The sequence below is a fragment of the Flavobacterium sp. 2755 genome (assembly GCF_031455715.1).
GTDB lineage: Bacteria > Bacteroidota > Bacteroidia > Flavobacteriales > Flavobacteriaceae > Flavobacterium.
Genome location: NZ_JAVDTG010000017.1, coordinates 1 through 46,197 on the forward strand (window position 1 = coordinate 1; position 46,197 = coordinate 46,197).

Annotated in this window: 35 protein-coding genes; 16 read left to right on the forward strand and 19 right to left on the reverse strand. The window is 32.9% G+C overall.

The window, feature by feature from the left end; genetic code table 11:
• Positions 1-176: 176 nt before the first annotated feature.
• A complete protein-coding gene (locus J2Y38_RS24325; RefSeq protein WP_309847904.1) occupies positions 177-860 on the reverse strand; it encodes a DUF4294 domain-containing protein in 684 nt (227 codons plus the stop codon).
• 81 nt (positions 861-941) lie between these two features.
• Between J2Y38_RS24325 and J2Y38_RS24330 the strand changes: the two genes are divergently transcribed.
• The 6 genes from J2Y38_RS24330 (at position 942) to J2Y38_RS24355 (ending at position 9,666) form a co-directional block, all read left to right on the forward strand.
• Positions 942-2,030: a M42 family metallopeptidase gene (locus J2Y38_RS24330; RefSeq protein WP_309847906.1), complete on the forward strand. Its 1,089-nt coding sequence runs from the start codon at positions 942-944 to the stop codon at positions 2,028-2,030.
• 62 nt (positions 2,031-2,092) lie between these two features.
• Positions 2,093-2,773, forward strand: a complete 681-nt coding sequence (locus tag J2Y38_RS24335; protein ID WP_309847908.1) for a response regulator transcription factor — start codon at positions 2,093-2,095, stop codon at positions 2,771-2,773.
• Positions 2,770-4,131 carry a HAMP domain-containing sensor histidine kinase gene (locus tag J2Y38_RS24340; protein WP_309847911.1) on the forward strand — a complete coding sequence of 454 codons (1,362 nt, stop codon included), beginning with the start codon at positions 2,770-2,772 and terminating at the stop codon, positions 4,129-4,131. Before J2Y38_RS24335 ends, J2Y38_RS24340 begins: the two co-directional genes overlap by 4 nt.
• 87 nt (positions 4,132-4,218) lie before the next feature.
• Positions 4,219-5,466 (forward strand): TolC family protein, encoded by a 1,248-nt coding sequence (locus tag J2Y38_RS24345; RefSeq protein ID WP_309847913.1) that lies wholly within the window; start codon positions 4,219-4,221, stop codon positions 5,464-5,466.
• A gap of 12 nt (positions 5,467-5,478) precedes the next feature.
• Positions 5,479-6,564, forward strand: a complete 1,086-nt coding sequence (locus J2Y38_RS24350) for an efflux RND transporter periplasmic adaptor subunit (protein WP_073487946.1) — start codon at positions 5,479-5,481, stop codon at positions 6,562-6,564.
• Positions 6,565-6,567: 3 nt separating this feature from the next.
• The gene (locus J2Y38_RS24355) at positions 6,568-9,666 is read left to right on the forward strand and encodes a CusA/CzcA family heavy metal efflux RND transporter (protein WP_309847917.1); all 3,099 of its coding nucleotides are present in this window, start codon (positions 6,568-6,570) and stop codon (positions 9,664-9,666) included.
• Positions 9,667-9,845: 179 nt separating this feature from the next.
• On the opposite strand, the gene J2Y38_RS24360 is transcribed toward J2Y38_RS24355, so the two are convergent.
• The 7 genes from J2Y38_RS24360 to J2Y38_RS24390 all read right to left on the reverse strand — a co-directional run bounded on the left by J2Y38_RS24360 (position 9,846) and on the right by J2Y38_RS24390 (position 16,121).
• Complete coding sequence (locus J2Y38_RS24360; protein ID WP_309847919.1) at positions 9,846-10,229, reverse strand: ankyrin repeat domain-containing protein; 384 nt, start codon at positions 10,227-10,229, stop codon at positions 9,846-9,848.
• Positions 10,230-10,696: 467 nt separating this feature from the next.
• Positions 10,697-11,827 (reverse strand): glycosyl hydrolase, encoded by a 1,131-nt coding sequence (locus J2Y38_RS24365; RefSeq protein ID WP_309847921.1) that lies wholly within the window; start codon positions 11,825-11,827, stop codon positions 10,697-10,699.
• A 32-nt stretch (positions 11,828-11,859) separates the two neighbouring features.
• Positions 11,860-12,813: a phosphoribosylaminoimidazolesuccinocarboxamide synthase gene (locus J2Y38_RS24370; protein ID WP_309847922.1), complete on the reverse strand. Its 954-nt coding sequence runs from the start codon at positions 12,811-12,813 to the stop codon at positions 11,860-11,862.
• Between the two features lie 198 nt (positions 12,814-13,011).
• Positions 13,012-13,836, reverse strand: coding sequence for a Cof-type HAD-IIB family hydrolase (locus J2Y38_RS24375; protein WP_180860604.1), 825 nt, complete (start codon positions 13,834-13,836; stop codon positions 13,012-13,014).
• Positions 13,837-13,973: 137 nt separating this feature from the next.
• Entirely contained in the window at positions 13,974-14,336 is a 363-nt protein-coding gene (locus J2Y38_RS24380; protein WP_309847982.1) for a DUF1801 domain-containing protein, read from the reverse strand.
• A 14-nt stretch (positions 14,337-14,350) separates the two neighbouring features.
• The gene (locus tag J2Y38_RS24385) at positions 14,351-15,016 is read right to left on the reverse strand and encodes a hypothetical protein (RefSeq protein ID WP_309847926.1); all 666 of its coding nucleotides are present in this window, start codon (positions 15,014-15,016) and stop codon (positions 14,351-14,353) included.
• Positions 15,017-15,170: 154 nt separating this feature from the next.
• Positions 15,171-16,121 (reverse strand): PhoH family protein, encoded by a 951-nt coding sequence (locus J2Y38_RS24390; RefSeq protein WP_073487920.1) that lies wholly within the window; start codon positions 16,119-16,121, stop codon positions 15,171-15,173.
• A 182-nt stretch (positions 16,122-16,303) separates the two neighbouring features.
• Here J2Y38_RS24390 and J2Y38_RS24395 point away from each other — a divergent pair, with 182 nt between their 5' ends.
• The 6 genes from J2Y38_RS24395 (at position 16,304) to dnaN (ending at position 21,918) form a co-directional block, all read left to right on the forward strand.
• Entirely contained in the window at positions 16,304-17,131 is an 828-nt protein-coding gene (locus tag J2Y38_RS24395) for an SAM-dependent chlorinase/fluorinase (RefSeq protein WP_309847985.1), read from the forward strand.
• A gap of 42 nt (positions 17,132-17,173) precedes the next feature.
• Complete coding sequence (locus J2Y38_RS24400; protein WP_309847929.1) at positions 17,174-17,692, forward strand: hypothetical protein; 519 nt, start codon at positions 17,174-17,176, stop codon at positions 17,690-17,692.
• A 145-nt stretch (positions 17,693-17,837) separates the two neighbouring features.
• Positions 17,838-18,134 (forward strand): antibiotic biosynthesis monooxygenase family protein, encoded by a 297-nt coding sequence (locus J2Y38_RS24405; RefSeq protein WP_309847932.1) that lies wholly within the window; start codon positions 17,838-17,840, stop codon positions 18,132-18,134.
• A gap of 148 nt (positions 18,135-18,282) precedes the next feature.
• Positions 18,283-19,008, forward strand: a complete 726-nt coding sequence (gene gldF, locus J2Y38_RS24410; RefSeq protein ID WP_309847935.1) for a gliding motility-associated ABC transporter permease subunit GldF — start codon at positions 18,283-18,285, stop codon at positions 19,006-19,008.
• Positions 19,008-20,693 (forward strand): gliding motility-associated ABC transporter substrate-binding protein GldG, encoded by a 1,686-nt coding sequence (gene gldG / locus J2Y38_RS24415; protein WP_309847938.1) that lies wholly within the window; start codon positions 19,008-19,010, stop codon positions 20,691-20,693. Before gldF ends, gldG begins: the two co-directional genes overlap by 1 nt.
• Positions 20,694-20,799: 106 nt before the next feature.
• Positions 20,800-21,918 carry a DNA polymerase III subunit beta gene (gene dnaN, locus J2Y38_RS24420; protein ID WP_053472764.1) on the forward strand — a complete coding sequence of 373 codons (1,119 nt, stop codon included), beginning with the start codon at positions 20,800-20,802 and terminating at the stop codon, positions 21,916-21,918.
• 415 nt (positions 21,919-22,333) lie between these two features.
• On the opposite strand, the gene J2Y38_RS24425 is transcribed toward dnaN, so the two are convergent.
• Positions 22,334-22,990: a hypothetical protein gene (locus tag J2Y38_RS24425; protein WP_309847941.1), complete on the reverse strand. Its 657-nt coding sequence runs from the start codon at positions 22,988-22,990 to the stop codon at positions 22,334-22,336.
• Between the two features lie 391 nt (positions 22,991-23,381).
• Between J2Y38_RS24425 and J2Y38_RS24430 the strand changes: the two genes are divergently transcribed.
• Positions 23,382-24,011: a DsbA family oxidoreductase gene (locus tag J2Y38_RS24430; RefSeq protein WP_309847943.1), complete on the forward strand. Its 630-nt coding sequence runs from the start codon at positions 23,382-23,384 to the stop codon at positions 24,009-24,011.
• Between the two features lie 59 nt (positions 24,012-24,070).
• Here J2Y38_RS24430 and J2Y38_RS24435 read toward each other — a convergent pair whose 3' ends face one another.
• The 10 genes from J2Y38_RS24435 to J2Y38_RS24480 form a co-directional block, all read right to left on the reverse strand.
• Positions 24,071-24,970 (reverse strand): ROK family protein, encoded by a 900-nt coding sequence (locus tag J2Y38_RS24435; RefSeq protein ID WP_309847945.1) that lies wholly within the window; start codon positions 24,968-24,970, stop codon positions 24,071-24,073.
• Positions 24,971-24,994: 24 nt separating this feature from the next.
• Positions 24,995-26,458 carry a glycoside hydrolase family 125 protein gene (locus J2Y38_RS24440; protein WP_309847948.1) on the reverse strand — a complete coding sequence of 488 codons (1,464 nt, stop codon included), beginning with the start codon at positions 26,456-26,458 and terminating at the stop codon, positions 24,995-24,997.
• Positions 26,459-26,463: 5 nt separating this feature from the next.
• Entirely contained in the window at positions 26,464-28,743 is a 2,280-nt protein-coding gene (locus J2Y38_RS24445) for a GH92 family glycosyl hydrolase (RefSeq protein WP_309847951.1), read from the reverse strand.
• Between the two features lie 88 nt (positions 28,744-28,831).
• Positions 28,832-31,111 carry a GH92 family glycosyl hydrolase gene (locus J2Y38_RS24450; RefSeq protein WP_309847954.1) on the reverse strand — a complete coding sequence of 760 codons (2,280 nt, stop codon included), beginning with the start codon at positions 31,109-31,111 and terminating at the stop codon, positions 28,832-28,834.
• A 299-nt stretch (positions 31,112-31,410) separates the two neighbouring features.
• Complete coding sequence (locus J2Y38_RS24455) at positions 31,411-33,399, reverse strand: glycosyl hydrolase 2 galactose-binding domain-containing protein (RefSeq protein ID WP_309847956.1); 1,989 nt, start codon at positions 33,397-33,399, stop codon at positions 31,411-31,413.
• A gap of 445 nt (positions 33,400-33,844) precedes the next feature.
• A complete protein-coding gene (locus J2Y38_RS24460) occupies positions 33,845-35,359 on the reverse strand; it encodes a SusD/RagB family nutrient-binding outer membrane lipoprotein (RefSeq protein ID WP_309847959.1) in 1,515 nt (504 codons plus the stop codon).
• An 11-nt stretch (positions 35,360-35,370) separates the two neighbouring features.
• Positions 35,371-38,463 carry a SusC/RagA family TonB-linked outer membrane protein gene (locus tag J2Y38_RS24465; RefSeq protein WP_309847961.1) on the reverse strand — a complete coding sequence of 1,031 codons (3,093 nt, stop codon included), beginning with the start codon at positions 38,461-38,463 and terminating at the stop codon, positions 35,371-35,373.
• Positions 38,464-38,749: 286 nt separating this feature from the next.
• Positions 38,750-39,760: a LacI family DNA-binding transcriptional regulator gene (locus J2Y38_RS24470; protein ID WP_309847965.1), complete on the reverse strand. Its 1,011-nt coding sequence runs from the start codon at positions 39,758-39,760 to the stop codon at positions 38,750-38,752.
• A 499-nt stretch (positions 39,761-40,259) separates the two neighbouring features.
• Positions 40,260-42,032 carry a MutS-related protein gene (locus J2Y38_RS24475; RefSeq protein WP_309847968.1) on the reverse strand — a complete coding sequence of 591 codons (1,773 nt, stop codon included), beginning with the start codon at positions 42,030-42,032 and terminating at the stop codon, positions 40,260-40,262.
• A gap of 70 nt (positions 42,033-42,102) precedes the next feature.
• Positions 42,103-42,936 (reverse strand): universal stress protein, encoded by an 834-nt coding sequence (locus J2Y38_RS24480; RefSeq protein ID WP_309847971.1) that lies wholly within the window; start codon positions 42,934-42,936, stop codon positions 42,103-42,105.
• A 183-nt stretch (positions 42,937-43,119) separates the two neighbouring features.
• On the opposite strand from J2Y38_RS24480, the gene mnmE reads away from it, so the two are divergent.
• From mnmE to J2Y38_RS24495, 3 genes are all read left to right on the forward strand, one after another.
• Positions 43,120-44,520 carry a tRNA uridine-5-carboxymethylaminomethyl(34) synthesis GTPase MnmE gene (gene mnmE / locus J2Y38_RS24485; protein ID WP_309847974.1) on the forward strand — a complete coding sequence of 467 codons (1,401 nt, stop codon included), beginning with the start codon at positions 43,120-43,122 and terminating at the stop codon, positions 44,518-44,520.
• A gap of 337 nt (positions 44,521-44,857) precedes the next feature.
• Positions 44,858-45,325 (forward strand): helix-turn-helix domain-containing protein, encoded by a 468-nt coding sequence (locus tag J2Y38_RS24490; RefSeq protein ID WP_309847976.1) that lies wholly within the window; start codon positions 44,858-44,860, stop codon positions 45,323-45,325.
• Entirely contained in the window at positions 45,312-46,145 is an 834-nt protein-coding gene (locus tag J2Y38_RS24495) for a site-specific integrase (RefSeq protein WP_309847979.1), read from the forward strand. The genes J2Y38_RS24490 and J2Y38_RS24495 overlap by 14 nt, the downstream gene beginning before the upstream one ends.
• Positions 46,146-46,197: the final 52 nt, after the last annotated feature.

Genomic DNA, 46,197 nt, shown 5'->3' on the forward strand with positions numbered 1-46,197 from the left:
AGTATCATGAATTAAATTTTCTTTATACGTGACGTAGACACACTGCTGTGCGTTTCTACGGAGAATTGGATCTTTAATTTATTCTATACATATATATGTATAAAAAATAAACCCGACAGGTTTCTAAAATCTGTCGGGTTATGAGAATGAAATCTACACTCTTATATATATGTATGTTATTTTTTGTTGAGCTCCTTGGCTTTGGTTTCCCAATGTTCCATAAGGTTATTATAATTTACGGGATTGGCTGGGGTTTGATTTAATAGACGCCCAGATTCGAAACCGCGTACAAGAATTGTTTCTATTAAATAGTCTTCGTTTACATCGTAAGGTTTGTATTCGGTTTTTAAACTTATGTCGAATAAATTGGCTGTTGTATTTGAAACGAAGGCTTTGAAACCACTTTTTAGGTTTTTGATTAACTCATAAGTTGTTTTACCGGTTTGGCGATACACCAATTTTACAAGAATCTGCCCTTGTTTTCTGGAAAGCTTTTTAAGTCTGTCTTCGAATTCATTATTAAGGTAGTCTTCTACGATCTTAAAATACTTCTTTTTTTCACGATTGGTTTTCAATCGCGCCATTCCGTTATTTAGTGCTGTTAATCTATCTGCAGCCAATCTTGCATAAGGATACACTTTATAGACTCTGTTTTGCAGAATCTGAAACTGCTTCATTTCTTCGGCACTCATTCTCTCTCCTTTTGAGATAATGATCTCGGGCAGCTGAATGGTATCATTCAAAATCGAATCTTGTTCGGTTAATATATAGCCCATTTCCTGATTTTCTTTTGGAGTAACTTGGGCTTGACTTGTAAATGCAATCAATAATAAAAACAAAATACTGTAGGTAAATCTCATGGAGTCTTAATTTAAATGTAAAATTATATATTTATACACAACTCTAATACCAAATTTATAAATTAGCGCAAAAATATTTTTATGAGTACAAAATCTATCTTAAATGATACTTCTGTTGCTTTCCTGGAAAGCTATCTAAATAACGCTTCGCCGACTGGTTACGAAAGTGAAGGGCAAAAATTGTGGATGAATTATTTGAAACCTTATGTTGATACTTTTATTACTGATACATATGGTACAGCTGTGGGAGTTATTAATCCGGATGCTCCTTTTAAGGTTGTAATTGAAGGGCATGCTGATGAAATTTCGTGGTATGTAAATTATATTACGGATGATGGTTTATTATATGTAATAAGAAATGGGGGCTCAGATCATCAAATTGCTCCTTCGAAAAGGGTTAATATTCATACTAAAAAAGGAATTGTAAAGGGTGTTTTTGGATGGCCGGCGATTCATACTCGTTTGCGAGATAAAGAGGAGATTCCGAAACTAAGCAATATTTTTATTGATTTGGGCTGTGAAACTAAAGAGCAGGTTGAAGCAATGGGTGTTCATGTAGGATGTGTGATTACTTATCCTGATGAATTTATGATTTTGAATGAAAACAAATTTGTATGCCGCGCAATTGATAACAGAATGGGTGGTTTTATGATTGCTGAAGTTGCTCGTTTATTACATGAAAATAAAAAGAAACTTCCTTTTGGATTATATATTGTAAACTCGGTTCAGGAAGAAATTGGTCTTCGTGGTGCCGAAATGATTGCGCATACGATTAAACCAAACGTTGCGATTGTGACTGATGTTTGTCACGATACCACTACTCCAATGATTGATAAAAAAGTTGAAGGTGATTTGAAAATGGGTAAAGGTCCTGTTATTGCTTATTCTCCAGCTATTCAAAATAAACTTCGTGATTTAATTGTAGATACTGCCGAAGAAAATAAGATTCCGTTTCAGCGTCATGCAACATCGAGAGCAACGGGAACTGATACTGATGCTTTTGCTTACAGCAATGGCGGTGTGGCATCGGCTTTGATTTCTCTTCCGTTGCGTTATATGCATACAACGGTTGAAATGGTTCACAAAGAAGATGTAGAAAATGTGATTCAGCTGATTTATGAATCGCTTTTGAAAATAGAAAACAATCAGAGTTTTTCTTATTTCCAATAATATTTTTAGAAACATAAATTCGGCTGTTTATTTTAACAGCCGAATTTATAAACAAACACAGCATGAAAATTTTACTACTCGAAGACGATTTTACTTTATCTAAAGAAATCTCCGCATTCTTTACTACTAAAGAATTCGAGTGTATACCTTATTATGATGGTTCTTTATTATTAAAAAAATATTTTCCTTACGAGTATGATTTAATCATTCTCGATATTAATGTTCCCGGAACAAACGGCATTGATGTTTGCAAAGGAATTAGAGAGGTTGATAAAAAGACTCCTATTATAATGTTGACGGCTTTTAGCGAAATTGAAGATAAACTCGCTTCTTTTGATAATGGCGCCGATGATTATTTGGTTAAGCCTTTTCATTTTGATGAATTGTACGCCCGAATTTTATCTTTATTAAGGAGAAAAGAAATCCCGCAGCAAACAGAAAAGAAAATTATTATTGAAGATTTAGAAATTCTGGAAGAAGAAATGAAGGTTTTTCGCTCTGGCGAAGAAATTAAGCTTACTCCAAAAGAGTTTAAATTGATTTTAATTTTGGCTCATGCCAAAGGAAAAGTTTTGTCTAAACAATTTATTGCCGATAAACTTTGGGATTATCATATCGAAACAAATCAAAATACAATTGAAGTTTATATTAATTTCCTTCGAAAAAAAATTGATAAAGATCACGAGATAAAACTTATCCGCACCAAAATTGGATACGGGTATTATTTAAGTAACGAAGAATGACTTTAAAAAACAGAATATCACTTTTAGTAAGCTTACTATTTACAATCCTTTTTGGGTTGGCTTCTACGGTGATTTTTGTTTTGTATTCTAATTTTAGAAAAGAAGAATTTCGGGATCGTTTAGAAATTAAAGCACTTTCGAACATTAAGCTTTTGGTTAATGTAAAAGAAGTTGATGATCAGCTTTTGAAGATTATTGATCAAAACTCAATCAATAAGTTATATGACGAAAAGACTTTGGTTTTTGATTCTCATTTTAAACTTATTTACAGCAGTATTGATGATGCTAAAATAAACTGGTCTGTTGAGGATTTAAAATACCTTAAAAAACATAAAACTTTCTTTAAACAGCAAGGTGATTATGAGGTTTATGGTGTTTTTTACGATACGAAGGATAAAGATTTTTATGCTTTAATTTCGGCTACGGATGATTATGGAAAGAGAAAACTACTTTTTTTAAGATATACTCTCATTATATCTTATATTTTATTTACTTGTATCTGCTGGGTTTTAACTTCATTTATGGTTAAAAAAGCCATGAATCCGCTGAGTTTATTTCATCAGAAAATAAAAAATATCAACGAAAATAATCTTGATACTCGTATTGCTTCAAAAAATAATAAAGATGAAATTGATTTGATTGCCAATGAATTTAATTTCATGATGGACCGCATTGAGGTTTCTTATCAAAAACAAAAAGAGTTTACGGCGCACGCTTCGCATGAACTTAGAACGCCTCTTTCGAGAATTACGGCACAAATAGAAAATACAGTTGCTGATCCTGCTACTTCTGCAAAGGGAAAAACTTTCTTAACTACTATTTTATCTGATGTTAATCATTTAACGGAATTGATTAGTTCTTTATTGATATTGTCTAAAATTGATAACAATAAAAATAATGAGAACAATGAAGTTCATAGAATGGATGAAATTCTATTCTCGGCAATTGAAAATTTAAAAAAAAGTTTTCCTGAGTTTGTCATTTTATTTGAAATTGAAGAAAGCGACAATTTAGATACGGCATTAGAAGTTAAAGGTAATAAAAACCTTTTGGAGATTGCTTTAATTAATGTTTTAAAAAATGCCTGCGTTTACTCAGATAATAAACAGGCTTTAGTAAAAATAAGCACTCAGGAAAATCATTTGGTCATTTCAGTTTTAAATACTGGAAATACTTTAAGTGAAACAGAACAAAAAAATCTTTTTCAGCCTTTTATGCGCGGAAAAAATTCTAAAGGAACATCTGGTTTTGGTCTTGGTTTACGTATTGTAAACCGTATTTTAACGTTGCACAAATCTTCTATAACTTACAGTATACCAAATAGTAAAGAAAATTTATTCCAATTATTCTTTCATTAATATTTTATTTTAAGCTAATTTTAAGGTAGATTTTAAGCACTCTTAAAGTCTGGCGATAGCATATTTGTACAAAATAAAATAGATACAATGAGAAAACTATATGCATTATTACTACTTGTACTCCTTAATCAGGTAGTTATGGCTCAAAAAACAATCACACTTCAGGATTGTGAGAGTCAGTTTCTTAAAAATAATCTTTTTTTGTTAGCATCTCATTATAATATCGATGCCGCAAAAGCAATGACCATTCAAGCCCGAATATGGGACAATCCAACAATTACTGCAGAATTAAATGCCTACAATCCTGAAAGGGATAAATTCTTTGATATTGGGAAAGAAGGACAAAAGGTATTTGGTATCGAGCAGTTAATTTATTTAGGAGGTAAAAAACGCAATGAAGTTAAACTGGCACAAACTAATGAACAATTAGCAGAACTTCAGTTTAATGATTTACTTAGAACATTAAAATTGCAGTTACGCCAGAGTTTTTATACGGTTTATTACAATACAAAAAGTCTTGAAATAACAGATAAACAGCTTGTTCATATTGAAGATTTAATTAACTCCTACTCTATTCAGGCTCAAAAAGGAAATATTCCTTTGCGTGATGTTGTTCGTTTACAATCTCTATATCTGAATTTTAAAAATGAAAGAATGGAAGTTGTGAATAACAGTATTGAAGAACAGGCAAATTTAAAATTGTTGTTGAATTCAACTGAAACAATAATTCCAGATGTCTCTAAAGATGATTTTAATAAATATTTAAAAATTATTCCGTTTGATTTAAGATCTTTTGAAGATGATGCTATAGCCAATCGTCCAGATTATTTAGCCAAACAAAAAGAGATTGAAGCCAATGAACTGAATGTAAAATGGCAAAAATCACTTTCGATTCCTGATATTACTTTAGGTGCAAATTACGATCAACGAAGCGGTGCTTTTAATAGAGAGGCAAATGTTTCTCTTGGAATTCCGCTTCCACTTTGGAACAAAAACAAAGGAAATATTAAAAATGCTCAGGTCGTTTTGGAACAATCTAAAGTAGAAAAACAAAATTTTGGACTTCAACTGGAAACTGAAATTACATCGGCATGGAATAAATGGGATGAATCCCGTAAAAACTATGCGGTTATTAAACCAACGGTAAACTCAGATTTTGAAGCTGTTTATAATGGAATCTTAACCAATTTTCAAAAACGAAATATCAGCTTATTAGAATTTACTGATTTTATGGAAAGTTATAATCAGGCTAATATTCAGTTAAATGAATTGAAGAAAAAACTGGCTCTATCAGGCGAAGAATTGAATACTACCATTAACAAGGATTTATTTTAAAATTAAATAATAATGAAACATACACTAATTATAGGAATTGCAATTGTAAGCTTATCTCTTACGAGCTGTAAAAAGGAAGTAGAAAATCCTCAAACGAATACTTCTTTCGCCTTGAGCGATAGTATGCTAAAAACTACAAGTACAGCAACTGCAGAAAAACAAACTGTAAAAAACGAATTGAGTTTTTACGGAAAAATTACAGCCGATAATAATAAACTAATTGATGTTTACCCGCTTGTTGGCGGAAACGTGATTAAAGTAAATGTGGAACTTGGAGATTATGTAAAAAAAGGACAAGTTCTGGCAACGATAAAAAGTACTGATATTGCTGATTTTGAAAAGCAGTCTATCGATGCTAAAAGTGATTTACTGGTTGCAAAAAACAACTTGAAAGTGGCAACGGAATTATTTGACGGAAAATTAAATTCTGAAAGTGATGTATTACAGGCAAAAGCCGAAGTAAATAAAGCACAGTCTCAATTGAGTAAAATTCAGGAAACTTATAAAATCTATAATATTAAGGCGGGTTCAATTTATGAAGTTACAGCGCCAATCAGCGGATTTATTATTCAAAAAAGCATCAATCAGGATATGCTTTTACGTTCTGATCGTTCTGAAAACATTTTTGACATTGCTGAAATCAGTGAAGTTTGGGCGATGGCTAATATTAATGAAATTGACATCAATAAAATTAAGTTAGGAATTGATGCAAGTGTAACAACCTTAAGTTATCCTGATAAAGTTTTTAAAGGAAAAGTGGATAAAATTTTCAATGTAATTGATCCTGAAACAAAAGCGATGCAGGCACGCATTAAACTTCAAAATCCGGGGTTTTTATTAAAACCAGATATGAACGCCAATATCAAATTATCATATAACGAAAATGAATCAATGATTGCAATTCCAAGTAATGCGATTGTTTTTGATAAAAGTAAAAATTTCGTCATGATTTTTAAAGATCGCCATAATATCGAAACAAGACAAGTTGAAGTTTACAGAGTTGTTGGCGACACAACTTACATTTCAAGCGGTTTAAAGGAAAATGAAAAAGTCATTACCAATAATCAATTATTTATTTATCGCGCTTTAAACGATTAAGACATGAACAAATTCATACGAAATATAATTGCTTTTTCACTTAAGAATAAAGCATTTACCTTTTTTTGGGTTGGAATATTGGCAGTTGCCGGATTCATATCCTTTAAAAATATGCCGATTGACGCTTTTCCTGATGTAACGAATACTCAAATTATCATCATTACGCAATGGAATGGTAAAAGTGCCGAAGAAGTAGAACGTTTTGTTACTACTCCTATCGAAATCTCGATGAACTCGGTTCAGAAAAAAACAAGCGTTAGAAGTATTACGATGTTTGGTTTATCTGTAATCAAAATTATTTTTGATGATGGTGTTGATGATACTTTTGCTCGTTTTCAGGTAAACAATTTACTTAAAAATGTGACACTTCCAGATGATGTTGAACCAGATGTTCAGCCGCCGTACGGGCCAACTGGTGAAATTTTCAGGTATATTGTAAAAAGTGACAGCCGCGACAGCCGTGAGTTGTTGACTTACCAAAACTGGGTTATTGACAAACAATTACGTGCCGTTCCCGGAGTTGCTGATTTGAACGTTTTTGGAGGACAAACAAAAACTTATGAAGTAGGTGTTGATCCTGTAAAATTAGCTAAATATAATATCACACCGCTTCAAGTTTATAATGCTGTAAATTCAGGAAACTTAAATGTTGGTGGTGATATTATCGAAAAAAATGGACAGGCTTTTGTGGTTCGTGGTGTTGGGCTTTTAAAATCAATATCGGATATTGAAAACATTATTGTAGATGATGCTCACGGAAATCCAATTTTGGTAAAAAATGTAGCTTCTGTTTATGAAAGCTCGATGCCAAGAGTCGGGCAAACCGGAATTGGCAAAAATGATGATGCCGTTGAAGGGATTGTTGTAATGCGTAAAGGTGAAAATGCGCAGGAAACTTTAGCCTTAATTAAAGATAAAATAAAGGATTTGAATGATAATGTTCTTCCGAAGGATATTAAAATTGAAACTTTTTACGATCGTGACAACTTAATGAATTTCACTACCGAAACGGTAATGCACAATTTATTTGAAGGTATTATTCTGGTTACATGCGTTGTGTTTCTTTTCATGGCAGACTGGAGAACTACTTTTACGGTTTCTATCGTAATTCCGCTTTCTTTATTATTTGCCTTTTTATGTTTGAAAATGATGGGAATGAGCGCCAACTTACTGAGTTTAGGAGCGGTCGATTTCGGGATTATTATTGATGGTGCGGTTGTAATGGTCGAAGGATTATTTGTTGTACTCGATCATCGAGCGCATCAATTGGGAATGACGGCTTATAATAAAATTGCAAAAGGTAGTATTATTAAGAAAACGGGAACAGAAATGGGTAAAGCCATCTTTTTCTCTAAACTTATTATTATTACCGCTTTACTGCCCATATTTTCATTCCAGAAAGTAGAAGGAAAAATGTTCTCTCCTCTGGCCTATACATTAGGTTTTGCCTTAATGGGAGCATTACTTTTTACTTTGACTTTGGTTCCGGTTTTATCTCATATTTTATTGAATAAAAACGTAAAAGAAAAAAACAATCCGTTTGTAAACTTTTGGGACAGAAATGTGGCAAAAGGTTTTGCCTGGACCTTTAAGCATAAAGTAAAAACTTTAGTGATTTCATTAAGTGTGATTGCTGCAACTTTTTTCTCTGCTACGTTTTTAGGAACAGAATTTTTACCTCAGTTAAATGAAGGAGCTTTATGGGTAACCGCTGAATTACCAATGAGTACTTCATTGCCTGAAAGTGTGAAAACCGCGGCAATGATTCGAAAAGATCTAGAAAGTTTTCCTGAAGTGAAAAATGTGCTTTCGCAAACCGGAAGAAGTAATGACGGAACGGATCCTAACGGATTTGGATTTATTCAGCTTCAGGTTGATTTGAAGCCGAAATCAGAATGGACGCGAAAAATCACGATGGATGGTTTGATTAATGAAATGGATAACAAACTGAAAGTTCACCAAGGAATTACGTATAATTATTCTCAGCCTGTAATTGATAACGTTGCAGAGTCTGTAGCTGGTTTCAAAGCTTCGAATGCGGTTAAGATTTATGGTGATGATTTAGATAAATTAGATGAATTGTCGAATCAGGTTTTAGAAAAAATTAAAAATATTCCTGGTATTAAAGATGTCGGGATTCTTAGAAATGTTGGTCAGCCTGAAATTAGTGTAATTCTGGATCGAGAAAAAATGGCTGCTTATGGCGTAACATTAAGCGATGCACAGGCGGTTTTAGAATTGGCTTTTGGAGGAAAAACAGCTACTCAAAAATATGAGGATGAAAAGAAATTTGATGTTCGAGTTCGTTTTTCTAAAGAATATCGTAAAGATGAAGAAGATTTGGCGGAGTTAAAAGTACCAACCATCAGCGGAGCAAAAATTCCTTTAAAAGAAATCTGCGATATTAAAACGATAACTGGTCCGGCTTTTATTTACAGAGATAATACAAAACGTTTTATTGGTGTAAAATTCTCAGTTCGTGACCGAGATTTAGGAAGTACCATTGCCGAAGCACAATCTAAAGTGGCAGAAGTAAAAATGCCGCCGGGATATACAACAGGATGGACTGGAGAATTTGAAAATCAGGTTCGTGCAAGTGCGCGTCTGGCTCAGGTTGTACCAATCAGTTTAATTGGAATATTTGTGCTGTTGTTTATTTTGTTTGGAAATTTCAAAGATTCACTATTAGTTTTAGCCAATGTTCCATTTGCCGTAATTGGAGGAATTATTGCTTTACACTTAACCGGAATGAATTTCGGGATTTCAGCAGGAGTTGGATTTATTGCTTTACTGGGAATTTGTATTCAGAATGGTGTTATCCTGATATCAGAATTTCATCATAATCTCAAGGCAAAATTCTCACTTGAAGAATCCATTTTTATGGGAGTAAAAGCGAGAACAAGAGCCGTAGTTATGACTGCACTTATGGCTTCGATAGGTTTAATGCCGGCAGCAATTTCTACGGGAATTGGTTCTGAATCTCAAAAACCTCTTGCAATCGTAATTATTGGAGGTTTGGTAACAGCAACAATCCTGACGTTATTAGTATTCCCTATTTTATTCTGGATATTCAACAAGAAAAAACATGCTCCTATAGAGTAGCAGCATTTACAATAAAATTAATTTTTGGTTAGGTTAATTTGATTTAGAATGAAAAAGCACCATTAAAATTAATGGTGCTTTTTTACTTATATAAATTATGTAACGAAACAATAAGGTATAAAAAAACGGCCATCCGCTCAAAGAAGGCCGTTTGTACTAACTCAAACTTTTTTAAACTATTATTTTGCGTCTTTTAAAAGTGCAATAGCTTCTGTTGCATTTGATAATTGTGCATATTTTAAAGCTGTATATCCTTTTTCATTTTTGTCATATGCATGAGCTCCTGCAGCTAATAATACTTTAATAATTTCTACTCTGTTATAACGAGCAGCTGTCATTAATGGAGACATATCATCTGCTTTTTCATTTACATCAGCACCGTATTCAATAAATTTCTTTACTGTATCGATATCTCCTTTACTTACTGCAACTACTAAAGGTGTTCCTCCGTATACAGCTGATACTTCAACTTGATTTTTAACAATTGATGAGTTGTTAGAAGCTGTTGCTACATTTACAAATGTTACTAAAGCTAATCCTAAATAAATAACTGAATTTTTCATAATGATTGGGTTTGTTAAATTGATTGATAAATATTTGATTGATAATGAATTACTTTTAAATTCTTGACAAATGTAATTTAAATTTCGGTACATTGTATTACCAAGTACTTTGTTTTAACTAATTCTTAACGTTTTATTAATGAATTCGAAATATTGTCTTTCTAAAATTGAAATTCTATATAAAAGACGCTACAAATGTAGAAATGTTACACGAATTCAAATATTTTTTCATTTTAGACAGTAGATTTTTTAAGAAAAATTAAAAGCAATCCTTTACGTTTTTAACTATACAATATTATTATGCTTAAAAAAGGCAGATTTTTTTCATTAAAACAAAATTTTTAAGCAAGATTTTATGGATTTCTCACTAAAATAAAAAACTTTAACCGCAGGTATATAAAATAAGAAAAATCCTAAAATACAACGAAATAGTTTTTAGGGTTAAATCAAAAAAAAGAGGAAATTATTTAAAATTTCCTCTTATAAATGTTCTTCAAATCATTTTCAAATAAAGTGTAGGGATCGTTATAGAATTTAATAAAGTCCTGTTCGCTTATTTGTCCCGGAAATGGAGCGTAATAATGTGTTGGACTTTTGGCATCATTTCGCCAAACTAAAATATAACAGAGTTCAATTTTTTCTTTTTGCAGAGATTTCAACAGCGTTTCTGTCCACCATGCGGCGTTTGGGATTGATTCTAAGCCTGTTTCAGTAAAAGCCGCCAGTTTATTCTTTTTAATAGCGGTATCTGATATTATTTTGAGTCTTTTGATACCAACTTCTAAATCATATTTTCCATCACGTCCAAAATCGCCGTAATCGTCCATTCCAAATAAATCGACATGATCATCTCCGGGATAACGTTCTAAATATTCTGATTCAGAATTAAATCTGGTATCTGGAGAAAAAGCATAAATAAAATTATGGACTTTTAAAGTATCTCTTAAATACGAAACGGTAAACTGCCAGACTGCTATAAAATCTTCGCGGGAAGTATATTTTTTTCCCCACCAAAACCAATCACCGTCAAATTCATGAAAAGGCCTGAAAATCATTGGGACCAATTTTCCGTCTTTTGCTTTTACAGAATGAGCAAAATCGGCAATGGTTTTTAAAATTTCCTTGTATTCTTCGTGATGCGAGCCTCCTTTTTTAATTAATGACATTGCAGCTACAGAAACTGAATCTTTCCAGTAAAATCCGTCTTTGGAAACCGGATTATTAAAATGCCAGGAAACAGTTGTGATTCCGCCGCGTTCGTAAGTATCAATAACATTCTTTCTTAAAACCGCTTTTGTTTTTTCAATTTCTTCTTTTGAATGCCCTGAAAAACCGCTGAAATCAATTCCAATAACAGCAGGATGTGAACCGGTAACTAATTTAACATCCGATTTATTGGGTTCATTGCTCCATCCGTGACCATATTCTAAAGCGTGTTGATGGCCAAACAGAATATGTTCTTTTGAAATAGCTTTTAAATTATAGTATAAAATCCTGGTTTCTTTTGTGGCATTTTTATCAATCTGCGCAAAAAGAAAATGCCCTGTTATCATACATATAGATAACAAGGCATTTTTTTTATTTGTTATAAAGTTCATGGTTTAAATAGTTAGTTTAAACCCGAAAATTACTATTTAGAAGCTAAGTATTGTAATACGTTTTTATCAATACGTTGGTCAATATTATCAATATCTGCTTTCACGAATTTTTCTCCTAAAATATTCTCGTACAATTCGATATATCTTTCAGAAACAGATTCAATATAAGCATCTGTCATATCTGGAATCTGTTGTCCTTCTTGTCCTTGAAAACCATTTTCAATTAACCAGCGGCGCACAAATTCTTTAGATAATTGTTTTTGCTCCTCTCCTTTTTCTTGTCTTTCAGCATATCCTTCAGCATAAAAATAACGAGAAGAATCCGGAGTATGGATTTCATCAATTAAAACAATTACTCCATCTTTTGTTTTTCCGAATTCATATTTAGTATCTACCAAAATTAATCCGCGAGAAGCTGCAATTTCAGTTCCTCTTTGAAATAAGGCACGAGTATATTTTTCTAAAACTAAATAATCTTCTTCTGAAACAATTCCTTTTGATAGAATATCTTCACGAGAAATATCTTCATCATGCGAACCGTTATCTGCTTTTGTAGTTGGTGTAATAATTGGTTCCGGGAATTTATCATTTTCTTTTAAGCCATCTGCCATAGCTACGCCGCAGATTTGTTTTCTTCCTGCTGCATATTCACGTGCTGCGTGTCCTGAAAGATATCCGCGAATTACCATTTCTACTTTAAAAGGCTCGCATAAATGTCCAACAGCAACGTTTGGATCTGGAGTTGCAATTAACCAATTCGGAACAATATCCTGCGTTAATTCCATAAATTTTGTCGCAATTTGATTCAAAATTTGTCCTTTGTACGGAATTCCTTTTGGTAAAACCACATCAAATGCCGAAAGTCTGTCAGTTGCTACCATTACTAAAAGATCGTCGTTGATGTTATAAACTTCTCTAACTTTTCCGCGGTAAACTGATTTCTGATTCGGGAAATTAAAATTTGTGGTTGTAATTGTATTGCTCATTATCTTGTTGTGTTGTTTTTTATGAATGCAAATTTAAAATTATTTCAGAGAGTTACATCATCAAAGAAAAAGATAAATAAGAAATGTTATTAATTGGGTTTGGTTTGCCACGAATTACACAAATTTTCACGAATTGTTTGTTGAAGCAATTGAATTGATTCTGCTAATAAAAATTCGCGGAATTCGTGGCAAAAAACTCTAGACTAGTTCTTTATCCAGTATTTTTGAAGCGATATATTTTGCTACACCATCTTCGGCATTTGTTTTAATAACTTCTAAATCAGGCAAAGTTTCTTTTAATAATGCGGGTGCATTCCCCATGATTAAACCTTTTCCTGATGCTGATAACATTTGAACATCATTAAAACCGTCTCCAAATGAAACTGCTTCGGCTAAAGTGAAACCTTCTTTTTCCAAAACTTGTTCAATTGCAACGGCTTTATCTATTGACTTGTCCATAAATTCCAAACAAGTTGGTAAACTGAATGCATGGTGCAAATGTTCTGAAGAATTGGCTAAAACGTCATCTTTTAGTTTTACTAATTTTTCATGGTTATCGCATGAAAAGAATATTTTAATAGCGCCAAAATCTTCCAGTGTTTTATAATCTACTAATTCCGGACGGTAATTTAATTCTGACTGATAAGCATTCAGCTTTTCACTTATTCTGTTGGTCTGCCAAACATTTTCTTTAAACAAAACTACCGTGATTTCAGGATCGATTTCAACATTTAAAGCTGCTTTTACTACATCACTGTTTAAATTAAATGCAAAAAGTTCTTCTTTATTTGGTGAATGAATTCTTGCTCCGTTTGAACTCACTAAATAAACGGGAACCTCAAGCGTTTCCACAATAGCCATTGCATCAAGATGATGACGGCCTGTTGCAACAACTAAAAGATAACCTTGATTGTGAAGTTCCTGAAAAATGGATTTAGTATAATCTGAAATTTTGTGTTGAGTGTTGAGTAAAGTTCCATCAAGATCACTTACTACAACTTTTATATTTTTAAGTTTTGTCATATCAATATCAAATATTTATGATGTGCAAATTTACGGCTTTACGCTCAGCTGAGCAAAGATTACAAGCCTTGAAAGCCAAAAATGGGGCAAGTTTATTATTTATTTAACTATTACGTTAAATACTGCATTTTAAACAATTAAACTTTAATAATTCCAGATTTGTATAAATTTATTGCTTTCTGAATAACCAATTCTATCTGTTCTAATGGTAAATCTTCCTCAGAATTAAACATCATAATTTTCATTCTCGAACGTTTTTCCTGAATCAAAAAAGCTTCTTCAAAATGTTTTCCTTCCACAATTCCTATATAAGGTTGTTTCAGTTTTTTATGAATCCATAAATAGCAGAACATTTTTCCTTTATAACAGAAAAAGGGCATTCCGTATTTTAAAACATGCGTAATGTTTTTGTCTTGTTTTAAGATAATATCTTTTAATGCCAAAAATGTTCCTTTTATGGGTTCTTCTTGGTTTAAGTAGAAATCATCTAGTTGTTTCATCACTCAAAAAATATTTAATAATTAAGACCTTTTTTCCAATCAATAATTTCTTTTGGATGATCATTACTGTTTGGATAATTCATTTTTACAAATTCAAATTGTTCTTTAGTTAATAATACAATCTTCCCATCATTTCCTGAACTAATTGGATAAAACTGTTCATTACTATTTTGCAATTTAAGTTGATCATTTAGCATTTCGATAAAATTTAAATATGCAATAGTCCAATCATTTTCTCCAAAATTATTATCAAAAGCTATGTATTCTTTTCCGTTTAATTTGATTTTATGTAGCCAATGTTTTTCTGTCTGAACATTTAATTCGTCAGAAATAAAAAGTTTTAAACCAAGTCTATTAAATGAAATTTTTACCGTTTCTAGATATTGAATTAAACCTCCGCCTTCAAATAATGTTTCAGAATCAATAAAATAAAATCTATTATCTGTAAAACTCAAATCATCTTTCATCAAACCTTCAAAAAAATATAAGTCATTGTATGATTTTTCAAATTCAGTTTTTGATTGTTTTAAATCCAAATTATTAGTTATATTGAAAAAATTAAGTCTATCTAATTCTAATACAATTTGTTGACCTGTAAGCTTTCTTTCTTCATTTTTTTTATTACTTTGAGCTTTTAATTTAAAAGCAAAAAACAATAAACCTATTATTAGAATTAACATCGACTGATTCATAAAAGCATAAATTTTGATTCTTAATTAATAATTAAAAAAATATTCGTTTTACTTATCTCTAAAAAAGATAAATAAAACGAATATTAATAAATGTTAAAACACATTTTACGATTTACATTTAACATTTCACTAAAAATAAAACTTAGTCGTGGTTTTCTATTTGCTTATAAGCGTCGATTACCTTTTTCACTAATCTGTGGCGTACGATATCTTTATCATCAAGATAAATAATTCCGATGCCGTCTATATCTTTAAGAACTAAAATAGCTTCTTTAAGACCCGAAATAGTTCTGCGTGGTAAATCGACCTGACCAGGATCTCCCGTAATCATAAACTTGGCGTTTTTTCCCATACGGGTCAAAAACATCTTCATTTGTGAGTGCGTTGTATTCTGCGCTTCATCCAGAATTACAAAGGCGTTATCAAGTGTTCGCCCGCGCATAAATGCCAAAGGCGCAATCTGAATAATTCCTTTCAAAATGTAATCTTCGAGTTTTTCGTTTGGTAACATATCTCTCAAAGCATCATAAAGAGGCTGCATGTAAGGATCTAGTTTTTCTTTCATATCACCTGGTAAAAAACCAAGATTTTCTCCTGCTTCTACCGCCGGACGCGTTAATATGATCCTTTTTACTTCTTTGTCTTTAAGTGCTTTAACAGCCATTGCAACACCCGTGTAAGTTTTCCCGGTTCCAGCTGGTCCAATTGCAAATACCATATCATTTTTTTTAATGGTATCAACCAACAGCTGCTGGTTGGGTGTCATGGCTTTAATTATCTTACCGCCAACTCCGTGAACTAATATTTTATCATGATCGTATGCTTTTTTTTCATCCTGACCATCACTCATTATTACACGTTCAATTACATTATCATCAATGTTGTTGTATCTGGTAAAATGAAGCATAAGCCTCTGAAATCTCTTTTCGAATTCATCTAAAACATCTTTTTCGCCAAAGGCTTTCAAAGTTGTCCCTCGCGCTACGATTTTAAGCTTTGGGTAGTACTTTTTAATTATTTCAAGATGAGAATCCTGCGCGCCCCAAAAGTCTTTTGGAGCGATGTCTATAAGCTCGATAATTCTTTCGTTCAAATGAGATAAATTTAAATTAAAAATAAATTTGTTTTGAAAATCTATTGTTGTCGGGTATGTTCATATCTTTAAGTGCAATTTGTTTTTTCTACTTTCAATTTGCATTTAGTATTATTAGATTTGCATTTCTCAAATTTAATGAAAATTAGATTTAAATACTATCAATAGTTATAAACAAAATGATGTCAATAATTACCCTCACTACTGATTACGGCTTAAAAGATCACTTTGTGGGTTCGCTGAAGGGTAAAATCATTTCTGAACTTCCAGAGGCAAAAATTATTGATATTTCGCATGACATTGATCCATTTAACACTGCCGAAGCAAGTTACATTATTGGAGCCTCTTATTTAAGTTTTCCAAAAGGTACCGTGCATTTAATTGGAGTCGATATTGAACGCAATAAAGAGAACCAGCATATCGCTATGCAATGGAACGATCATTTCTTTATTTGTGCCGATAACGGAATTTTAAGTATGCTTACGCAGAAGATTGTGCCGCAAAAAATTGTCGAAATCAATATTCATGATCGTTTTCCCATCGAATTCAGTGATTTGGATATTTTTATTCAAGTGGCATGTCATATTGCAAAAGGCGGTTTACTGAATGTTATTGGTAAAGAAATTCCAACGGTTAAAGAAATGACCGAATTACAAGCCGTACTTGCTGCAGATGGAAATTCATTAAAAGGCTACGTTATTTATATCGATCATTTTGGAAACGTCGTAACCAACATTTCAAAACAGCAATTTTTAGAGGTAGCAAAAGGTCGTCCGTATGAAATTGTGATGAAACCGAAAAGCATTAAAACGATTCTTCCGAATTATTCTGATATCGCAACTTCAGACAAATATCCAATTAAAACTTATGAAGGTGAAAAACTGGCGATTTTCAATGAAGCCGGTTTTCTTGAGATTGCTATTTTTAGAAGTAATCCTTCAAAAGTGGGTTCTGCTAATAGTTTATTGGGATTGAATTATCGTGATGTGATTACTATCAAATTTTCATAGAAAATTTAAATTATTAATTCCATATTAAAGAAAGGCCTTCAGATGGAAAAAATTAAAGATATAGATCGAGGAAATCTTTTGACATTTACAAATACAGATAATAAATACAACATTATTCTCTGTACAAGTACCAATAAAACTGTAAGTCCTCATAGTTACACTTTTTCTCTTTTAGATTATAATGACATCCAAAAACCGACTATAGAAACAGTTAAGAATCTAGATTTTTTTGGAGTAGGAAATATGACCAAAACCAATCTTTATAACTATTCAGATCAAGATCTCATCAATATGTGGGAACATCATCCTGAAATAAAACCATGTCTGTTAGGCACATATGCACTTATCATATGGAGAAAAGATTTTATGAAATTTCGTGATAATCTCGAATTCATTGGCAATCTTGACATCCTTATTAATCTTGACAAAAATGGAAACAGTGGTGTTAATGCCAGCAGTTGGGACTTTTTACAGAAATTTTTTAATGATGAAATCATTACTGCAATGAATGAAAGAAATCAGAAAAAATTTAAATTAAAGGCAGTTATAAAGTCTAGCTAGCCACATAGAACTTATTTTTACACAACAATTATAATTTTTATAAAAACAACAATCAATTTTGGTATTTTTGCGCACCCGTAAGACTTTTAGGTTTCGAACAAATCTAAAATCAACAATCTAAAATCTAAAATCTAAAATTGAATACATGTTCGTAAGAATAGTAAAGATGAGTTTTCACGAAGAAAAAATCCCTGATTTTCTGGAGAATTTTGAATCGGTGAAAGATAAAATACGAAATGCAGACGGAAATCGTTTTTTAGAATTGTATCAGGATAAAAATGATAAATGTATTTTCTTTACCTATAGTTATTGGGAAACCGAACAAGATTTAGAAAACTACAGACAATCTGAATTATTTAATACAGTTTGGGATTTTACAAAAAAACTATTCAATGCAAAACCAGAAGCGTGGAGCGTTGATAAATTGGTTTCTTTAGTTTAAAGTTTCAGGTTTCAAGTTAATTGAACAGCCTAAAATTTTACCGCAAAGAACGCAAAGATTATATTTAAAAAGGTTTTAATAAAACACAAAGTTCGCAAAGCAAAGCAACTTGAAACATGAAACCTGAAACAATAAAAACAAAACACGAATGAAATCAATCATTTTACGAGAAATAAAATCCTTTTTTGGCTCTCCTATTGGCTATTTGGTCATTGCGATTTTCTTAATCAGCAACGGACTATTTTTATGGGTATTTGAAGGAGATTACAATATATTGAATACCGGTTATGCCGATTTGACTCCGTTTTTCACTTTAACACCGTGGATTTTAATTTTCCTGATTCCGGCTGTTACCATGAGAAGTTTCTCTGATGAAAAAAAACAAGGAACACTTGAGTTACTTTTAACCAAACCATTATCAATTTGGGAAATTGTAAATGGAAAATTTTTAGGTTCTTTCTTCTTGATTATTTTGGCTATAATTCCAACTTTCATTTACGTAAAAGTAATTTCGAGTTTAGGATTACCAGAAGGAAATATTGATATGGGAAGCACAATTGGTTCTTATTTTGGATTGTTGTTTTTAATTGCTTCATATTCTGCAATTGGCATTTTCACTTCTACTCTATCAGAAAATCAAATCGTTGCCTTTATTATTGCCGTGTTTTTATGCTTTTTATTTTATTTTGGGTTTGAAGGCTTGGCATCGTTAGTTCCGGGACAATCAAACATTATTTCGGCATTTGGAATGCAGGATCATTTTAAAAGTATGAGCCGAGGCGTTATTGATACACGCGATGTAATTTACTTTTTAAGCATCAGCGTTTTGTTTTTATCTTTTACCGTTTATCAATTAAAATCTTTTAAAGCGTAATGAAAGCATCTAATAAATTAAATTTAAAGACATTAGGCATTGCAATTTTTATTTTAATTGTTTTAAATGTTCTCGGAAGCTTATTCTTTCATCGTTTTGATTTAACGAAAGACAAAAGATATACTTTATCACCAACTTCTTTACAAATTGTAAAACAGGTTAAAAATCCGCTGTCGATTAAGATTTATATGCAGGGTGAACTTCCTGCAGATTTCAGACGTTTACAACTGGAAACTAAACAATTACTGGAAGAATTTCAGGCTTACAACAGCAATATTGTTTTTGAATTCGTTAACCCAATGGAAAACGGAGAAGACAATATGGAAGTTGTAAAATCTCTTTATCAAAAAGGACTTACGCCAATAAACATAACGGTTGACGATAAAGGAAAACAATCTCAGGAAATGGTTTTTCCTTGGGCTGTTGCAGTTTACAATAATAAAGAAGTTAATATTCCTTTGTTGAAAAACATTATGGGAGCTTCAACTACGCAAAAAGTAATTGGATCGATTCAGCATTTAGAATATTCAATTGCTGATGCTATCAATAAAATTACCAAAGACAGACAAAAGAAAGTTGCGATTATAAAAGGAAATGGGGAATTGTCTGAAATTCATATTGGTAAGTTATTGAGACAAATTAAGGAAAGTTATTATATCGGACCTTTTACTTTAGATTCTGTTGCCAAAGATCCAAACGGAACGTTAGCTGCTTTAGAAAAATATGATTTAGCAATAATCTCAAAACCAACTGAAAAATTCTCAGACGAAGAAAAACAAGTTCTGGATCAGTTTATTATGAACGGCGGTAAAACTTTATGGCTAGTTGATCAGGTTGCGGCAGATATGGACAGTTTATACAATCAGGCTGGTGCTACTTTGGCTTATCCGAGAGATTTGAATTTAAACGATATGTTCTTCAAATACGGGTTCAGAATTAATCCTGATTTAGTTAAAGACGAAAACGGAAGCCCAATAAAACTGGCAACTGGAGAACAAGGAAGCGCAACACAATATCAGGATTTTATCTGGAAATTTGCACCGTTGGTTCAGCCATCAAGCCAACATCCAATTGTGAAAAATTTAGGTGGAATTAAATTTGATTTTGCCAGTCCGATTGATACTTTGAAAAACGGAATTAAAAAGACCGTTTTATTACAATCGTCTCAATATTCTAAAACAATTGGAACTCCATCTGAAATTAATCTGAATACTGTAACAGAGAAAACTTCGCCAGCAGATTATGCCAATAAAGGAAATATAAATCTTTCTGTTTTACTAGAAGGAAGTTTCCATTCGGCATTTGAGAATCGTGTTTTACCTTTTAAAGAAAGTTCATTTCAGGCAAAAGGAAAACCAACCAAAATGATCGTTGTTGCTGATGGAGATATTGCCAGAAATCAACTGGATAAAAACATGATGCCTGTAGAATTGGGCTATGACCAAAGAACCGGAAACCTTTATGATAATAAAGATTTTATGATGAATTGTGTCAATTATCTTCTTGATGATACAGGACTTATTAACATTAGAAGCAAAGATGTTGAACTGCCATTATTGGATAAAGAAAAAGTTTACGAAAATTATACGACAACGCAATTCATAACTATCGGGCTTCCAATCCTTATTTTATTGGTTTTCGGATTGATATTTACCTTTCTCCGAAAAAAGAAATACAGTCGATAGATGTTAATAAAAAAATTGCGAAACTAAGAATGTTTACGATATATTTGTAATCCGTATGCCCAGCGCCTAAATGCTCGGCATTACCTCAAAAAATAAAACAAAAGAGATGAAATTTATAGTATCGAGTTCGTACTTATTAAAACAATTACAAGTTTTAGGTAGTGTAATTAACAGTAACAATACGTTGCCTATTTTAGACAACTTTTTATTTGAACTAAACAATAGTGAGTTGACTGTTTCGGCTTCAGATCTTGAAACGACAATGTCGGCTACATTATCAATCGATTCTAAGAGTAAAGGAAGCGTTGCTGTACCGGCAAAACTTTTACTTGAAATTTTAAAAACATTTCCAGAGCAGCCTTTAACTTTTACTGTAGCAGATAACAATACAGTTGAGATTAGTTCTAACTCAGGTAAATATGCATTAGCATACGCAGCTGGTGAAGAATTTCCTAAGTCTGTAAATCTTGAAGATCCGTCTGTAACTTTAGTTCCTGCTGATGTTTTGGCAACTGCTGTAAGTAAAACGATCTTCGCTGCCGGAAACGATGATTTACGTCCGGTAATGTCTGGAGTATTTTTTCAGTTTTCTCCAGAAGGTTTAACTTTTGTTGCTACTGATGCTCATAAATTAGTAAAATACGCTCGTGCAGATGTAAAAGCGTCTCAGGTTGCTGATTTTATTATGCCAAAGAAACCTTTAAATATCTTAAAAAGTATTTTAGGAAGTTCTGATGCAGAAGTAAAAATTGAATACAACGATTCAAATGCGACTTTCTCATTTGACAATTATATCTTAATGTGTCGTTTAATCGACGGAAAATACCCTAATTACGAAGCGGTAATTCCAAAAGAAAATCCAAACAAATTATTAATCGATCGTTCTTTATTTTTAAGCTCTGTTCGTCGTGTTGCGATTTTCTCAAACAAAACTACACACCAAATTCGTTTAAAAATTGCAGGAGCTGAATTAAATGTTTCTGCTGAAGATATCGATTACTCAAACAAAGCAGAAGAAAGATTGACTTGTGATTATCAAGGTGATGATTTACAAATTGGTTTTAACTCTCGTTTCTTAATCGAAATGCTGACAAACCTTCAATCTGATGTGATTATGTTAGAGATGTCATTACCAAACAGAGCTGGAATTTTAACGCCTGCAGACGGTTTAGAAGAAGGTGAAACTGTAACAATGTTGGTAATGCCGGTAATGTTAAATAGTTAACATCAAAACTTCTTTTTGTTACAGGGATTTTTTTTAATTTGAAATTAAAGACATATCATTGTAAAAAAAAATATCGCTATTAACCAACCATTTTTTATACCTAGAAACCGCAATTCTTTAAAAGAGTTGCGGTTTTTTATTTTTGATGGTTTTTGTTTCAAGTTTTAGGTTTCATGTTTCAGGTTCGTTGTGAAATTTAACGCAAAGCACGCTAAGTTTTTTTTGATATAGATTGTATTTACAATGCGCTAAGTTCGCAAAGCTTTGTGTTGATATAGCTTTGCGAACTTAGCGGTTTTATAAAAACCTAACTTAAAAAAATCTTAGCGTGCTTTGCGTTAAAAATCAGTACAAATTTTAATCGCATTTCAACCTGAAACATGAAACTTTAAACCTGAAACAATTTACCTGTCTTTTAATCCTTCTTCTTCTTGAAACCAAAATAATAGTTTAATCCAAATCCTAAAGTACGACTGTCGTATCTTGTATTGGTAATTTCTACTTCACCTATAGCTTTTCCCATATTTACGCCTGTGTAATATAGATTGATCGCCAAAGAATCATAATTTTTATCTGAAAGAATAATATCTATACCAAGTCCAATACCTACAGATTGCTGCCATTCTGTAACAATATCCTTTTTAGTTTTTGATAGAGCCGGATTATTTTGATTGATTGTGGTATAATTCTGTTGAGCTTCGATTCTTGATATATTATAAGTAGGAAGAATTTGAAGAAGAACATCCCCAGCACTATATTCTCCGCAAGAAAGACATATTTTAGGGGTAAATCCAAAATTTAAAGCTTTTGCATTTACTTTTGCAACACTTGTGATATTTCCAACAGCATCTGTTTTATTATAATCTTCGAGAGTTCCATAATAATAAGTTACCCCAAACTCAGGTTTTAAGAACTTGTATACTTTAGCTTCTAAACCTAACCCGCCCTGAATATAACTAGAACCTTGAAAATCAGTATGCCGATAAAACGATAAATCAATAAAACCTCTAATCTGGGCATTAGAATTGGCTGAAAGTAAAATCAATAAAAAATAGATAATGTTTTTCTTCATAATAAATTTTATAATTACATCTAAATCAACAAATTAGTTTTCCATTGACTTTTGTACTAAAAATACTTGTTTTTTATATATGAAAAGGATTTTTCTTTTATCATAAAAATAAACTTCAAAGCAGACAAATGCATCATTGCGTGGAACGAAGCAATCTCAACTGCAGTGCAAACACTGCTACAAACTTTATATAGTTTTTTATAATAAGCTAGGTTTATAAAACCGTTAAGTTCGCAAAGCTTTGTGTTGATATAGCTTTGCGAACTTAGCGAATTCTAAATACAATCTATATCAAAAAATCTTAGCGTGCTTTGCGTTAAAAAAATTATGCGCACAGCTTAGAAACATGAAACTTCAAACCTGAAACAAATTTTTCTTTAACTTTGCACTTATGAAAATAGAAATTTGGTCGGACATCATGTGTCCGTTTTGTTATATCGGAAAAAGACAGTTGGAAACGGCTTTGGCTGAATTTCCAAATAATGATTTTGAAATTGAATGGAAAAGCTTTCAGCTTGATCCAACTATTACGCCACAACCAGAAAAAGACGTTTATACGTATTTAGCGGAACGAAAAGGCATGTCTGTTGAACAATCAAGAGAAATGCATAAAGGTGTCGCAGAACGTGCTAAAAGTGCAGGCTTAGATTATAACTTTGATAAAGCGGTTATTTCAAATTCTTTAGAATCGCATAGAATTATTCAATTGGCTAAAACTAAAAAATTAGGCGATGAAATGGAAGAAATCTTCTTTAAAGCTTATTTTACAGAAGGAAGAGACTTAAACGACGGTCCAACTTTAATTGAATTAGCTGAAAAAGCAGGATTGAGTAAAAATGATGTTTTGGAAGTTCTGGAAAGCGAAAGTTTATATTTGAAAGAAGTTCAAAGCGATATTAAAGAAGCGCAGGAAATTGGCGTGCAGGGAGTTCCATTTTTTGTTTTTGATAGAAAATATGCCGTTTCGGGCGCTCAGCCTGTTGAAGCTTTTGTTCAGACAATCAAAGAAGGTTTAAAATAATTTAAATAGAAATAATAAAACAAAACGGATGAGTAATTGCTCATCCGTTTTGTTTTAGTCTAATCGCGAAGAAAACTTACTGCTCCTAATAAAGCTGCAATTTCATTATCTGTAGAAATAGAAACCTGTGTTTCTAAACCTGATTCTTTTACAGTTTTATTAAATGTAGACAGAAACAAATCACTCGCATTGGCAATTTTACCGCCAATAATAATATGCTCTGCCGAGAAATTCTTTATCCACGGAATTACAACTTCCGCTAAATCTTCACCCATGGTTTCAAATACTTTTACAGCTTGCTGATCTCCGTTTTTAGCTAAATTATAAAGTTCTAAACCATTCTTAAGCGTAAAACCACTTAATGTTTTATAATGAGACAAAAGACCTCTCACAGAAACATAATCTTCGGCAATACCTTCTTTATATACAAGATTGTAAATTTCTCCATCTGTTGGCACTTGGTTTCCTGTACTTATTGAAACTCCTTTATCAATAAAACAAGCTCCTAAACCTGTACCTAAAGTAACTGCCATTACCTTTTTAGAAAGATTTTCCTGTTGTTTAAAAACTTCTCCTTTTCCAAAACAAACAGCGTCATTTTCAAAAAGCACCGGAAAATCATTTGGAAATTTTAAACTTTCTAAAAGTAATTCTCTAACATTCAATCCGTAAAAATGTTCGTATTTAGATTGATCTTTTATCCAGCAAATCCCTTTTTCATAATCAAATGGGCCGGGCATGCAAACAGCAATTCCTGTAATATTTTCAACTTTTGAATTTTCAATTGCTGTATTAATGACTTTTTTCCAAATAGCTATTACTTGATTTACAGGTAAATTAGAGTCGAATGATTCTTTATATAATGAAAGTTCCATGACTTTCATTTCTGTTTTATTGATAACTGCTGCGGTAATATGTGTTCCTCCTATATCTAGCCCAATGGCATATGATGTGTTCATTTTTAATCGTTTAACTTTTTAGTACTAGATATTTTTATCTTTTAAAATTTGAGGATAATGAATACTCGTATGTACAATCATTTCTCCAAATAGTGTATTTGCCCATGCAAACCATTTACGGGTAAATTTGTTTACATCATCTTTATGAAAGGATTCGTGCATAAATCCGGTATCGGCATTTGTTTTAATCAAATTACTGATACAAGTTTTAATTTCATTTTCGTCTACACTTGTAATCGCTCTCAAAACAATACTCATTGGCCAGATTGTATCAACTCCGGTATGCGGGCCGCCAATTCCTTCTCCGGCTTTTCCTTTATAGAAAAACGGGTTGTTTTCTGAAAGAACAACTTTACGGGTATTTAGATATAAAGGATCATTTGGAGCAATCGCACCTAAATATGGAAGTGATAACAATGAAGGAACATTAGCATCATCCATCATATGAAAACTGCCGAATCCGTTTACTTCAAAAGCGATGATTTTTCCGAATTTTGGATGTTCAATAATTCCGTTTTCTTTTAAACTTTTTTGAACCTGATCTCTTAACTCTGTTGCTTTGGCAACTAAATCATTGTCTTTCAAAGCCGGTAAAGAGAAAATTTCAATCAAATAACCTAATATTTCAATTGCGAACATATTGCTTGGAATTAAATATCCAAACAAAGTACTGTCGTCACTTGGTCTAAAAGTAGAAACGATTAATCCACAAGGTTTTACAGGATAGCCGTAACCGCCTAACGGAACTCCGTCTGTAGCCCAGGCCGTTTGACGTTGAAAACTATACGGACCGCCTTTTCCATCCAGTCTTTGCTGTTCTTTAAAAGTCTGCAAAATCAAAAGCATCGCTTCTTTCCATTTTGCATCAAACAAACTAATGTCTCCGGTTTCTTTCCAATAACCGTGCGCTAATCGAACGGGATAACACAAACTGTCAATTTCCCATTTTCTTTCGTGAATTCCGGGCTGCATTTTAGTCAGGTCATTTTTCCATTCGCTTTCTTTGGTAAAATCTTTATAAAAAGCATTAGCATAAGGATCAAGCAAAATACATTTTGCCTGACGGTTGATTACTCCTTTTACCAATTCGGCTAGTTTTGGATCTTCTTTTACAAATGGAATATAAGGCCAAATCTGCGCTGTACTGTCACGCAGCCACATTGCATCAATATCTCCTGTAATTACATAAGTATCCGGTTTTCCGTCAATGATTTCAAAATCGACTGTAGTGTCTAATGTATTTGGAAAACAGTTTTCAAATAACCATGCCAATTCCGGATTTGCTATTTGTTTTTTGATTCTCACGATTGCCGCTTCGACTGCTTTACTTGTAAATTTTCTTTCGGCAAGCGGAGGTCTTTTGCTAATGAAATCTTTTAAAGGAAACTGAAATGCATCTGAATTAAGTCCAAAAACATCGGTTTGAAGCGCTAATAATCCTGCGGAAAAAATTCCTGTATTTTTTATAAATTTTCTACGTGACTGCATAAATTTTACTTTGAAGTTGAATAAGAATATGGATACGCCTCTGATGTTGTACCTCTTTTTAAATTTGGAGAACTTGTCATATCAAAATTCAATTCTCCGCCTTTTAATACATCAAAATGATTGATATAGTTTTTAGTATAAGCTGCATTATCCCATTTCAATTCATTTACATACTTGCTTACATCTGAATTATTTGGAGCGTTTATAATAAGCTGTTTTCCGTTTTCAAGCTGTAAAGTTGTTTTCTTAAATAATGGTGCGCCCAAAACGTATTCTTCTGTTGCCGGACAAACCGGATAAAATCCCATTGCAGAAAAAATATACCAGGCAGAAGTCTGTCCGTTATCTTCATCTCCGCAATATCCATCTGGAGTTGGTTTGTACAAACGATTCATAACTTCTCTTGACCAATATTGCGTTTTCCAGGGCTCGCCTGCATAATTGTATAAATAAATCATATGCTGAATTGGCTGATTTCCGTGTGCGTATTGTCCCATATTCATGATTTGCATTTCTCTTATTTCATGAATAACTGCTCCATAATAAGTATCATCAAAAACCGGAGGAGTTGTAAATACAGCATCTAATTTTGCAGTAAATTTTTTCTCTCCGCCCATCAAATCAATTAAACCCTGAATGTCATGAAACACACTCCAGCTGTAATGCCAGCTGTTTCCTTCTGTAAAAGCATCTCCCCACTTAAACGGATTAAAATTGAGTGGAAAACTTCCGTCTTTATTACGTCCACTCATTAATCCGATTGATGGATTAAATAACTTTTTATAATTCATCATTCGCTTTTCAAGCAGGTTAATTTCTTTTTTCGGACGATCTAAAGCCTTGGCTAATTTCCAGATTGCAAAATCATCATAAGAATATTCAAGCGTTCTCGCTGCATTTTCGTTAATCTCAACATCGTAAGGAACGTATCCTAAAGTATTGTAATATTGTACTCCTTTTCTGCCTACAGCTTCCAAAGGACCTTCATTATTGGCTCCGTGCTGTAAAGCTTCGTATAAAGTATTGATGTCATAACCGCGTAATCCTTTCATATAAGCATCAGAAACTACAGAGGCAGAATTATTCCCCACCATAACATTTCTAAAGCCAGGACTCGACCATTCCGGTAAAAATCCACCTTCTTTATAATCGTTTATTAAACCTTCCTGCATTTCTTTATTTATAGAAGGATAAACTAAATTTAATAAAGGATATAAGGCACGAAATGTATCCCAAAAGCCTGTTCCTGCATACATATATCCCGGTAAAACTTTTCCATTATATGGGCTGTAATGCACAATTTCGCCATCTTTATTTATTTCATATTGTTTTTGCGGAAAACAAACAGTGCGGTATAAACAAGAATAGAAAGTTTTTAACTGGTCTTCGTTTGTATCTTCAACCGTAATTTTTCCTAAAACTTTATTCCATTCGTTTTTAGACTGTGCTAAAGTTTCTTCAAAAGAGGCTGAACCTAATTCGTTCTTTAAAGTCAGTTCAGCTTGTTCCGGACTTATAAAAGAGGAAGCTGCTTTTACGTTAACTTTTTCTCCTTTTTTGGTTTTAAATTCAACTATTGCGCCTGTATGAAGTCCAACTGCTTCTAATTTATCTTTTGTCAGGATTTTGTCAATCCATGTAGAACTGGCAGCAAATGGTTTGTCAAACACTAACACAAAATAGTTTTTGAAGTTTTGAGGAACTCCGCCGCTGTTACGGGTTGTATAGCCAATAATTTTATTTTCGGATGGAATTATTTTGATATAAGATCCTTTGTCGAATGCATCTATTACAATTGAAGATTTTTCGTTTTCCGGAAATGTAATTTGAAAATGTGCTGCTCGTTCTGTTGTTGTAATTTCTGTTGTTACATCATAATCAGCCAGATAAACGCTGTAATAATAGGGTTTAGATACTTCTGCTTTATGACTGAACCAACTCGCTCGCTCATCTTCGGCGAAAGCCACTTTACCTGTAACGGGCATAATCGAAAACTGACCGTAATCGTTCATCCACGGTGAAGGCTGATGCGTTTGTTTAAATCCTCTTATTTTTTCTGCTGTATACATATACGCCCATCCGTCGCCCATTTTACCGGTTTGCGGTGTCCAGAAATTCATTCCCCAAGGTCTGCAGATTGCGGGATAGGTATTTCCGTTTGAAAGACTATGAACGGACTGCGTTCCCATTAACGGGTTTACATATTCTACGGGTTCTTTAATTTGTGCATTTACAGAAATGCAATACTGTATTAATCCAAAAAAAATTAAACTTTTTATTTTCATAGTTTTTGTTTTTTTATGCTATATGCTTTAAGCTGTAGGTTTTAGGCTGAAAATCTAAAATCTACACTCTTAAATCTAAAATCTAAAATCAGTTAGGTCTGTTTTCTTTTTTTACTCCAAATGTCAATGAAGGCTTACTTCCCATATATAATTTCAATTCTCCGCCTTGAGCTATCATTTCTTGTGTGATATATGATTTTGTATACGGTTGTCCGTTATACTCTGCTCTTTGAATGTAAATATTATCTGCACTGTTATCAATTGCATTTATTTTAAATGAAATTCCTTTTTTATAATTTATAACTGCTGTATTTACTAACGGGCTTCCTAAAACGTAAATTCCGTTTGCAGGATTTACAGAATAAAATCCCATTGATGATAAAACATACCAAGCCGACATTTGGCCTAAATCTTCGTTACCACATAATCCGTCTGGTTTTGTTGAGTAAAATTTATCATCAATTTCACGGATTAATTTTGCCGTTTTCCAAGGCTGCCCTGCAAAAGCATACAAATACGGAATATGATGATTTGGTTCATTTCCATGAGCGTATTGCCCTATTAAACCACTAATATCTGGTGAAACATCTTCCCCTTCTACTTTGTCTGTTATTAAAAATAAAGAATCCAGTTTGTTTAAAAAGCTTTCTTCGCTACCAAACAAATCGATTAAACCATAAGGATCCTGAGGAACCAACCAAGTATACTGCCACGCATTTCCTTCTACATAATCATCTTTTCGGTGTGCAGATGAAAGCGGATTAAATGGCGTTCTCCATTTTCCATTGGTTAATTTACCTCTCATAAAAGTGGTTTCTTTATCAAAATAAAGCTTGTATAAATTGGCTCTTTTGGAGAAATAAGCGTAATCTTCTGTTTTATTTAAAGCTTTTGCCATTTGTGCAATGCAATAATCGTCGATTGCATATTCAAGCGCATTTCCAACAGATTCCAGCATTTTATCGGCTGGGATATATTCTAATTTCTGAACATAATCCATTCCGTCGCGGGTTTGCATGGCTGTTTTTTTGATGGCTTCGTAAGCTAATTCGGTATCATAATCTCGGTATCCTTTTAAGTATGCATCGACAATAACAGCAATTGAATGATTTCCGTTCATTGTGTTGGTTTCATTACCCATTAAATGCCAAACCGGTAATCTTCCCTGCTGCTGATAAATTGCCAAAAATGATTTAACAATATCATTAATTTTTTCCGGCTGTGTAATCGTGTATAAAGGATGTAAACCTCGATAGGTATCCCAAAGTGAAAAAGTAGTGTAGTTTGTAAAATTTGCTTTTTCGTAGACTTTTTTATCTGTTCCGAGATAATCTCCGTTGGCATCATTGAAAATAGATGGTGCAAACATGGTGTGATACAAAGAAGTATAGAAAACTTTCATTGTTTTTTCGTCTCCTTTTATCTGAATTTTATTAAGTTCTTTATTCCATTTTGAATTGGCTTCTTTTGCTGTTTTATCAAAATCCCAATTCGGAATTTCGGCTTTAATATTCGCTGCAGCATTCTCTGAACTTACCGGAGATATTCCAACTTTTACCAGAACTTGTTTGTTTTTCAAGGCCGCAAAATCTAATACTGCTTTCATTTTTAAACCTTCACCTCCATGACCTCTTACTACAGCCGTACTGTCGTATAAAGTAAGATTTGCAATTGGTTCAGAAAACTCCATAGAAAAATAAATACGCTGATCTGCCGCCCAGCCTGCTGAATAACGATAACCTTCAATTTTAGTTTCATCAACTTTTCTTATAAAGGTTTTTACGGGTCTGTCCCAGCCAATTCCGTCTGCAAGGTCTACTAAAACATGAGCATCATCATCTGAGTTGAAAGTGTATTTATGAAAACCTACTCTTTCGCTCGCTGTTAATTCTGCTTTAATGTTGTATTTATCTAATAAAACGCTGTAATATCCAGGTTTTACAACTTCATTATTATGAGAGAAATAAGAGCCATAACCAGTTGTCATGTCATCTTTTGTTCCTTTGGTAAGTGCCACTTTTCCTGAAACCGGCAAAAGCAAAATATCATTCAAATCGCCAATTCCGGTTCCGCTTAAGTGCGTATGTGTAAATCCTAAAATGGTATTACTGGCATAATTGTATCCGCTGCACCAATCCCAGCCTTCAAAAACATTTACTGGCCCTAACTGTACAGCTCCAAACGGAACATTTGCACCAACAAATACGTGACCGTGACCCGCAGAACCTATCAACGGATTTACGTATTGTGTGTAATTTATATCCGTTTGTTTTAGTTGTTTTGTTTGTTTTCTCTTTTTATGCTGTGATATTACTGGATTTGCAAAAAATAGGTTTAAAGCCAAAAAGCTGCTAAATATTATTCTCATTTATTTTTATTTTTGATTGCGTATTGTTTTAGCCCACTGATGAAACGGATTAAACAGATTGACGCAAATGTTTTTTAATTTCTTTGTGTTAGACGCACTGCTGTGCGTCTCTACGGAAAACCTTTGTCGCTTTTATTATATTGGTTTAGCCCACGGACGACACGGATTAAACGGATTTACACGAATGTTTTTTAATTTCTGTGTGTTAGACGCACTGCTTTGCACCTCTACGGAAAACCTTTGTCACTTTGAGCCTTTGCCCCTTTGTCACTTTCTTAGCAACTTAGAACCTTAGCCTCTTAGTACCTTCCTAAAACCTCATATAATGAAAAAACCTTAATCTCCGGATTAACAATTTTCCCTTCAAATGAAATTATTTTCTCTTCTCCTGCGGCTAAATCTATATAATTATCACTCCATTTTCCGGTATATCCTTTGATGGAAATGTAAACATATTTTGCTTGCTTTTGGGCTTTTAAAAATACTTTATTTCCTTTTATCTGCCAGCTTATTTTCGGGTCTTCTAATTTTAAATCTATTGGGCGTGTAAGATCGATTTCTGGCGTTTTATCATCTCTGTACGCTTCCCGAATGGCATACCAGGCCGCTCTTGGCTGTCGGTTATCATAATCCGTTATGCTCCAGCTTGCAACGGGCCAGCAATCGTTTAACTGCCAGACTAAAGTTCCCATATTATAAGGCGCTTTAGACCGATGAATACCTACAATATTTTTTATCGAATAATATTGTAAACATTGTGTCAGATACGTATAATCTTCCACATTCATTTTTTTTATTTTGGTTGAATCGATAAAATATCGGTTCAAATATGAATTCAGTTTTATAAATCCTTTGCCTGATTTTTGATGCGCCTTTATTACATCTGAATATAAATGTCGGTCTTCCGGCAAAGTGAAATTTTCTGTAGAAGAATAATTCGGCATAGACAACATTCCGTATTCGCTCACAAATCGTCCAGTTTTTTTCTGTGTCGCTTCAATATCTTCCAATCCCCACCATAAGCCCCAATAATGGCTATCACCTTCGGTAATACTTTTTTGTTTTGACCAATGATGTAAAGGTGAAGAACTTAAGTACGGGCGTTTATCATCGACTTCTTTGACCCATTTTGGAATACTATCGTGAAATAAACGAACGTAATCGTGCCACAAACGGGTAGAATCTTGTTTTGACAATTTCATGCTTCTCATCCACCCCCAGTTTTTAAAGGCTTCATCAGATTCGTTATTGCCGCACCACAAAACGATACTTGGGTGATGACGCAGACGTTTTACCTGATACTGCACTTCTTCTTTTACATTATCAAAAAAGGCTTTATCGCCGGGAACCATTGTGCCGGCAAACATAAAATCCTGCCAGACATTGATGCCGTATTTATCGCATAAATCATAGAAATAATCATCTTCATAAATTCCGCCGCCCCAAACGCGAAGCATATTCATATTGGCATCTTTGGCAGATAAAATTACTTTTTCATATTCTTTTTTGGTTACGCGAGAAAGAAATGCATCTGACGGAATATAATTGGCGCCTTTCATATAAACCGGCTTTCCATCTATTTTAAAATAAAAAGATCGGCCAAGACTATCCGGTTCTTGTACTAATTCAATTTTACGATTAAGAACGTATGGTTTCTCTGGAGTTTTTTCGTCATAAGCTTCAAGTCTCGGCGTTTTCCAAATTCCGCAAGTTGTAAATTTTGGTCCCCAATCCCATCCAAAATGATACTGCGCTTTGCGTACATAAGCACGCGGATTGTCTGGAATTTTAAAAGGCAGATCTTTTTTAGCAAGCGAATCAACAACATTTTGTGCCGATCGAAATACTATTACTAAATTATTATCGCCAGATTTGAGTACTTTTTTAACATCAACACGCCATTGACGAAACATATTATCGGCTTTTAAAACCAGCTGATTATTTAAATATACAGATGCATACGTATCTAATCCGTCAAAAACCAATTCTGTATTTTTCTTTTTCAGCATTGCTGCTGTTGCCTTAAATGTGGTTTTATATTCCCAGTTTTTACGTTCTATCCACAATAACTTTTTTTCGTTGTCCCTGTAAAATGGGTCCGGAATTAATTTATTGTTGAGTAAATCGGTATGGATTTCTCCGGGAACTGTCGCTGGAAACCACTTTTGTGTTTTTTCTTCCCGATAACTCCAATTGTTCTTCAAATCAACATTTTGAGCGAAAGCTGCCAATGAAAAATTTGAAAGACAAAGGAAAATTATCCAAAGAAATTTTGTTTGAAAATTCATTTTATTCTAATACTATTTATACCTTTTAAAGTTACTAAAAAAGGCATAATAATTTAATCATTTGGCAGCTTAGAGAAGGAATTGAACGTACTAAAGTTATTCCTTCTCCTCAGAATTTATTTTTCGTTATTAACTCAAAAAAACAACTAGAAATATTTTCTTTTACTACTGCCTTATGTATGCTTTTAATTTGATGTGTTGTTTTTATTCTGATTATCAATGAATTTTAAACATCTGTATTGTTGTGAGATTTTTTTATTTTTTGAAGATAATCCCATCTTTTTCAGCAGAGCACTCTTTGCTTGCTGCGAAAAAAAAGGTATTTAAATCAATAAATCAAACTCGTTTAATACTTATTGTTATTGGCGCATTTATAAAGAGATTTAAAAATAAGCCGGGCATGCTCAGTACCCGACTTATTTTAACTAACCAACCAATTTAAAAATTATTTATCCCACCAGATTCTAGTGGTCATTAAATCTAAACCTTGACGTTGAATTGCTTCTCTATAATTAGCCGCGTTTGTAACAAGCTCTGACTGATCATAAATTAATCTTCTTGGAATAGTTCCCTGTGTATCTCCTGTTGGGTCATTAACCGGAACTAAAACTGGGTAACCTGTTCTTCTGTATTCTGAAAATGCTTCAAAACCATTGAATAATAAAACAATCCATTTTTGCGTAATAATCTGCTCGATTTTTTGTGCATCTGTTCCAGCAGTTTTAAAAGGATACGTTGTGATGTAAGTGTTGTATTCTGCTGGTGAAACTGCAGGCACTTTATCTCCAAAAATCGTTAAAATATTCATCGCAGCTCTTACTCCGTTTTCATAATAAGTCTGTGCAGATCCGCCAACATTCCATCCTTTTACTGAAGCTTCCGCCAAAATAAATTGAACTTCTGCGTAAGACATAATTAATGTAGGAGCGTCTAAACGCAATACTGTTGATGTATTAGGATCTGAGAAAAGTTTTTTGTCTCCTCCAGGAAATTCTTTAGCATCATTAGCCAAACCTTGCTGATTTGCTGGATTGTTATCTCCAGTAGCTTCAAGTTTTGCATAAATTCTTAAACGCGGATCGTTTGTGTTTTTCAACAAGTCGATAAATGTTTTACTGAATTTGATGTTTGATTCTCCACCGTTTAAGTCATTTCTAACCCATGAAGAAGTAATTGGGTTTGTTTTAACTCCGGCAGGACCTGCATCATGTTTTAAAACTAAACTATCATCATTTGAAGTAAAAACTCCTTTTGAGTATGCTTTTTCAACATATTCTTTTGCTTTCGCTGGATTTACTTTAGACAAACGCATTGCAACTCTCAACATTAAAGAGTTTGCTAGTTTTTTCCATCTTGCAACATCACTTTGGTAATACAAATCGGCATTGCCTACAAATGGTTTTCCAGCATCCAAAGCAGTTCCAGCTTCATCTAATTCTTTTAAAAGATCATTGTAGATAGCCTCTTGTGTATCGTATTTTGGAGAAAAAACGTTTCCGTTATATCCTTTTCCAGCTTCAAAATAAGGAACTTCACCATACGAATCTGTCAATTTTTGGAACAAGAAAACTTTCATGATTCTACAAGCCTGAATCATATTTGAATTTTCAGGAGTATTATCTATTACAGATAATAACTGGAAAATCTGGTTTAATCCTTTTCCATAAGTTTCTCCAAAAAGAGCCGCTGAATATTCAGAAGAATACGTGTACTTAGAACCTGGTCCTCCAAGTGAAGAAAACTGCTGTACGATTTGTGCAGCGTATAAATTATTTCCTCTGGTGTTAGAAAAATCCTGTCCGTCAACATAGATCTCTGCAAGTGTAAACATTGATTTTACAGCCGGATCTGTTAAAGCATTTGGATTCTTATTCATTTCTTCGAATCCTTTATCGCACGAAGCTAATGTCAATGCACTAACAATTGCGACACAAAATATTTTTATATATCTATTTTTCATTTTTATTAGTATTAGAATTTGACATTAAGAGAAAAACCATAATTTCTTGTCAACGGCATTGAAGCTCTCTCCATACCTTGTGCATTACTATTAGAATAGTTTGACTCTGGATCAATGTTTGGTACTTTGTCATAAATTGTCCATAAATTATGAGCAGAAAATGCTAAACTAACAGACTGAAATGGTGTTTTTTGTAAAAACATTTTTGGGAAATTGTAAGCAAAAGAAATCGCTCTTAGTTTCACAAAATCAGCATCGTATACAAAGTTTGACGTTACATCACTATAACTTCTCCAGTAATCGTATGCAGAAACCGTTGTGTTAACCGGATTTCCGTTTACATCTCTTCCGCTTACTGCTACACCGCCTTCACGACCTGGAAGTGTGATTTCAGATAATCCGTAACGAGCTCCTAACTGGTTTGTAGCAGAATAGATTTCTCCACCAAATTTAGCATCAACAAAAACAGAAAGTGTAAAGTTTTTATAAGAGAAATCATTTGATAATCCCATTGAAGTTGGTGCAACACCTTGTCCAGCAATGATTAAATCTCCTCTCATGAATTTACCGTTTGTATCAAGTACAATGTTTCCGCTTGCATCTCTTAAATAATCATAAGCTTTAATAACTCCAAAAGGCTGTCCTTTTTCTAAAACTACGTTAGCTCTACCGTCTCTGTTTCCTTCTAATGATTTTGTTGTAATTTTATCAGAAAGGCTGATAACTTCACTATCATTATAAGCAAAATTATAACCTACGCTCCAAGCAAAACTTGGTGTTTTAATTGCTTTTACATTAATAGCAAACTCCACCCCTTTGTTAAGAATTTCTCCAACGTTGATTTTAGTTGTTCTGTAACCAGAAGCCTGAGAAACGTCAGCATCTGTAATATCATTTGTTGTTTTCTTGTGGTAGAAAGTCAAATCTGTACTTACTCTGTTATTGAAGAATGTGTTTTCAAAACCAAATTCGATTGTACTTACGTTGTAAGGTTTCAAAGTTCTGTTTGGAATTGTTTCTCCGTTAACTCCTAAAATTGGCTGTCCTAAAGAATCTGTTTGTCCGTCTGGCGTAGTATAAGTCAATGCTAAAGCATAAGCTTCTGGCAATGCACCACCAACGTTACCCCAACCCGCTCTGAATTTACCGTAAGAAATCCATTCAGGAAGGCCTATAACTTCAGAATAAATAAAACTTGAACTTACAGAAGGATAAAATGTACTGTTGTTTTTAGGATCTAAAGTTGAGAACCAATCTTCACGACCTGTTAAACTTACATATAAGAAATCTTTGTATCCAAGATCAGCAGAGTAAAAAAGAGAGTTTACTTCACTTTCAGAGAATAATTTTTCTGTTTTGTCCGGCTGTGTATTTCCGTAGAAATATTCGAATGGAACAATAAAGTTGTTTCCTTTCATTTTAATACCGCTGTATCTGTTGTGTTGACGGTTTGCACCAATGAAAGCATCTAATGAAAGATTTTTTACGATATCACCTTTGTATCCTAAGAAACCAGAAGCATTTACCTCAGAACGAGTTTCAATTCTGTTTTCGATAGATCCGCCTGGGCTGTAGTTAATTCCAGTTGGTTCAATTTCAGTATATTCGTAGTTGATATCATCAATTCCAAGTACACCTTTTGCATAAATCTTATCTGTAATATTGTACGTTACTTTTGCAGAACCAATAAAACGTTTTCTAAGGTCATCGTTTAATGGTGATTTTGTAGCAAAGTAAGGGTTTGTATGGTATACGTTAGCTCCTAAGAAATCTTCTTCACCTCCGTTTGCATCATATGGATTGCTTAACCATCTAATATCAGAACCTGGTGTCATGAAAGTAGTTGGGAAAGATGGATTTCTTGGTGAGTCATTCAAATAAGGTCTGTTATGACTTTTCTCAGAAATATACTGCGCATTGCTTTCAATACTGATACTTTTATTTGGAGATGAATTTAAACTCAAAGCCACGTTATTTCTACCAAAAGTAGTTCCCGGCATGATAGATTCATCTTTAGTATTTCCGAAAGATAATCTGAAATTAGTTGTTTCATTTCCTCCAGAAAGTGCTAAAGTATTACTGAAAGAATACCCGGTTCTGTAGAAATTTTCAACATTATCTTTCCCGTATGCTTTATATGGTCTTGTTGCACCGTCTAAACCTAGAGAAGGTGTTCCATCGTATTTATCTCCCCAAGCAAAATAGTATGAATCTCTAAGTTCCTGCAGATTTGTAAATCTTGTTGGAACGCCGCTTGCATTTGGAGCTCCAGCACCATATTGATCCTGCCAGTTTAAAAGACTTGCTGGTGTATTAAAAGTTGAGTTTGTGTTGAAATCAACTCCAATTCCAGTTCCGTTTTTACCTTTTTTAGTTGTGATTAAGATAACACCATTTGATCCTCTGTATCCATAAAGAGCAGAAGCGGCACTACCTTTTAATACTGACATCGAAGCAATATCATCTGGATTGAAAGAAGACATACCATCACCCTTGTCGGCACCTCCCCACATTCCTGCATTTCCTTGCTGCGTATTGTCAATTGGAATTCCATCTACAACATATAACGGCTGGTTAAGTCCAGATGCAGAAGTTGCTCCACGAATAACAACACGGCTTGAACCAGATGGTCCTGTAACCGGAGCAGAAACGTTTACCCCTGCAATTTTACCTTGCAAAGCATTTCCTAAGTTAATTTCTTTATTTTTTGTCAGGTCTTCGCCTTTAAGTTCCCCTACGGCGTAACCCAGACTTTTCTTTTGTTTTTTTACTCCAAAAGAAGTAACTACAACATCCTTAAGTTCTTGTGTAGTTTCTGTTAAGGTAACAGCAGCTCTTGTTTCATTTTCCTGAAGTACTACTGACTTTGACTCAAATCCTATTGAAGATATGTTTAGGGTAACTTTACCTTCAGGAACATTCATTCTAAAACGCCCTTCGGCGTCTGTAATTGCACTAAATGGTTTTCCTTGAACCTCGATTGATGCGGCAACAATTCCTTTGTTCTCTGCATCTGTTACTATGCCTGTTATTAATCGGTTTTGAGCCGCAGCACTTAAGCTGCCCAACAATACGATTGCCAACACTGCTAATATTCGTTTCATAAGCATTTTTTTTGGTTTGGGTTTTGGATTTTGTTTTGTTCGTTTGTGTTTGTTTGTTTTGTGTTTGTTTAAATAATTAATAAAATTTTGAACTTAATTGTGGATATATAACCTTTCAGACAATACGGTGAATATTCAAAAAACGCGTTATCTTATGGTTTTTCTTTAAAAAAACGACTTCTTAAATACGGCGTTAACACCAGTAAATTCAAGGGTTGTTTTAACTAAATCGATTTAGTGAAATGACTAAAAAAATAGTCTTCTTATTAATATTTACTTTTTTCTCTTAAACTGATTCCCTAATAATCAATTTTCCTTTTTTGAGGACTTTTTCTATTTTAAAATCTTCATAATTTGTCATTTGGCTCATCAGCAATTGTATTGATTTTACGGCTATTTCTTCAATAGGCTGAGCAATTACTGAAATCATTGGCGTGTGCAGTTCAAAACTGTCATGATCATCAAAACTTATAACAGCAATATCTTCAGGAATTCTGTATTTTAAAATTCTACAAGCCTGAAGTCCTGCAAGTCCCAAATAGTTGGACAAAAACAATACGGCATCAATCTCAGGATTTTCTTTAAAAAATTTTGTAATGGAATCAATCCTGCTTTTTTCACTTACCTGATACTCTAAATGCAGCGTAAAATTTTCATTATAAATTCCTTCTTCTTTTAAGGCTTCTATATATCCCTTTTCCCGTAATTTCATCTGGATCATTCCAGTTTTAATATTTACAACGGCTATATTTTTTCGGCCTTTTTCAATTAAATACTTAACGGCAGAATAAGAACCTTCATAATTATCCATTGCCACGTGGCTTACTTTTTGATTGGCAAAATACCTGTCAATCAGTACAACCGGTTTTTGCATTTTTAAAAGCATACCAATGGTTCGCTCTAAATTTTTTGTTGGTGTAATAATAAATCCTTCAACATTTGCCTGCAATAAACTCTGTACTAATTCTTCAGATCGATCATTATCATCACCTGTACTGCAATAAAAAACCCTGTAATCTATATTTTTTGCTTCATCTTCAATTACTCTTGCTAAATCTGCAAAAAACTGGTTGGCTATATCTTCAACAATAAGTCCAATTGATCTTGTTTTTCCAGTTCGCAAACTGCTCGCAATCATGCTTGGTTTATACTGAAGTTTTTGGGCAACGTCCTGAACTTTTTTTATTACCGGAGGACTTATCGCCATTTTCTCTCCTTTACCATTGATAACAAAAGATACTGTAGAAATAGATACCTCTGCCTGTTTAGCAATATCTTTAATTGTAATCTTTTTCATCAGGTATTATTTATATTCTTGACTATTTTAGTACATGGCAAATATAGCAAACGAAACCAACAAAATCGTTTTAGTAAAATTTATTTTCAAAAAAATGATTTTTTTCTCCCAAAATAAAACAGAATTATCAGTAATCACGGTATTTTACTCACTTATTTCCATTTTGACTATAATAACGTTTTTAATAGTAAATGTGATAATTTGATAAGCTTTTGATGTGTTTTTAAGATATTTTTTAGTTCTTATTTTGAAAAAAAATCGTCTTGTTTTTTTGTTAATTTTAACTATTCTTTCAAAATTTGAAACAAAACTTAATGTGTATTTTTAATGCAAAGCACGCTAAGTTTTTTTTACATATAAAATTTTATAAAAAAAGTTCGCAAAGCTTGGTGAGTACAAACCTTTGCGAACTTTTCATATTGTAAATACAAACTATTGCAAAAAAACTTAGCGTGTTTTGCGTTAAAAAAACATTCAGTTCAAAATCTAAAATCTAAAATCATATAACTCCCATCTTCTGCATTAAAAAAGTCGCGCTTTTATTTTTACAGATTCCGCTGCGGAGTTTATAATCAAAATGCAGTTCGTTATTTTGAATTTCGACTTCAAAACATTGATTGGTTAAAGTTTCAGGATAATCGTTAGTTGTTAGGCAGACCTCAATATCGTGTGTTGCAATCGCCCCAATTGCTTTTTTAGCAATAACTTTTTTGACCACTTCAATAGTTCCGTTACGTTTATCATCAGAATTTGTTCCTCTTAAAATCTCATCTAATAAAACAAAAGCAGGACCTTCTTCTAAGGCGTCCATAATTTGTTTTAAACGCTTAATTTCTGCAAAGAAATACGATTCACTGTCCGCCAAAGAATCTGACAATCGCATTGAAACTAAAACTGGAAGTGGATGAATATTAGCTTTTGAAGCACAAACAACTGAACCGATTCCGCCAAGAACCATATTGATTCCTAAACTTCTCAAAAACGTACTTTTTCCAGACATATTAGATCCCGTTAAAATCATAAAAGATTCCGGATAAAAATGAGTGTCATTCCCTACTCTTGTCGCTGAATTTAATAACGGATGACCTAAATTTTCAAACCCAATTTTATATTTTGAATTGATTTCCGGAAAAACAAAATCTGCATTGTTGAACGCTAAATTTGCGAAACTATTTAAAGCTTCAAATTCTCCAATAATATTAATCCAGTTCTCCAGTTGATGCGCATAATCATCTTTCCATTTTAAAAGCGCTTTTAAAACATGCAGATTAAACAGAAATGATCCGTTAAAAACAATTGCCGTAACAAAGTTGCTTATTGTATCCATTCTCGAAAACAACTCTGATAATTGTTTTAAATGAGAACTCGCTGATGCATTTTTAGAAACCAATTGCTTTTGTAATGCAATTAGTTTTTTAGATTCAAATTTTTCCAATTCTATCTTTTGAACTAATAAACTATAGTGTTTGATAGTTTTATCAATATTATCTGCTTTGGCAATTTCAGATTGAATTCGTTTCAATGATCTTCCCAAAACAATCAAATTGAAAATAAAAACATAAGTCGCGTAAGATAAAAGTATTGCTTTTGAAGTGATAAAATAAGCGATTACAAAACCAAAAAATAATGCCGGAAGAATAATTGAAAGTGAAATTAAAACTTTAGATAAAGAATTATTTTTAAATGAAATCCAATGAATTAATGAATCATAAGAACTTTTACTGTCAGTACTGACAATGGCAAGAGCTTCAAAATCCTGACGCCAGTCTATTTTGGTTTTTAATTCATTTATGGCTTCCTGATTTTCAAGAATTATTTCATTCGATGATAAACTTAATAACTTATCTGCTAATGTTTTTTTACCGATAAAAACAGCGGTTCTGTTTAAATTTTGAAATAAGGAATGTTCTCCAAAAATATCCAGATCATAAGCATAAGGATGATGAAAATCGTTGAATTCAATTCCGTTTTCAAAGGGAAGTTTTTCTCTTTTTAAATACGATATTTCATCTTCATTAATTTTTAAAATAGCTTTTGTCAATTCTCTTTTAAAAGACAATTTCGAATGAATTCGCATTAAAAAAAGAAAACCAGCAAAAGATAAAAAAGCCGTTATAGCGTATCCAATTTCATTAGTTTTGATGTAATAAAACAACATAAACAAACAAAAAAATATGCTTAAAAGTCGCAGAAGACTTATGCTATTGTACCTTTTGCTGGTTTGATTAAAAACTTTTGAATAATGTTCGACCTTGCTTAAATATGCTTCCATTTTTTAAATTTAATGAAATACAAATATAGGTTTTACACTTTCAAAAAAGCTATTCATTTAAAGTAGAATTTTAATTCTCATGCATTATCAATACTGGAATAGAAACTTCTTTTGTGATTTTTTGACTAAAACTTGAATCAAAAATAGATTCAAAGAAAGATCGTTTATGCGTAATTGTAGTTAAGATATCGATGTCTTTAAAAAGTACAAAATCAAGAATTGTTTCTTTTACTTCATCGCTTGGCAAAACCAGGAATTCTACATTTTCATTAGCAAATTCAGTCTGCCATTCTTTAATCGTCATATCCGAAACATCTGTACTTGAAGATCTAACGTACAAGCTTTTTACTTTTGCATCAGTTTTCTTCGCAATTTTAAGAACTTTTCTAAGTTCCACTTTATCTTTTTCGCGATATCTTGTCGTAAAACCAATTGTTTTAATTTTCTTGAACTTAGCATCAATCGGAACACATAAAACCGGAACTTTTACTTCTGAAATTACCGAATTAGTATTTGATCCGGTAAAGAATTTTGTCCAGTCAGAAACACCTGTGGTTCCCATTATTACAAAATCAATTTCATCTTCTTCAACGGCATTTTTTAGGTTATAAACCAAGTCACCGTCCATCAGTCGATGTTTTATTACAATATTATCAAGGTTACGTTCGGCTGCAATTGCCCTAAGTTTTGGAATTTCATCTTTGAACATTTCAAATTTTGCCAATTCTATAGAACTGTATATCGATGCATAATTTTCTGGAAAAAACTGGCTGTCATAAACCGGAATCTCAAATGTATGCAATAAAATAAGTTCGGCTTTGACAACTTTTGCAAATTCTAAAGCGTGCACAAACGCATTTGTGGCGGCTTCAGAAAAATCGGTAGGGACTAATATCTTTTTCATTTTATTTCAGATTATAGGTTTGTTACTCAAATTTAATCATTCTAAATCCAAAACAACCTGATAATTATCAGGAATTTAACAGTTAATGATTTCTTAAATAATTGCAGTTTAAAACCTTTTCATAACATAACTAACCTGCGATTAAGACTTTAGAATTTTCTGCTTTTTTCTTACCTTTGCACTATGATAAATCAAGATTCTATAGTGGCATTAGCGACTCCATCTGGAGCTGGAGCTATTGCTATCATTCGTATTTCAGGCGCTGAAGCTATTTCAATAGGAAATTCTGTTTTTAAATCCATAAAAAATAAAGACTTAACGAAGCAAAAAACACATACTTTGCATTTAGGTCATATTGTAGATAATGAAAAAACACTTGATGAAGTTTTAGTTTCTGTTTTTAAAGGGCCGAATTCGTATACAGGCGAAGACACTATTGAAATTTCCTGCCACGGATCTACTTATATTCAACAGCAGATTATTCAATTATTATTGCGAAAAGGCTGTCGAATGGCTGATGCCGGAGAATTTACGTTAAGAGCTTTCTTAAACGGAAAACTGGATTTATCGCAGGCAGAAGCTGTTGCAGATTTAATTTCGTCTGATAATGAAGCATCTCACCAAATTGCTATGCAGCAAATGCGCGGTGGTTTCAGCAATGAAATAGCCAAATTACGTGAAGAACTTTTGAATTTTGCTTCTTTAATTGAACTGGAATTAGACTTTGCAGAAGAAGATGTAGAATTTGCCGACAGAACACAGTTTCATGAATTATTAAACAGAATTGAATTTGTTTTAAAACGTTTAATCGATTCGTTTGCAGTTGGGAATGTTATTAAAAACGGAATCCCTGTAGCCATTGTTGGTGAGCCAAATGTTGGAAAATCGACTTTATTGAATGCTTTATTAAACGAAGAACGTGCGATCGTTTCTGACATTGCCGGAACAACCCGCGATACTATTGAAGATGAATTGGTAATTGGCGGAGTTGGTTTTAGATTCATCGATACAGCCGGAATTCGAGAAACTAAAGATGTTGTAGAAAGCATTGGAATCAAAAAAACATTCGAAAAAATTGAACAAGCTCAGGTTGTAATTTTCTTGTTTGATGGTTTCAAATTTCAGGTTTCAGGTTCTGACTATATTGTCGAAATTGAAAAAGTTAAAAACAAATATCCTCTAAAACCAATTTTGGTTGTTATAAATAAGGTTGATTTATTGAGCGAAAATGAAATTGATTTAATCAATAAAAAACTCGAAACTTTAGAGTTAACACTTTTAAAAATTTCTGCTAAAGAAAAAATTGGTATTGAGGAATTAAAAGATAAATTACTGTCTTTTGTAAATACTGGAGCTTTACGTAATAATGAAACTATTGTCACAAATACAAGACATTATGACTCTTTATTAAAAGCTTTAGATGAAATCCAAAAAGTAAAATTTGGTCTTGAAACAAATCTTTCGAGTGACTTAATTGCACTTGATATTCGTGAGGCTTTATATCAATTCGGGCTTATTACAGGTCAGGTTTCAAATGATGAATTACTTGGGAATATTTTTGCTAATTTTTGCATTGGGAAATAGAGAAACAAAATATCACAAAACAAAAACAAATAAACGAGTTAAAGAATTGATAAACAATATTTTAACTCGTTTTTTACTTGCGTTTTCTTTTGGATATTAAGTGATGTTTTGATTAAATTTGTACCTTGTTTGTACCTCGAAAAACTGAGATGCAAAAAATATTTTTTCGTGGCCAAATGATGGCACATAGAGACACACATGGTCACAGTGGGACACTTAAAGTCACATTTCTATGAGTACAAACATTAAAATTACCCGAATCTGTGAATTCTGTAAAAATGAATTTCAATCACAGACAACAGTTACAAGGTTTTGCAGTTCCAAATGCAATAAGGCAATGAACAGAGCCAAGGCAAGAGGAATAAAAATTACGAGGAGCAATAGCGAAACTTCCAAAATTAAATATGGAGATATTGAAGGTGTTAAAACTAAAGAATTTCTTAGTATTAACGAAAGTTCACTTTTGTTCGGAATAAGCAGAAGAACCTTGTACCGCATTATTGCCAGAGGCGAATTAGATATAGCAAAATTTGGGGCGAGAACCGTGATTCGCAGATGCGATCTGGATGCTTTCTTTTCAATTGCTACGGAGCAGTCGAATTTGCATGCTGCACAGGTATTTCCAGGAGTTGATAATTGCTACACCATCACACAGATACAGAAGAAGTTTGCAATATCTTCCGGAGCATTATACTGGCTAATTCAACGAAATGGATTGTGGAAATATTCTGTAGGTAAATTTAATTACGTTGCAAAAAAGGATATTGATATTATATTTAATGCAAGAGAAAATGAAAAAGACTAATGTAACATTGAGAAGAAAAGTGCTGGCTGATGGCAGAATTTCCCTATATCTGGATTTTTACCCGCCAATACTGAACCCTGAGACCAACAAACTTACAAGACGAGAATTTTTAAAACTATATCTTTTTGAAAAACCTAAAACCCGGATTCAAAAAATTTCCAACATTGAAAACCTGCATACAGCTGAACTCATCCAGATTCGCAGGCAAAATGAGCTACGCAAGTATGATATATATTCTGCATTTGAAAAAGAACAGCTGGAACTAAAGAAAATAGGAGAAGCATCTTTTATGAAATATATTAACAATCTAGCCGATCAAAAAGCAGGAAAGAATTTTGCGATCTGGATCAGTGCGATTGCACATTTTAAAGATTTTCTTAAAGAACAAGACATAAGTTTCAAAGATATCAACGTGACTTTAATCAATGACTATAGAGAATACCTGCTTAAAGCTAAAAGCAGAAGAGATACGGGAAACGTTTTAGCACGCAATACTGCACTCTCCTACTACAACAAACTTAAAACAACACTCAAGAGAGCTTACAAAGAAGGAAAATTGAGAAATGATATCAACGCTGGGATTGACTCAATAAAGGAAGCGGAAACACAGCGAAACTTTTTAACCTTGAATGAGGCAAAAATACTTTTTAATACACCATGCTCAAGCCAGATTGTGTATAAAATTTCAATGTTCTCTACCTTGACTGGACTCAGATATTCCGATATTTCAAAATTGATATGGTCCGAAATTGAATTTATTGAGCATGACGGATACTATATTGTAAAACTCAGTGATATTGACCACTGTTTTCCAATTTAAAGTGACCACTTCGTTTCGGTTTAAAGTGACCATCTAATTTCGGTGCAAAGTG

What these genes read in the sequence shown, in the direction of transcription:
- J2Y38_RS24475 (WP_309847968.1), bottom strand. Translation starts at nt 42,032, where the DNA reads ATGGAAGCATATTTAAGCAAGGTCGAACATTATTCAAAAGTTTTTAAT.
- J2Y38_RS24365 (WP_309847921.1), bottom strand. Translation starts at nt 11,827, where the DNA reads ATGAACTTTATAACAAATAAAAAAAATGCCTTGTTATCTATATGTATG.
- J2Y38_RS24425 (WP_309847941.1), bottom strand. Translation starts at nt 22,990, where the DNA reads ATGAAGAAAAACATTATCTATTTTTTATTGATTTTACTTTCAGCCAAT.
- J2Y38_RS24435 (WP_309847945.1), bottom strand. Translation starts at nt 24,970, where the DNA reads ATGAACACATCATATGCCATTGGGCTAGATATAGGAGGAACACATATT.
- J2Y38_RS24495 (WP_309847979.1), top strand. Translation starts at nt 45,312, where the DNA reads ATGAAAAAGACTAATGTAACATTGAGAAGAAAAGTGCTGGCTGATGGC.
- J2Y38_RS24325 (WP_309847904.1), bottom strand. Translation starts at nt 860, where the DNA reads ATGAGATTTACCTACAGTATTTTGTTTTTATTATTGATTGCATTTACA.
- dnaN (WP_053472764.1), top strand. Translation starts at nt 20,800, where the DNA reads ATGAAATTTATAGTATCGAGTTCGTACTTATTAAAACAATTACAAGTT.
- J2Y38_RS24450 (WP_309847954.1), bottom strand. Translation starts at nt 31,111, where the DNA reads ATGAGAATAATATTTAGCAGCTTTTTGGCTTTAAACCTATTTTTTGCA.
- J2Y38_RS24460 (WP_309847959.1), bottom strand. Translation starts at nt 35,359, where the DNA reads ATGAAAAATAGATATATAAAAATATTTTGTGTCGCAATTGTTAGTGCA.
- J2Y38_RS24330 (WP_309847906.1), top strand. Translation starts at nt 942, where the DNA reads ATGAGTACAAAATCTATCTTAAATGATACTTCTGTTGCTTTCCTGGAA.
- J2Y38_RS24380 (WP_309847982.1), bottom strand. Translation starts at nt 14,336, where the DNA reads ATGAAACAACTAGATGATTTCTACTTAAACCAAGAAGAACCCATAAAA.
- J2Y38_RS24440 (WP_309847948.1), bottom strand. Translation starts at nt 26,458, where the DNA reads ATGCAGTCACGTAGAAAATTTATAAAAAATACAGGAATTTTTTCCGCA.
- J2Y38_RS24360 (WP_309847919.1), bottom strand. Translation starts at nt 10,229, where the DNA reads ATGAAAAATTCAGTTATTTATTTAGGATTAGCTTTAGTAACATTTGTA.
- mnmE (WP_309847974.1), top strand. Translation starts at nt 43,120, where the DNA reads ATGATAAATCAAGATTCTATAGTGGCATTAGCGACTCCATCTGGAGCT.
- J2Y38_RS24355 (WP_309847917.1), top strand. Translation starts at nt 6,568, where the DNA reads ATGAACAAATTCATACGAAATATAATTGCTTTTTCACTTAAGAATAAA.
- J2Y38_RS24430 (WP_309847943.1), top strand. Translation starts at nt 23,382, where the DNA reads ATGAAAATAGAAATTTGGTCGGACATCATGTGTCCGTTTTGTTATATC.
- gldF (WP_309847935.1), top strand. Translation starts at nt 18,283, where the DNA reads ATGAAATCAATCATTTTACGAGAAATAAAATCCTTTTTTGGCTCTCCT.
- J2Y38_RS24405 (WP_309847932.1), top strand. Translation starts at nt 17,838, where the DNA reads ATGTTCGTAAGAATAGTAAAGATGAGTTTTCACGAAGAAAAAATCCCT.
- J2Y38_RS24445 (WP_309847951.1), bottom strand. Translation starts at nt 28,743, where the DNA reads ATGAAAATAAAAAGTTTAATTTTTTTTGGATTAATACAGTATTGCATT.
- J2Y38_RS24400 (WP_309847929.1), top strand. Translation starts at nt 17,174, where the DNA reads ATGGAAAAAATTAAAGATATAGATCGAGGAAATCTTTTGACATTTACA.
- J2Y38_RS24370 (WP_309847922.1), bottom strand. Translation starts at nt 12,813, where the DNA reads ATGAGCAATACAATTACAACCACAAATTTTAATTTCCCGAATCAGAAA.
- J2Y38_RS24340 (WP_309847911.1), top strand. Translation starts at nt 2,770, where the DNA reads ATGACTTTAAAAAACAGAATATCACTTTTAGTAAGCTTACTATTTACA.
- J2Y38_RS24375 (WP_180860604.1), bottom strand. Translation starts at nt 13,836, where the DNA reads ATGACAAAACTTAAAAATATAAAAGTTGTAGTAAGTGATCTTGATGGA.
- J2Y38_RS24350 (WP_073487946.1), top strand. Translation starts at nt 5,479, where the DNA reads ATGAAACATACACTAATTATAGGAATTGCAATTGTAAGCTTATCTCTT.
- J2Y38_RS24490 (WP_309847976.1), top strand. Translation starts at nt 44,858, where the DNA reads ATGAACAGAGCCAAGGCAAGAGGAATAAAAATTACGAGGAGCAATAGC.
- J2Y38_RS24480 (WP_309847971.1), bottom strand. Translation starts at nt 42,936, where the DNA reads ATGAAAAAGATATTAGTCCCTACCGATTTTTCTGAAGCCGCCACAAAT.
- gldG (WP_309847938.1), top strand. Translation starts at nt 19,008, where the DNA reads ATGAAAGCATCTAATAAATTAAATTTAAAGACATTAGGCATTGCAATT.
- J2Y38_RS24465 (WP_309847961.1), bottom strand. Translation starts at nt 38,463, where the DNA reads ATGAAACGAATATTAGCAGTGTTGGCAATCGTATTGTTGGGCAGCTTA.
- J2Y38_RS24335 (WP_309847908.1), top strand. Translation starts at nt 2,093, where the DNA reads ATGAAAATTTTACTACTCGAAGACGATTTTACTTTATCTAAAGAAATC.
- J2Y38_RS24470 (WP_309847965.1), bottom strand. Translation starts at nt 39,760, where the DNA reads ATGAAAAAGATTACAATTAAAGATATTGCTAAACAGGCAGAGGTATCT.
- J2Y38_RS24455 (WP_309847956.1), bottom strand. Translation starts at nt 33,399, where the DNA reads ATGAATTTTCAAACAAAATTTCTTTGGATAATTTTCCTTTGTCTTTCA.
- J2Y38_RS24345 (WP_309847913.1), top strand. Translation starts at nt 4,219, where the DNA reads ATGAGAAAACTATATGCATTATTACTACTTGTACTCCTTAATCAGGTA.
- J2Y38_RS24385 (WP_309847926.1), bottom strand. Translation starts at nt 15,016, where the DNA reads ATGTTAATTCTAATAATAGGTTTATTGTTTTTTGCTTTTAAATTAAAA.
- J2Y38_RS24395 (WP_309847985.1), top strand. Translation starts at nt 16,304, where the DNA reads ATGTCAATAATTACCCTCACTACTGATTACGGCTTAAAAGATCACTTT.